The sequence below is a fragment of the Marinomonas sp. UCMA 3892 genome (genome assembly GCF_012726345.1).
GTDB lineage: Bacteria > Pseudomonadota > Gammaproteobacteria > Pseudomonadales > Marinomonadaceae > Marinomonas.
In genome coordinates this window covers 1-57671 of record NZ_PTXN01000013.1, presented here as the reverse complement: position 1 = coordinate 57671, position 57671 = coordinate 1, and the positions used below count along the sequence as shown (strand labels likewise).

Below are 57671 nucleotides of genomic sequence, written 5' to 3'. Positions count from 1 at the left end.
CTTGTTAGCTTAGCAGTTTCCTCTGCGAAATCGGCATCACGTACACGAGCACGAGCAGCAGATACGTTCTCAGTAATGTTACTCAAGTTACTGATTGTAGAGCCAAAACGGTTTTGAATGGCACCCAATTCAGAACGCTTTGAGTCAACCGCAGCAATCATAGTGTCTAATGTATCAACCATACTTTGAGCATTAGCTACAGTCGATACGGAAGCCGTCGATACACTGACCTGCGCTGTAGTAGAACTACTGGATAGGCCGGACATAGTGAAACCACCGTTACCCGCATAATCGATTGTGTTATTAACACCACCGTCAGTTAGGTTAAAGCTAATAGTTTGATTTGAGTCTGCACCAACTTGGAAGATACCAGTGTAAGTACCATCTAATAAATTCTCACCACCGAAAGTTGTATCAGAAGCGATACGGTTAATCTCAGTAGAAAGCTGACTTACTTCTTGTTGAATGGCTGCACGGTCTTTATCTGAGTTAGAACCGTTTGATGCCTGGATAGATAGCGTACGCATACGCTGCAACATGTTTGTTGTTTCATCTAACGCACCCTCTGCAGTTTGCGCCAAAGAAATACCATCGTTAGCGTTACGTACAGACTGATTCAAGCCATTTACCTGAGAGGTTAAACGGTTAGAGATAAGTAGACCTGCCGCATCATCAGAAGCACTGTTAATACGTAAACCAGAAGACAAACGTTCGAAAGATGTATCCAAAGATTTAGCTGAGCCCATTAGCTGGCGCTGTGCACTTAAAGATGAGGTATTAGTGTTTACATAAAGAGCCATCATAGCCTCCTAGGTTTTATTAAATCCTGCAAAAAAGCAGATCGTATAAGGTTTTCGACAAGAATCTGAAAACCTTTAGTCAATTTGGGAATTTTTTTTCCCCATAACGGAGAAAGGTATCCCGCATTGCGGCAAATTAATGCCTAACTAATTGTTTTAAAATGAATTTAAAACAATCAAATTTATTTGCACTTTTTTTAAAATAAGGTGTTTTTTACCCTAAATATCCATAAAAACACGCCCAAAAGAGCCTTTTAAATTCTTTTCTAGGTAGGCAAGCTGACAAAAAACTTTCGCTACACTACCGATCCCTACCAAACAAGGCGGCAACCCCGTACCATTAAAGTGACACTCCAATTAAAAAGAGCCCAAAAATTGCCGCCTGAAAAACAACTCACTTCCAGCAATCATTCAAGATAGAATCGCCTGCAGCTAATCCAACAACTGACAAAAGACGCAGCTGTGCCGTTCGAAAAATTAGAAAACAAAATTTTCCCATTCTTCAGCCATAGATTTCCCCTGGTGCAAACCAGATGCAAATAGGCCAAAAAACCGACTATTGCATCAACAATCGACAACGCTGCGTTCACGGCCACAATCTATTCAAAAGGTTAAAAAAGAAACGCCTTCAACCTCAATTCCTCAAAATCAATACATTTAATCCGACTATCAAGGCTGCAAAAAAAAGACGCTGCCGTACCGTTCGAAAAGTCCGAAAAACGAAATGTCACCCACCTTTCAGCTACAGGCTTTCCCTGATATAAATAAGTCAGAAAACTGTCATCAGCCTCAATCCCTCAAAATCAATACGCTTAATCCGACTCTCAAAGCTGCGGAAAAAGACGCAGCTGTGCCGTTCGAAAAATCCGAAAAACGAAATTTCGCCCACCTTTCAGCCACAGGCTTCCCCTGATGTAAATAAGTCAAAAAACCGACTATTGCGCCAACGAATGACCACTCCGCGTTCACGGTCGCAATCTATTCGAAAGGTTAAAAAAGAAAACTGCCATCAATTCTCATTTCCTCAACATCAACACACTTTATTGGCCAATCATGGCTGCAAAAAAAAGACGCAGCTATGCCGTTCGAAAAATCCAAAAAAAACGAAATTTCGCCCACCTTTCAGCCACAGGCCACCCTGATGTAAATAAGTCAAAAAACCGACTATTGCACCAACGAATGGCCACTCCGCGTTCACGGTCGCAATCTATTCGAAAGGTTAAAAAAGAAAACTGCCATCAATTCTCATTTCCTCAACACACTTTATTGGCCAATCATGACTGCAAAAAAAGACGCAGCTGTGCCTTTTTAATAATCTAAACAATAATTTTCCCCCCACCTTTCAGACACAGGCCATCCCTGATCCAAATAGGCCAAAAACACAGGCTGCTGCGCTAACAAACGACCACGTCTCGTTCAAGTCCGCAATCTATTCGAAAGGTTAAAAAAGAAAACTGTCATTAATTCTCACTTCCTCAACATCAACGCGCTGTATTGGCCAATCATGGCTGCAAAAAAAAAGACGCAGCTGTGCTGTCAATAAAAAAACCACTAATCACGCGACCACAACAACCTTCTTTATAAACGAAGCAAGTCATCGCCAACGTTCATTCAGCACAACTCAATTCGCTGGAGCTTGCTCTATTCAGAACTATTTATTTCTAGCTGCGAACCTAACCACTAAAAGCCCATCTCAAAGCCGATCAAGAGCGAGATAACATATACCGTGACCGGTATCCTCAATAATCACCTGTGGCATAAGCCTCAATATCCTTCACCTAAACCGCCCAAAATCATCAAAAATGCACAAAAACACACCATTTGGGCAAAAAAAAGCCGGGTGAAAAAATCACCCGGCATAAAAGGCACCTCTAGGAGAGAGAAGTAGCCCATTTTCCGAGACGAACTCGAATCGTTTGCAAAAGCTGCAATCTAGTGCGGCTTCATATCATGCTATTTTGTATAAATTAATTACCTAATAAAGATAATGCGGTCTGAGGGCGCTGATTTGCTTGAGCAAGAATAGTACTACTTGCCTGTTGCAAAATTTGCTGACTAGTAAGATTAGCTGTTTCTTGAGCAAAATCGGCGTCTCGAACTCGAGCACGAGCTGAAGATACGTTTTCAGAAATATTACTCAAGTTGGTAATAGTAGAACTAAATCGGTTTTGTATCGCACCTAGTTCTGCTCGCTTAGAATCCACCGCAGATATCATAGTATCCAAGATTCCAATCATGGACTGAGCATTCAACATACTAGAAACAGATGCCGTTGTTACATCAACCTGTACTTGAGCCTGACTTGACAGTCCTGACATGGTAAAACCATTATTTCCCAAGTAATCAATAGATTGATTGGCACCACCAGACTGCAAAGTAAAGCTGATAGTTTGGTTTGCATCGGCACCAACTTGGAAAACACCTTGAAAAGTACCATCTAATAAGTTGGCGCCACCAAATGTAGTGGTGTCTGCAATACGGTTAATTTCTTCTGATAATTGTGCCATCTCTTGTTGTAGAGCTACACGGTCTTTGTCTGAGTTTGAGCCGTTTGCCGCCTGGATAGACAAGGTACGCATACGTTGAAGCATGCTTGTCGTTTCATCCATAGCACCTTCAGCTGTTTGAGCTAAAGAAATACCATCGTTTGCGTTTCGCACTGATTGATTCAAACCATTAATCTGTGAAGTCAAACGATCTGATATTTGAAGACCTGCTGCGTCATCTGCTGCACTATTAATACGAAGACCTGATGATAAACGCTGATAAGCAGTATCAAGATCTCGACTTGAACTAGTAAGCGATCGCTGAGCATTAAGCGAGGATACATTTGTATTTACATATAAAGCCATTTTTTCTCTCCTAAAAACATTTTTTTAACGAGACAACCTTTTGATTTAATTAGTTATTTGGTTTTTGTCTCTTATTAAAGTTATCGACACCTTAGCGCTGATCTTTAATATTTTTTTATACTTTTTTTGAATTTCTTACATTTTCTTAACTCAAAAAAAGCGGTACCAACAGTTATCGAACCCAACGCAAATAACTTTAAGAATAAAAGTGAAAAACACGAGAAAGACTTAAAAAAAGACATAAAAAATACATAGACATCTAACGATCTATCTCTCAGTGAACGGTGAACGGTGAACGGTGAACGGTGAACGGTGAACGGTGAACGGTGAACGGTGAACGGTGAACGGTGAACGGTGAAATTATGAAATATGATTAATAAACTGCAAACCAAATACTTGAGGATCCACCTCTTTTTCGATAGAAACCTCTGTCCTTAAGTTCGCTGATTTATTCAACTCAATATCAGATGCTTCTATAAATGCCTTATTAGTAGTGCTATAAACCTGACGAACCAAAGAAGGCTGAAATAATTTATTCAGCGTCAAAACAAACCCAACACGCCCGTTAGATAGGGAAACACAAGAACCAACTGGAATACTACCAATGCTTTTTAAAAAAACCGCAAGTAGCTGCTTATCAAATGCTAAACCTGACTCTTTGCGCATCTGCTGGCACGCCTTAATTGGCCCTATAGAAGGTTTGTGAGGTTGTTCTGATGTCATGGCATCATAGGCATCAATGATCGCTGCTATTTTCCCATAGACTGAAATTTCTTGATCTTGTTTACCCGCAGGATAACCTGAGCCATCAATTTTTTCATGGTGATCAGACAGCATCTGATAAACCGCCTTAGGAACGCCGTCGCATTTTTGTAATATTTGCTCTCCGAACTGGATATGTTTACGAAATAAATCAAACTCGCTATCCGTCATTTTTGTGGTTTTTGTTACCATGGCTATCGGTAAACGAAAGCGCCCCAAATCAAACAACAAAGCGCCAAGCGTAATCACCTCAACATAAGCACTTGATAATTTCATTGCTTTGGCAAAATGAATACCAAGCACAGCCATACCCATGGCATGCTGCTCCAAGTAAATTGAAGCATCTTTGATATGACGTATTGCCATTAAGGAAAAGTTATTACGAGTATGAGAGTCAATAAGCCGACGACAAAACTTCATAAGTTCCAGCATTTCTAACTGTTCACCACGCTTAAAGCGTTCCACCTGAGTAGACAATAAAGAATATCCATCCTTAAATATTTTAAGTGCCGTGATAGTTTCATCATCAAATGAAGTGGGAGTGAATTTACTTTCTACAGGCGTTTTTCTAAGCACTGCAGACTTTAATGTTTGTTGCTCCACTTCAACAGCCGGATTTGAGCTATCAATCGCAGCCTCTTTATTTAAGTCACCACTTTTATCCATTCGAGCTTTGTAACTAAGGATATATTCTCTTGTCTGCTCGTTTAGTTCTTGTCTAAAGTAGCGAAAAAGGCTTTGACCTCTGCCATGCTTACTACGTAAATCTTTTGTATTTAGATCAGGATTAAGCTTTTTAAGACTTCTGACAGAGCGACCGCTCGCAATAGACATGCACAAAATAAGAAACCGCTCCTGTGCATCATAAAGACGCTCGCGTCGGCTATTTAATAATTTACCATCAGAAAAATACGGATCATAAGGAAGGAATTCAGAATCTAATGTTGGACGCAATAAATCAAATGCTAGTTGGCGCATAGCGATACCAACAATTCGATCTTTTCTACCATGGAGTTTTATAAGGCTTTGAACACGCTTACTTCCAACAACCTTATCTTTAATTTCTAAGATATCAAGTATTTCATGTATGTCGAAATACCCAACATTGATATCAGCCCCAAAACAGGACTCCATTTTAAATACTGACATCTTTTACCTTACACCCTAGAGCTTACATTTTATTAAATAGAGAAAGATTACTCATACGAGTAAACACTTTTTGTGAAGCGCTGAGTGCAGATTCTTTCATAGATAATTCTGTCGCTGCGGCGGCAATATCTAACCCTCCAACACGATCTTGAGTAACGGCATTCGATAATTGATTTGCTGAACTAAAATTCTCTCTATCTCGAAGAATATTCAAACGAGACCCTACTGAGGATCGCCCTTCACTAACCATACGCTGAGCATTTTTAATACTGGTAGTAGCGTCAGAGAAAGCAGCTTCTCGCTGCCCCTTTGTAGAATTATTATCACTTAGCACAGCAAGAGTGTCATTAATTTCGTTTAATACATTATCACGTCTAGGTTTATCTAAAGAAATACCAGCCGTCGCTCCTGGCGCACCTCTCATAAGAAATGACATACCACTGAAAGTAATTGGCTTACCTGCTGTATACAATCCAGAAGATACCACCTCACCTAAATTATTAGTGATGCTATAGGTTCCTGGAGTACCATCAAAGGCTCGCTGTCTGTCTAAATCTTCTTTCGAGTCTGCCCCTAGATTCGCGTCTGCAACAACTGGCGGAGTATTTCCTGCCGGAACAATTGGTGTCGTGGTTATAGTAAATACATTCGAAAGAGGATTTTCAGGATCATAGTTATCCTCCATAAATTTATCGAAATCTCCTTGATTCTCTACTTTAGCAGAAAACGATACATCCCCAGCTAATAATTGCGCAGAAAAAGTACGACTAGTCCAAATATCCTGAAAGAGTTTTTTCCCAGAATCAGTAACAGGTATTTTCATATTCTCGGATATTTGGGCATACTTTTGCCCTTCATTGCCGGCCCATTGATAACGACCTTGACCATCTAAAATAAATGGTGGTCCCTGCGTATCAGTCCCTGCAAAGATATAGTTCCCATCAGCACTTTTAGAATTCATTAACTCAGCCATTGATTCTGTAATCAAAGCAACCTCTTGAACAATTGCATCGATATCAGCTTGAGTATTCGCATCATTTTGCGCTTGGATAAGAAGAGAGTGAGCATCATCCATAGAATCATTCAAACTATCTAACGCTACTTCTTGATATTCAAGATGGCTCGTAGCCATTTTAATAGATTCGTCAAAAATTTTTAGGCGATTACTATTACCTTCATACATCAATATTTGACTAGCACCCACAGGGTTATCACTCGGTCTAACAATATCAGTTTGTGCCGAAATTTTTTCTTGAGCGCTAAGGATTTTTTCATTTGCTTGGCCAATCGCCCGGCTCGACTGACCATAAATTAAATTATTCGTCACTCGCATAAACTTACCTCATAATCCCTAGTAAAGTTTCAAACGTCGTACGAGCAGCTGTAACGACTTGCGCTGATGCGGAATAAGATTGTTGGTATTTCATAAGATTCACCGCCTCCTCATCAAGACTTACCGCCGACAACCTGTCGCGACGATTGACACTATCGTTCATAATCACTTCACTAGATTCTGCATGACCAGCCACTTCAGCTGTTTTTGCTCCAACATAGGAAATAAAACCCGCAAATGCTTTGACTAAACTCGCTTTTCCTTCCACTAACGACTGATTTTGTAAATCCACTAACGCCAATCCATTAAAATTATCAGATTGGCCAATTTCATCCGTACTGATAGAAAACTCATCGCCTGACTGTGGTTTAGATGATACAGACACATCAAACCCAGCATCTTGGGACAATCCTGCCTTTTCAAGTAAATCTGTATACTCAAAAACATTATCTACTGAGGCAATCTCCACCCCAGAAGCATCACGAACGACATATGAATTAGGTGATGTAAAATAAATTGAATGAGGAGCACTAGGATACAGAGAGCCATCAGATGCAAACGCAGAAGTCGCTGGTTTAGTATTTGTAACAGAAGATAAAGATATTCTGGCCTCGGATAAATTATCCGAACTCGTAGACACACCTACAGGCGCACTCAAGGCAATATTATCGCCACTTTTAATTTTCAAATTTAAGCCCGCTGCCGCCCCCGCTGAAGGGGCAAAGCTAAAGACATCATCGTGATCGATAATATTAAAATCTTTCACCCTAATATCTAAACCTAACTCTTCAATTTTATAATAGCCATTGCTATCTGGAGTCATATTAGAAGGGTCAAATATTGTCGACTTACCAACAGCATTACCGTTTAAGTCGTATTTTTTTATCGCAAATCGATTATCGTCTGTTCTGGTGAATTCATAAGTATCTGTAGTGATTTTGGAGGCTTCTCCTGCTGATACTCTAACGGAAAAATCAGATAATTTATGAGTATTATCAGGGCTAGAATAAACACTTATATCTTCCAACGAGAACAAGTCTTTACCAAAATCTCCGTTCGCATCAAGACCTTTACCATTCTGCATATTCATAGCATCCGATATAGCAATAGCACTCTGACCTAGAGTACGATCTGCATATTCACTAAACTCGGAGCGAAAATCCACTAAACCACCAACACTACCACCAAGACTATCGCTTTTTAAAGCGACATTGTAATCACCAAAACTTACGACCAAATCAATCTTTTTTGGGTTTAACTGATTAGGAACCACCTTTAATTCTGTTGGTGTTTGATCCATCACTAATGGTTGACCATTGGCTAGCTGAATCGTCATTAATCCATCGTCATTAAATTGCGCATTGATGTCCAAATACTTAGAAAGATCTTTCGCTAGCAGCTCCTGCTGGTCTCGTAACTCATTTGCAGGAGAAATTGATAACCCCTCTTCTCTGAGTATTTTGACGTTCAAATTAGAAATTCTAGTAGTGATAGAGTTAATGTCAGCTAAAGATGTTGTCAGTTGTTGATCAACCAGACTCTCTTGACCACTCACCATGTTAGAAAGTGCTTTATACTGTCCCACCAGGTTATTCAAACTAGAGTGTGCAAGCTGTCTTAACGATGATGAGGTAGGATCATTATTTGCAGCCTGCAACGCGCTAAAAGCTTTATCCAAATAACCAGAGAGAGAAATACTATCTTCAGCTAACAAGTTATCAGACATAGTCATCAAAGAATGATAAGTATCATAATAGGAAAAGTCTGAAGTATCAGATCGCACCTGAGCGCTAACAAAATTATCAACAAGGCGCGAGGTATCACGAAGCACAACGCCACCAACAGGCGAACTAGCGGTATCGGTTCTTTGACGACTATAGCCCTCTGTATCCACATTGGCTGTATTTTGCCCAGTCGTATTAATACGGGCATTACTAGACAGTAGTCCAGACAAACCAATTGAATATAAATTTGAGCCCATAGCTCACACCCCTAGTACGTTTTTCAAAAATAACCTTGAGCTCTTCTTTAGCTCTATCGGCTATTAATGCAAGAACTTTACCAACGCTGAGAATTGAGTGGCTTTATTATTACAAACCTTGAAACCACTTACTTGAAAGGATATTGTCAATTTTTTCAGAGTACTTTGGATCCGTTGCGTAGCCGCCTTTTTGCAAAGAAGCGGCAAACATTGACGCATCATCCCCAGCCCGCAAGGCATCTTTATACCGCTCACTAGAAGATAAAAAAATCGCATAATCATCAAAGCTTTGCGAAAAAGAATCATAAGCACGAAACGCCGCTTTTTCACGCTTTGCCACGCCATCACGAAACTCTAAGGTATTTACAACCGCCCTATCGCCTTGCCAGCGGCTATCTGCTTTTATACCGAATAAATTAAAACTCGCTGCGCCATCTTCTTTAGCAATCGGATATTTCCCCCAACCCGTCTCTAGCGCAGCTTGAGCCAATATTGCTTTGGGATTTACGCCTAGTTTCTCAGCGGCCTGCTGAGCATGTGGCCATAGATTTTCAACAAACTCATCTGGCGACCCAAATACCACGGAAAGTGCTGAGGGTGCGGAAGAAGATCCTGTAGAAGAAACATTTTGGGACTTTTGCTCTACCTCCTGCTGAACTGATTGGATAAATTCAGTAGAAGCACGGTGGGCCAAAGCTTGAATTCGAACCAAATCTTGTTTTGCAACTTGATTCAAGAAGTCGGTATCACCTCGCTCTTTTGCTTCTGGTGAACTGATTAGACCTTGCTGTTTAGTTTGGTACTGTCGAATCAGAGCCTCGGATAGCCCAATACCACCAGACTGAGCCATACTCTGGGACATCTGTGAATCCATCATCTCTTGATATTGCTTGGTTTGAGCACTGGAAAATAGGCCACTGCCAATCGCTTCATTCGTACTACGCATATTTTTCAGCAGCATATTAATAAAGATAGACTCAAACTGCTGAGCAACGTCTTTTAACGCAGCATCAGGATCTTTTTGCGCCTTGGTCTTTAAATCGGTTAGCGTAGAAAAATCAGCAAAAAAATCTTGCTTTGGCGGTACTGAGTTCATAACCAAATCTATATCACCACTAAATCAGCGTTAATTGCACCGGCTTGCTTTAAGCCTTCCAAAATTGCCATAACATCACCCGGTGCCGCACCGACTTGATTAACGGCACGTACAATGTCATCGAGCGAAGCACCTGGATCAAACACAAACATATGACCGCTATTTGGTGCAATTTCAATTCCTTCTCGTGGCGACACAATAGTCTGCCCACCAGTGATAGTGCCGTCTTTTCCAACAACTGGTGGCACTTCCTTGATAGTCACCGTTAAGCTACCATGTGTAATTGCTGCTGGGGATACTTTCACGTGCTGACCAATAATAATGGTTCCTGTCCTAGAGTTAACAACGATGCGCGCACGCTCTTCTGCGACTTCAACATCTAGGTTTTCCAAAATTGATAAATAAGTAACACGCTGACTCGAATCTCTTGGTGCAGACACTCGAATCGATGTAGCGTCTAGTGTCGTCGCTACACCAGGTCCTAGAAGATTATTAATTTTATCAGTGACTTGCTTTGCTGTAGTAAAGTCAGGGCGATTAAGATTAAACGTCAAGGTGTCACCCGTATTAAAACTACTAGGAACGATACGCTCTACACTTGCACCATTGGGTATACGGCCAACTGTAGGGACATTGCCCGTGGTTCGTGAACCATCCGCTCCGTTGGCACCCAAACCACCAACCACTAAATTGCCTTGAGCAATCGCATAAACGGCACCATCAGCACCTTTTAAGGTTGATAACAGCAGCGTCCCACCACGTAACGCACTCGCGTTGCCAATAGATGAAACCGTCACATCAATTTTTTGACCTGGCTTAGAGAAAGCAGGCAAAGTAGCCGTTAAAGAAACCGCAGCTACATTTTTAGACGTCGCATTCACACCTTCTGGCAAGGTCACACCAAAACGAGACAGCATGCTAGCAAAGCTCTGATTGGTGAAAGCTGTACTATCACCCGTTCCATTAAGACCAATCACCAGGCCATAACCAAACAATTGGTTTTCTCGGACGCCCTGAACACTAGCAATGTCCTTCAGACGCTCAGCCTGAACAGAAAAAGATAAAAAATATAAGACAATTAGCGCTATGTGTTTCATCACATCACCTATTGAAAGGAACAAACCTATCAGTTGTTAGATCATTAATTTAATAAGGCATATCACTAGAGTTAAGTAAACGACTAACCCAGCCTTGCTCGCTTCCTGCGGCAACATCTCCCGTTCCAGAATACGTTATTCTCGCATCAGCAACACGCTCAGATTCTACTGTATTGTTTGGAGAGATATCTTGTTTGCGCACTATCCCAGAGAAACGAATGTATTCGTCTCCTTGATTTAAACGTAGCCATTTCTCTCCACGCACTGCCAACAAGCCATTTGGATAGGCTCTATAGACAGTCACCGAAATCGTTCCACTTAAACTATTATTTTGATTCGCCGATGCATTACCTGAAAAATCAGTTCCTTGCTGAGGGAGCGTTGTATCCATTTTTAACTCTTGACCTAATACCGTTGGATTTTCAATCGTTGCCGAAGAGGACTTAGAAACGGTTGCAGCGTTAGCTTTGGTTGATGTCGTCGTTTCATTCAAATTAATGGTTAATATATCCCCCACTTTACTGGCTTTCTGATCGCCAAAAAATACATCCCCCATACTGGTTTGGTAAATACCGCCAGTTGGTGCTTGCGAAGGATTCATACCATTAGGGTACACAGGCGCATAATAAGGATCATCCGACTGAATGGATTGACTAATATTAGGTCCATTTAATGGGTCATTAGGGTCTGGCACAAAACCTTTACGCGGAACATCTGATGAAGGTTCTGCTGGTGTTTCACTATTATCACCAGCAACTGCGTCAATAACCGCATCCGTTGCAGCCGCCGCCGCTCCAGCCGCTGCTGCATTGGCAACCGCTTGTTCGTTAACATCCCAAGAGAGACAACCGGACAAACAAGCACTTAACAAAACCAAGAACGCAAATTTAATCTTCATCATATTCCACACGTTACTATAACTGCTGTATTGCAAAGCTCATCATACCATCGGCAGACGCTATGACTTTTGAGTTCATTTCATAGGCCCTCTGCGTCGTGATCATATTGACAAGTTCTTCAATAGAATTGACGTTGGAGGCCTCAAGCATTCCCTGAGCTATAGTACCTAAAGAGTCAGTTCCAGGTACACCAACTAATGGTGGTCCACTAGCATTCGTCTCTGTAAATAAGTTTTGCCCTGCAGAACTTAACCCTGTTGGGTTAATAAACCCAGCAATATTAATAGCCCCCACTTGTTGAGCATCCGCATCACCGTTCTTACGGACAGATACGATACCATCTTCGGCAATCATAATTTCAATGACATCTGGATCAATTTGAATTCCAGGCTCAAGCACTAGCCCACCAGAAGTCGCCAGTTGACCTTGGCTATTTAATTGAAGACTACCATTACGCGTATAAGCAATGGTTCCATCTGGTTGTAACACTTGCAAGAAACCTTTCCCCTGAATAGCAATATCAAGCTGTCTATCCGTCATATTATAGTCGCCATTGGAGAAATCTTTTTGTGTTGCTCCAACTTTTACACCAGTACCTAACTGCAAACCTGATGGCAATTCTGCGTTCTGAGCACTCAGGCCGCCTGGCGCACGTACGGTTTTGTACATCAGATCTTCAAATACAGCTCTATCTTTTTTAAACGCCGTGGTTGAAACGTTTGCCAAGTTGTTGGCTACTACGTTTAATTGCTTATCCATCGCACTCAAACCGGTTTTACTGACCCATAATGCTGAATTCATAAAAGCCTCTTTTTAAATTCCGTTATTCTTTATGTTATTTGCAACGCTATTCTAGATCGCTATTAAGCGGTACGTTGTAATATACGAGCTGAAGAGTCGGCGTTATCTCGAATGGTATCCATCATCTTCACATTCATTTCGAATCGGCGCGCTAAGTTCATAATGTGCGTCATTTCTTCTACCGCATTCACGTTACTACCTTCGATAAAACCACTGACCAATTGCACATTCGGATCAGCGTCTAACGCTTGACCATCACGTGTATGAATCAATCCGTCTTCTTCTTTGCGTAAATTTTGTTTATCTGGATTGACCAATTTAATCTGGTTTAGCACCGCAACTTCGTTATTTGCGCCACCTTGAGGAACAATAGAAATAGAACCATCAGCGGTAATGTTAATACTATCAGCAGGTGGCAAAAAAATAGGCCCACCTACACCAGCAACTGGCAAACCTCTTCCTGTTACTAATTGCCCTGCGGCATTAATTTGAAAATCACCAGCTCGAGTATAAGCCTCTTGCCCACTTTCATCATAAACAGCAATAAAACCATCTCCAGCAACGGCAACATCCAAATTGCGGCCTGTCTGTATCATATCGCCTTGCGTATAACGCGTTGCTGGGTTCTCCGTCATCGCATAGACACGACTAGGATGATAGTCTCCATATACCTGCATAGAGCGAGCTTGCTCGAAATCTGAACGAAAGCCTGTTGTACTCACGTTCGCCAAATTATTAGCGTGTATTGTTTGAGCATTCATGGTTTGTACGCCACCACTCATTGCCAAATATAAGGCCTTATCCACTACAATTCTCCCAGAAGAATTTATATAACTAAGATAACTACTATCAAAAAACGTACCAACTTATAAAAATAATAAAAAATCCAAAAAAAAGGCCGAAACAGCAAGGCTGATTCGGCCACAAATCTTCTCTCTCCAGAAAATTAACGCAGATTTATTATCGTCTGAGTAACAGTATTTTCTGTTTCTAATGTTTTACTGTTAGCTTGGTAATTACGCTGCGCCTCTATAAGGGCAACAAGTTCAGCGGTCAAATCAACATTAGATTCTTCTAACGCACCGCCTGCAATTTTACCTAGAGTTGCACTGTTAGGTCGGCCAATATCAGCAGGCCCCGAAGTTTTCGTTGCCACCCACATCGTATGACCTGACGGCATCAAACCGTCAGTACTATCAAATGTTGCCAAGGCAATCTGGCCAAGTGTTGCCGTTTGTTGGTTGGTATAATTAGCTATCAACAAGCCATCACTATCAAAGGACACACCTTGTAGCTCTCCAGCAGAAAAACCGTTCTGCTCAAAAGTATCAGTATTAGCTAGCGCAAATTGCGTTGAACCGGCCAAATCAAGCTGCGTAATACGCTCTCGGTTCGTTGGATCAATCCCTCTTACTTCTAGAGGAACTGGTTGTTCAATTCCAAGAGGCGATATACCACGATACACCCCCATCAGATTACCTGCCGCATCAAAAGAAACCGCGGTATTCTTTTCCAGATATCGAGCATCTTCCCCAGTTGTTGGGTCAACAAAACTTTCCTCACCATCCATAGTGACACGCAGTTCATAAGTATTATTCTCACCCTGCTTTATAAAATAATACCCCAAAGTATGAGACTCCCCTAAAGAGTCATACGTTGTTCGAGTATTACCATACGAATAGGTATCTGGGTTCAGTGGATCAAAAGCCTCACGAGAAACGATACTTGAATCTCGAATTTCCTCAGGTGTCAACGTAGCCGTAATAGCTGCGCCTCCCAATGTCCCACTAACCGCTAACGGAGCCTTAGTACCCGTCGCCACATCAACAGAATTAGGCTCATTCGGCCCCACATAGAGAAGTGAAAATGGAGCCTCCTCAACACCATCACCATTATAGTCCGTACCACCTTCGGCAGTATTGAAGGTAGCGTAAGTTTCAGCAAGAAAAGGCAATCCTGCATCATCCGTTAAATTACCATCAACCGTTGCATGCACTTTATAAGTATTTGGCAACTCACCTTTAGCATAATAATACGTCACTATATGTGACTGGCCATTCCCATCAACAACCCCTTGCGTTTGCGTAAAGTTGTATGTATCAGGATCATTAGGGTCAAATATAGCTTTAATAAAAGGTGGAACATCTTCGTTTTTAGAGTCCAAATTGACTTTCAAACCCATTGAAGTTGTAGGCTCAGGCGGAATACGATCGGTAGGGATTTTCAAATCAGCTAAATTTCCCCCAACCACACCATCTACTGCATTAAACCCTTGAACATTGTTACCGCTATTAGTAACCAAGAAGCCATTTTCATCAAGCTTGAAATTACCAGCACGGGTATAAGCATTCGCGATCCCAGCATCGATAACAAAAAAACCACTACCATCGATAGCAAGATCTAGGTTGTTATCAGTATAAGATAAGTTTCCCGACGAGAACTCTTGAGAGACTTTACTCACGCTTACACCTGAACCGATATTATTACCACTTCCGGCACCAAGCACACTGGTGTTATAAAGATCATCAAACTCAATACGCGACTTTTTAAAGCCTGTAGTATCGGCGTTGGCAATATTATTACCTGTAACACTTAAATAATCGGCAGAGGCCTTAATGCCAGATAATGCAGTATTGAATCCCATAATGCGCTCCAATCACCCTAATATTTCTAATTCGTTCGTAAGTTTAATTTTGCCGTGGTTTTCCACGTTTAAAACCGTGCCATTTTCACCATTTATGGTGACACCTTGAATACGCGTAGGAACCTGAGTACTTATCGCCGATATTTCGCCTTGCTCATTGGTTGATGATGCGGCAAAACGATATTCACCAGGCGGCAAAACATTTCCCTCATCATCTAACTTATCCCACTTATACTCACCCGTGCTTAGCTCGGCGGTACGAACAAGACGGTTGTCCGCGTCGTATATTTTTAATGTTGCAGCCTGAGAGTTTTCAGGGATCGTAGCTTTGAGCTGAACAGCCTCAACATTATCCCCCACCTTCACCTTACTACCATCCATCAAAATAGACTTACCAACTAAGGTAGAAGCACTGAGTGCTTGATTCGACGTAAGCGAAGTAGCCATATTTTCTAATTGATCAGAGATACTAGTGAGTCGCTCTAACGAACTAAATTGAGACATCTGCGCCACCATGTCATTGGTATCTTGCGGTGCAGTAGGATCCTGCCCTTTAAGCTGCTCTATATAAAGCTTCAAAAAGACATTTTGATCAGCAAGTGCCGCCTCATCTTTCTTCACCTCAGGCTTTTCAATACCAGCCTTTGTCTTAGCCGCTTCGGTCCCATATTGGGAAATCAACCCATTAAGACCTTTCGAGTCAGATATATTTGCCATCTGTCAGCTCCTATGACTGCCCAAGCGTGAGCATTTTTTGCATCATACTCTTGGCTGAATTCATAATTTCTACGTTTGTCTGAAAAGAACGAGACGCTGACATCATATCTGCCATCTCTTCCATCGGGTTTACGTTCGGATAAAACACGTAACCATCTTCATTTGCCATTGGGTGATCTGGTTCGTATCGAGGTTGTAAAGGTGCATCTGATTCCACAATGCCATCTACTTTTACACCAACACCAGCACCGGTATCATCTTTATTCACATTGTTCCAACCGTACTCACGCATACTGTCATTCATCATTTGTGAAAATACGGGCTTACGGGCACGATAAGTTTGATCTGCAGAGCTTGCCGCACTGTCTACGTTTGCCATGTTGCTTGCAATCGTATTCAAACGTATGGTTTGAGCACTCATTGCAGATCCAGAAATAGTAAAAATATTACTCAAAGACATCGTCATTAATTCCCAGTAAGCGCTTTTTTCATGCCGTTAATTTTTCGATCCAAGAACATAAAACTCGTATCAAACTGTAATGAGTTTTGAGCGTACTCTGCTTGCTCTCTTTGCATATCAACCGTATTACCATCCAAAGATGGCTGATTCGCATTTCGGTATAACAAACCTTCTGGCTCATCAGAAAAACCTTCACCTGAAATATGGCGAGAATTGGTTCCAGCAAGCTGTAATTTTTTACTTTCATTATTTAAAAAAGAATCGAACGAAATATCTCTCGCCTTATAATTTGGCGTATCTGCATTGGCAATATTATTTGCAAGGACCGCCGCTCTCGCACTTCGAAACTCAAGCGTCTTGTCATGTCCAGCAAATGCACTAGCGAAAGAAATAGCCATTGGATCCTCAAAGAAAAATATTATTTATCTACACACTCCACATAAAGCAATTATAGTGCCAACAAATAATAACCTTATTTTTCATAGACTTACTTAGAATAAAAAGAAGAACGGCAAAAAGCGGCAACAGATATAGGGATAAAACAGACCTACTTTTTTGTAGGTTGGTCATAGGGCAGGATAGTAAAAACAAAAAAAAACAGCCGTCTGGCTGCTTTTTTATAACACAAATAACGATCTAATCAGGACAATAGCCCTATTAGTAATTAGATAGCGCTGTTTACAAAGTCTACTAATTGAGATTTAGACACTGCACCCACTTTAGTCGCTACTACTTCACCACCTTTAACGATAAGCAAAGTAGGGATACCGCGAACATTATACTTAGGCGCAGTTTCTTGGTTTTCGTCAACGTTAAGTTTTACAACTTTTACTTTGCCTGCGTATTCAGCAGCAACATCTTCCAAAACCGGCGCAATCATTTTACAAGGGCCACACCAAGGTGCCCAGAAATCTACAATGACAGGGATCTCTGAATTAAGCACTTCTTCTGCAAATTGAGCATCAGTGATTTGGATTGTGATCTCGCTCATAATAATTCCTCAAAATTCTATATTTAACTAATGAATATGGTTAGTGTATCACTAAATGATTGGGGTAAAAATGAGTTCTACCCAATTAAAGCAATAGAAAAATGCTATGACCTTAAAGATCGAATCACCGTAGGTAACTCAAGTAAGGAATGTATTTCTGCATGAGAGCGAGCCCCCCAATCATCCCCCCAACGCTGCGCACCATGGCGATTAAACCAAATACTTTTTGCGCCTGCGTTCGACGCACCAAACACATCATCCATTGGATGATCGCCCACATGAATGAGCTCAGATAAATCTACGCCCGCCTTTTTTGCAGCTATTGAAAATACGTCAATTGCAGGCTTTGCAATACCGACTTGGTCTGCTCGAATAGCAAAATCAAAATACTGCCCTAAACCGATATAAGGGTGAAAGACGTCAGCATTACCGTTAGTAATAACCGCCAAAGTATAATCCCGACTCAAGGTTTCCAAGACGTCCACAGCGTGAGGATAAAGATCAACCTTTTGACGCCACTCACAAAAGTGAGCCAATGCTGCCCCCGCAATTGATTCAGCCTCTTCAGAAGGTAAGCCAAATTGCTTTAGCGCCAACACATATACAGCCAAACGAATAGCCGTTAGGTTAGGCGCCAGCTCTGGACTATTAGATAAGACTTGGGTTTTTAGTTCTTCTCTAGCGGTAAAAGAGTATTGCTGCGAAAAACCAGGAAAGCGTTCTTCAAACCAAGACTCCATGGCATATTCCGCTCTCATAATAACCGGAGCAACATCCCATAAAGTGTTATCAAGGTCAAAGGTAATAAGCATGCTCACGGTAACAACCTCAATAAAATCGCACTCAATAAATCAGCGAGGTACTGAAGAAATAAGGCACCTTTTTCCTTTTCAAAAGCCGATTTATTTTCTGCTCCCAATACAAGAACACCGCATTTTCTAACCTCTCCACCTTCTCGCGAAAGAAGTGGTAAAACAGCAACAGAGCGGATAGACGGAGCGTCATCAAGAAAAAGAAAGCTCATCTCATTTGCTGGCAACATTCCACAAAAACAGTCTGTAAACCCAGCAGCATGAGACAAAAACACATCGTCTTCCACCAGCTTATGAGACCTAACAGCACTATCAGGGAACTCGCCAAATAAAACCAATGCATGGTGAGACACCTCAAAATCGTCTCTCACCATATCATCGATAATTACTGCTAAATCGTCTAAAGTACTACAAGTAAGACCTGCTAATACTAAACGACGGCTTTTTTGCATCGTAGACTCATTTTCACGAGCCACTTCGACTAAGCGCTCAAACTGAGCACGATAATCGGCCGTCGTTTTACGTAACAAATTCACCTGATATTCAAGTAACGAAACTACTTTTCCATTGACTGGATGAGGAAGCGTTAGACTCTCCAACAAATCAGCATGCCGAATAAAAAAATCCGGTGTTTTTGACAAATATTGAATAACTTCTTCTTCGCTCATAGTCCCTCTATAGGTAAATTTGACCTTCGAATACTTTCTCAGCGGGACCAGTCATAAGAACAGGCGAACCTTCGCCCTGCCATTCAATATGTAAATCTCCGCCGCGCAAATGGGCCGTCACTTTAGGTGATAACCATCCCTGCTTGATTCCAGCAACAACCGCCGCACAAGCACCTGTTCCGCAAGCCTGAGTTTCACCCACGCCACGTTCATAAACACGTAAGTTGATTTCATCAGGATTAACAACCTGCATAAAGCCAACATTCACCTTTCTAGGGAAGCGCTCATGACACTCAATCAACGCACCAACCTTAGCAACTTCATCATCCATTAGTTGATCAACTTTGATCACAGCATGAGGATTACCAACTGACACAGGCGTTATTAAATATTCAGTATCTTCAGCCATTATGCTGTAAAGAGCGTCACAAGGCTCTGCTGTAAATGGCAAATCTTGCGGTTCAAAACTTGGTGCTCCCATGTCTACCGTAACCAAACCACCGTCCAGCACACGCAGTTGGATCGCACCACGTTTTGTTTCCACATTAATAATGCGTTTATTTGTTAATTCTCGATCCAACACGAATTTAGCAAAACAACGAGCACCATTTCCACAATGTTCAACTTCACTGCCATCTGAATTATAGATACGATAACGAAAATCCATATCTGGATCAGTGGGTGGTTCAACCACTAAAAGCTGATCAAAGCCAATCCCCCAGTTGCGATCACTCAGCTTCTCGATTTGCTGTTTATTAAAAAACACCTTACGAGACACCGCATCGACCACAACAAAATCATTTCCTAGACCATGCATTTTGGTAAATTTTAATAACACAACGAACTCCTTAGTCTGGCAAGATTTGCTCACCAGCTAACTGATGTTCAATCGTTTCACGAGCACGAATCAAATAGGTTTTATCACCATCGACCATGACTTCCGCTGCACGATTACGGCTATTGTAATTTGATGACATGGTGAAGCCATAAGCTCCAGCAGAACGCACAGCCAATAGATCACCAGCTTGAATATCCAATTCCCGATCTTTACCCAAGAAATCGCCAGTCTCACAAATAGGACCAACAAGATCGTAGTTACGCTTACCCTCTGCCGTTGGCAACAAAGATACAGGAACAATGTTCATCCATGCGCCGTATAAAGATGGGCGGATAAGGTCATTCATCGCACCGTCAATGATGGCGAAGTTTTTATGCGGATTGCATTTCAAAAACTCAACTTGAGTTAATAAAATACCAGCGTTCGCTGCGATAGAACGACCTGGCTCAAAAGCCAGTTCGAAATTTCTACCTTTTACTTTCTCAAGCAGTAGCTTAGCGTAATCTGCAGGCTCTGGTGGTACTTCGTCACGATAACGAACACCCAACCCGCCACCTAGATCAAGGTGTTTAATTGTAATGCCGACTTCAGCTAGTTCATCTACCAAACCAATCAGACGATCAAATGTATCTAAGAAAGGCTTTAGTTCCGTCAATTGTGAGCCGATATGACAATCTACGCCCATAACATTTAAGTTAGGTAATTCATGGGCAATTTTATAGATACGAACCGCGTCTTTAATATCGATACCAAACTTGTTCTCTTTCAAACCCGTTGAAATATAAGGATGAGTTTTAGCATCGACATCTGGATTCACGCGCAAAGACACAGGGGCCAATTTGCCCATTTCGCCAGCAACTTTATCCAATCGGTATAATTCCGCTTCAGATTCAACGTTAAAGCAATGAATACCGACCTCTAACGCCCGACGCATTTCCTCTGCTTGCTTACCTAAACCGGAGAACATGACTTTTGAAGGTTCGCCGCCAGCTTTTAAAACACGCTCAAGCTCGCCTACAGATACAATATCGAAGCCCGATCCCAAGCGAGCTAAGACATTCAAAATCGCAATATTAGAACAAGCTTTCACCGCATAGCAGATCAAGGTTGGGTGTGATGCGAATGCATCTGCGTAAGCTTTATAGTGACGTTCAAGAGTGGCACGAGAATATACGTAACAAGGCGTACCATACTGATTAGCAACATCTGACAAGGCAACATCCTCTGCATGCAGAGTCTGATTCGAATAATTAAAAAAGTCCAAAAGGGAATCCTCAGCTATAAAGATGATTCTTGCTGCGTTTCAGCCGCATCACTCGGTAAATAAAGCGCACCTTTATTTCCGCAAGCTGTAAGGAAAACAGCCAAAACACACACTGAAAGCAACTTAAACATCATCTTATCTCTTCTATTTTTGATTGAGACAGTATACCTTGCAGCCAGTTCGTTTCCCAACCCCAGCGAGCTAATTACATAGATATTCTTTAGACAATATTCTTTAAACAGAATAGGCATGCGCTTTACCTTGAATTTGCTATATTTACCTCAAGTTATAAAGACACTGACTTAAATTGGACTCAAACATCGCTAACTTCAACAAAACACAAAAAACAAGAAGCTTAATGAAAAACAAGATTGCCCCATGGATGGTTGCACTTGTCTGCGCCATCACAATACACATACTCATAATCGAAGTATCAGACAGCCAACATTGGTTTGATATAAACACGCAACAACCCTCTACTTTTGAATTGTTTTTATTACCAGCAACACAAACAGCACAAAACAATAAATCTGCTGAAGAAGAGGTATTTAGCCAAGACAAAGCCACTAGACCAGCAGCTGTTCAGCAAGCTGAAACGACGCTGGCTACAGAAGAAACACAACCCGCAGAAACTAAGCAAGCGGAACAAATAGAAGAGATAGACTCAATAACACCAACTGAACCACTGGCCAGCGTTGCACCTGAAAAACCAACTGGCAAAGAACTAAGTGAAAGAAGTAATGGATTTGATCCTCAAGAAGTAATAAACAACATAGACAATGAGCAGCTGTTATCAGAAACACCTTTACAAGACAGCATACTGAGCCCAAGTCTTAATACACCTCAATTAAGCTCCGACAAACCAGAATTGCTCGATTTATCAAAAGTATCTTTGTCACCAGATGTAAAAGAAGAAGCACTAACAGGTGTTTTCTCTGAAGAATTGAGAGATAAAATCGCAGAGTCGAAGAAAGCACAAAAAGACTATTTGAAAGGTTTAACAAAAGAAGTTGACTACCCAATCACCAAAGACGCAGATGGTACACGCTACGTCAATATCAAAGGCGTCTGCTGGAGACTACCAAAAGAAGGTAGCAATGAAGGTTGGGCCATTGTATTTGATGGTTGTGGGATAAAATCCAAGTTATTTCACTTTGAGCTAAATATTTCACCTAGCATAATTACAAATGAGTTATTAGGGCCTGACTCACCATTCAATTTAGATCAAACAGCAAAATAACTGTCTTTCTAAAAAATCACCGAAACAAAAGCGGCTACACAAAGGTAGCCGTTTTAAATAATTCCAGCCTGCTTATCTAAACAAACTTATCTTGTAGTAAGGTCTGCTTTAGCACGTTCGACCGCTTTTAATACTTGAGCTGGTGCCGTTCCACCAATATGGTTCCTAGCTGCCACAGAACCTTCAAGAGTCAAAACATCAAAAACATCGGCTTCGATCATACTACCAAAAGACTGAAGCTCTTCTAGCGTCATTTCAGACAAATCCTTACCTTCTTTCACCCCATAACCAACCGCTTTACCAACCACTTCATGTGCATCACGGAACGCAACACCATGACGAACCAAGTAGTCAGCCAAATCCGTCGCCGTAGAGAAGCCACGACGCGCCGCTTCATACATGTGCTCTTTACGAGATTCAATGGCAGGAATCATATCGGCAAATGCACGCAATGAGCCTTTAAGCGTATCAACCGTATCAAACAAAGGTTCTTTGTCTTCTTGGTTATCTTTGTTGTAAGCCAAGCATTGTGACTTCATCAGGGTTAGCAGCCCCATCAAATGCCCATAAACACGACCAGTTTTACCACGAACCAATTCTGGCACGTCTGGGTTTTTCTTCTGTGGCATAATTGAAGAGCCGGTACAAAAGCGGTCTGGTAAATAAATGAAGTTAAACTGAGCAGATACCCACATCACCATTTCTTCCGCCCAGCGGGACAAATGCATCATGATAATAGATGCCGTTGCCGTAAATTCGATGGCAAAATCTCGGTCACTTACTGAGTCCAAAGAGTTGTAAGTTGGGCGTTCAAAACCTAGCAACTCAGCCGTCATATGGCGATCGATTGGATAAGTTGTTCCAGCGAGCGCAGCTGCGCCAAGCGGTAAAATATTAATACGTTTACGGCAATCAACTAGACGCTCGTAATCACGTTGCATCATTTCATACCAAGCCATCAGGTGATGACCAAAAGTAACAGGCTGAGCCGTTTGCAAATGCGTAAAGCCAGGCATAATGGTGTTGGCTTCTTTTTCAGCCAGACTTAATATACCTTGCTGCAAGCGTGTTACTTCTTCTAATAAGAAATCGACTTCGTCACGCATATAAAGACGAATGTCTGTAGCAACTTGGTCATTACGAGAACGGCCTGTGTGCAATTTTTTGCCGGTAATGCCGATTTTTTGCGTCAAACGGGCTTCAATGTTCATGTGAACATCTTCTAACTCAACAGACCACTCAAACTCACCACGAGCAATTTCGTCTTCGATTTCAGTCAGCCCCTGAATAATCTGATCTCGCTCTTCTTCAGTCAAAACACCAACACTAGCAAGCATTTTGCCATGTGCAATTGACCCTTGAATATCCTGTTTTGCCATACGTTGATCAAACTCAACAGACGCAGTAAAACGCGCAACAAACGCATCAACAGGCTCAGAAAAACGACCACCCCATTGCTGGTTCGTGGTTTTATTAGTATCAGTCATTCGATTGGTTCCCACACAAATTCAAACAGCTGCCAAGAGTACATTAAGCGCCTCGACTTATAAAGCATTGAAAGATGACGGACTCCTTCTTAACGAGTATCATTGATGAGGAAAAGTGAAAGATATTTATCCATCTACAAGTCATTAGGAGATGAAGTGAAAGATAAAATTGTGATCGCAACCAGAGAAAGTCAGTTAGCCCTTTGGCAAGCCAATAACATCAAAGCGCAACTAGAAAGCCTCTATCCTGATATGAAAGTTGAATTGCTTGGCATGACAACAAAAGGCGATCAAATTTTAGATTCACCACTTTCTAAAATTGGCGGCAAAGGTCTTTTTGTTAAAGAACTAGAAAACGCGCTCACCGAAGGTCTAGCCGATATTGCGGTACATTCTATGAAAGATGTACCAATGGCCTTTCCTGAAGGATTAGGTCTCGCTGTCATCTGTGAACGCGAAGATCCACACGATGCCTTTGTTTCTAATAAAGTAGAATCACTTGATCAACTACCAAGCGGTGCGATCGTAGGTACATCCAGCTTACGCCGCTCCTGCCAGTTACGCATGAAACGCCCCGACCTGATAATAAAAGACCTTCGCGGCAACGTGAATACGCGCCTAAAAAAAATGGATGACGGTGAATACGATGCTATTATTTTGGCAACGGCAGGCTTAGTTCGCCTAGAAATGCTTGATCGAATTCGACAAAGAATTCCCGCTGAAACCAGCCTCCCAGCGGGCGGACAAGGTGCTATGGGAATAGAATGCCGTTCAGATGACATTCAAACCATTAATTTATTAGCACCATTACAACATGAAGAAACCGCGATTCGCGTTACAGCCGAGCGTGCGGTAAACGAACGCCTTAATGGTGGTTGCCAAGCTCCCATTGCTTGTTTTGCTATATTGGAAAATGACACACTATGGCTAAGAGGCTTGGTCGGTAGTCCTGATGGCAAAACTATGATTGAAGGCGAGATTCGTGGCCACAAAGACGACGCTAAATCCCTTGGTGTTCAATTGGCTGATGACTTACTTGCTCGCGGCGCAGACATCATACTTAATGCCTTATACAATGAAGAATAATAGTAATTAAGAAGTTCAATTAGAAAGCAAAATAGAATAGGCAAAACTTTAGTGCAAGACTGTCGTATCCTAATAACCCGCCCGGAACCTGAAAATTCGCTTAGCCGTGAGCGCGTTCGCGCTTACGGCTGGGTAGCTGTACCACTTCCAATGCTGGAAATTAAGCCTGTAGAAGATGTAAACAAAAAAGCTATTATTCGGGCACAAATTTTTGATATCGATACGTTTGATTACGTTATATTTGTTAGTAAAAATGCCGCTCGTCTCGCGTGCGACTGGCTAGATGAATGCTGGCCAATGATACCCACCAATGTTCATTGGATCGGCATAGGCCAAGGCACAACACAAACACTATTAAATGAAGGCATTCCAGCCATATCGAATCCTGGACATACTACTGAAGCCTTACTCGAATGGTTAAAGCCTGCCAAAATGAAAGATCAGAAAGTATTGATTATTCGTGGCGAAGGTGGACGCCCAGAGCTCGCTAATAAACTGGAAGAGCGAGGTGCAAAAGTCAGCTATTTGTCGCTCTACGATAGAAAAAAACCGATCTATTATGCTCAAACTTTCTTCATGCTGCCCGATATCAATTTAATATGGATAACCAGTGGAGAAAGTTTGCGCAATCTTTCAGAATACGTGTCGCTGCATAAACCAGAATGGAAAACGCTGCCTATACTCACACCTAGTATCAGAGTCAATCAGCAAGCAAAAGAAATGGGTTGGATAAATGCCTCGTGCGCAAATGGCGCTGACGATAATAGCTTGATCAAAGCGACAGAATTTCACACAGGAAAATAGAATGACTGAGAATAACAAGCAAGAGCAACATCCAAACGACGCTATTGAGACAACACCTGAAGCTGAAACAAAAAGCAAAAAGCAGCAGCCAGATATGCCTGAAAAGGCTAAAGAAAAAAATACACCACAGCCAGCAATCAATCTACTTGTCTCACTTTCTTTTGGCCTGTCGGCTGTCGCTCTGGCAACAAGTGGCTGGTTATATTTCCAAAGTACTCAAAGTACACTTCACAAAGACATTCAGCAATTAACAACTCAACAAACTGATTTCGACAATAAGTTAAACGCCAATACGCTGAATAAATCTCAGTTTAATCAACTAATTGAACAAGTTAGAACGTCAGAGCAGACAATCTTATTGCAAAAAAATGAGCTCGCTGTCCAACAAGCTCAACAGGACGAAAAGCTACTATCACTTGAATCAAAGCTTAATCGACTTAACAACACCACCAAAGAAGATTGGAAATTAGCTGAGGCTGAGTATTTAATTCGTCTTGCTAATCAACGCTTACTACTTGAGTCTGACAATAGCGGGGCGGTCACATTACTCATCAATGCTGATGATATTCTTAATGAACTCGAAGACCCTATAGTATTTGCAACTCGTAAAGCCTTGGCAAAAGACATCCAAGCGTTAAAGTCCATTAGCCAATTTGATTTAGAAGGCGCTTATCTCAAGCTAAACGCTTTATATGATAATGTTCAAACTCTACCTCAACGAGAACCATCCAAAGAGTGGCAAACAAATACCATAGAGAAAACAAAAGAAGCTGATGACTCTACAACCAGCAAAATAACTTCAGCCCTAGAAAGCTTTTGGAAATCCATACGTTCACTAGTGGTCATAAATTACAATCACAAACCAATAAAAGCCTTGCTGCCGCCTACAGAATATCAAGAGCTCATTACAGGTATACAACTACAACTGGAAATTGCTCAGGTAGCCTTAATCAAAGGCGAACCAATGATTTACCAACAAGCGCTGTCTCGTGTTGCAAATGCAACAACAGAGCATTTCGAAACTCAATCAAATATTGTTACGACATTCTTGGCCAGTCTAACCGTATTGCAACAGCTGAATCCATCACCAGACCTACCACTCCCTAGAGAATCATTAATGGCGATGAAATCATTGATGAAGGAGTGGAATAACCGCAGCTCAATCAAACCAAATACCTCCGATAATGTTGAGCAGCCTCAAATAGAAAGCGAGAAAAAAAGCGAAAGCACGACCGTACCTCAAACCGACCTAGGAGATAAGGCATGAGAAAACTCCTTTTCTTACTTGTCATCATGATGGCAGTGGGTGGTGTATTAGGGCTACTGATGCGTCAAGACAGTGGCTATGTGCTCGTGGCTTACAATGGCGTTACAATTGAAACCAGTTTATGGGTCCTAGTTGTAGCCATGGTTATCGCACTATTTGTACTTAGCTGGGTAAAGCGCATTCTATTTATAGCCCTAAGGCCCAGCAACTCTTTAGCAAAAGTTACTGGCAATTTGGCTCAAAAGAGAGCATCACGAAATACTATTCGAGGCATGTTGGAGCTCGTTGGTGGCAATTGGAATAAAGCAGAGAAATTACTAACCAACAGCGCCGAAAAAGTCTCCTATCCATTGATTAATTATATTGGTGCCGCTTATGCTGCCAGTGAACAAGATGAACATGAACGCTCAAAAGCATTATTACGCTCCGCCCATAAGTCAACACCAGAGGCAGAATTTGCCATTGGCTTTGCTCAAAGCCAAATTCAAATAAAGCAAGAGCACTATGAAGGCGCTCTCGCCTCGCTTTTGCGTCTGCAAAAGCTGAAACCAAAACACAAACAAGTATTAAAAATGCTTGTCACGGTTTACAAGCAGCTAAAAGACTGGGATGCCCTACTCACTCTAACCCCAATACTCAAAAAAGATGGCATATTCGATGATGATAATATGCTTGAGCTAGAACGAAATGCATTTTTAGCTCTACTTGATAAAATAAAGTTTCGTAATAAGCTTGGACAAAACAAAAAAGAGCTGGTTGCTGAAGTAGAAAACCTATGGAATAAATTAGACACTCTGTCTCAAGATGACAGGATGAGACAACTCTATGCTCACACCCTAATTCATTTCGGCGACGATGCAAAAGCGGAAAGCTTTATTCGCAATAGCTTAAATAACAGATGGTCTGATGAGTTGGTTTATGAATATGGCAACATAAAACAAGACAATACTAAAAAGCTATTAACCCATTGTGAAAACTGGCTTAAAAAAGAGCCAGCAAGTGCAAACTTATATCTTGTCTGTGGCCGCTTGAGCCAATCAATGATGCTGTGGGGTAAAGCAAGAGACTATTATGAGCAAGCACTTTCTCTTGATACACAAAACGAAGCACTTGCCGAACTTAGTCGTTTACTAAAAGCCATGGGCGACACCAAAGCAAGCCAAGAGCTAATGATGATTAATCTGAGCAATGCTAGTAATCAATTAAAACCGCTCCCCCTGCCTTAGCAACCTCATTTGCAAAGTATATAGACACAAAAAAACGCTGTTATTTTCATAACAGCGTTTTTATTATTCATAAATAGAGCTAATCGTTAAAATTCCCCAAAAAAGTAAAGCGTTATTTAAATCGCACCACCAACTCATGCATATTATTCGCTACATCTTGCAAAGCTCTAATACTATCGCTTGATTGATTTGATTTTTCAGAGCTCTCAACTGACAAGTCTGAAATTCGCACGACTTGCCGATTAATATCCTCTGACACCTGAGCCTGCTCCTCTACTGCAGCAGACATTTGCATAGCCATTTCCGATATTTGAGATACGCCCTGTACTATGCTGCCAAATGCACTTTCCATCTCCATGATTTTCTCTAGGCCTTGTGAAGCATCCTGTTTTCCTTGGCTTGCGATAGCAACAGAGTTTTTCGCGCCACTACGTAAGGTTTCGATAATATGATGGATGTCTTTAGTCGAATCCTGAGTTCTTTGCGCTAACTGGCGAACTTCATCCGCCACGACGGCGAAACCTCGACCATGCTCTCCCGCCCGAGCCGCCTCAATTGCCGCATTCAGTGCCAGCAAGTTAGTCTGCTCAGCGATTTGATCTATCATTTGCGCTACTTGTGCAATCTGTTCGGAACGATCGGCCAATTCTTGTACAGTCGCACCGATGTTGTTTACCGTGTCACTTAATTGATGAATTGATTGACGTGTCTCTTCTACAATTTTCTGTCCATTTTCTGCTGCCTTAGAAGAAGATTTAGCACTATCTGCCGTCATCTGCACATGCTGAGCAACATCGTTGATTGTGGTTGTCATTTGCTGCATTGCCGCAGCAACATCTTGAGTTTCATGCTGCTGACTTACCATTCCTTTGGTCGTTTCAATGGTAAGTTCAAGACCTGTTTTAGACTGCTCACTAACTTTCAAAGATTCATCTTCAAAACGCGTCAACACTGCATCCATTCTCGATAACAAGCTTTTTACACCTACATCAAGTGTTGCGATATCCAAAGAAGTATCTGAATAAGTTATGCCGGCTAGAGGATGAAGAAAAGCAGTTGATAATCGCTGCTTTAAAGTCGCTTGCAATTTAGAATGGTTCAGAAGAAACAGAACATTCGCCAATAAACTTGCCACTGCCAAAACACCTGCACCATACATGACGTTAACACTGCCAGCCGCCACTGCCAAAACGACACCAACCAAAGGTAGCACTAGCTTCCATGACATAAAGGCTCTTGGCTGAACATTTTTACCACTATTGATTCGTTGATAGATTTTTCCTGCTCGTGCTACGTCTTCTCTATTAGGCACGGTCCTAACAGATTCATAACCAATAACTTTTCCACCTTCAGTGACAGGGGTTACGTAAGCATCCACCCAGTAAAAGTCGCCATTTTTACAGCGATTTTTCACCAAGCCCATCCTAGCTTTTCCTTGCTTTAAAGTGTCCCACATAATTTTGAATGCCTCTTTAGGCATATCAGGATGGCGTACGATGTTATGAGGGCTGCCAATTAACTCACTTTTATCAAAGCCGCTAATTTTTACAAATGCATCATTGCAGTGAAGTATTTTTCCTTTCAAATCTGTAGTCGTAATGAGCTTCTCATCTTTAGAGAATGTTTTCTCTTGATTTGTCACTGGCATATTTTGGCGCATAGAAAAGCGATCCTTGAAACTTTATAAAAAGGCAGTTTTAGATAAAACCAATTTAACTTAACCATAAGATGAATTTATCTAAGTACTACTTTAGTAAGTTTCTATTTAGCCAGCGAGTAAAAACTGGTAATAAATATGTAGGTATTTGTAAAGCACCCGCTAGAGGTAAAAAGGCAGGGCCCAATAAAACACCAGCAATGCTGTATGTCAGTAAGACATTTCGATTACCAGAAGTAATCGCGGCCGTTAGTGCAATCGCTTTGCCGTGCTTGCGATAAAAAAGATAAGACAAAGCAAAGAATAAACAACACAAACCCGTTGCGATCAGAAAGTAATTCAATGCCATTATTGGGTCTTGATCAAATAACACGCGAAAACTACCAACCAATCCGAACGGAAAAGCAAACACCAACAAAATGGTATAAGGCGAAATTTTCATCAAGAAACGACTTAATGCTTCCTCTGGAAAAAAGCGATGAACCAAAAATGAAAACAGCATTGGACCAAAAATAAAAACCACTAAACGGACAAGATAACTATTCCAGTCAAGCTCCACCCTTTCGGTTTGAAAAAATATCAACGTGATAAAAATAGAAACAGGCAAAACCAATGTTGTTGCTATCGTCATCGCCATAGCTTGTAGACTATCAAAACCTAATGCCCTAACAATTGCAGGCGTAGCAAACAAAGACCCAGTAGCAGCGACGGCAACAATGGCCAATAAAAGATCTGAATCAAATGACAGCCACCAACCAATAACACTTACTACTCCCATAAATACCGCAGAATGCAACATGGCATAGAGCCATATTCCTTTACTACTCAATCGTTTAATTAATTCATTTTGCTTCATACCCAACAGTGTTAATGACATTAGGGTAAAAAGTACTATGGGTAAAAAGGGGAAAAAAGCTAACGAAATAGAAGGCAATAAAAAACCGAGTATGGCAAACACAAACATGAAAAGAAGGGAGTTTCGAACAAGGAAAAGCAACATGGGTTAAACACCTTAATAGGCAGCCCAATATAAAAACAACCGTAAACTATCGAATTATTTTTTAGAGCCGCAGCAAATTTTATTATTTTCAGGTAACTCAGCAAGCTCAATTACCCAATCAGCTCGAGCCTTATCAAAAGCCGTTCTAAGAGCCTTTAATTCATCACTTGACGCAAGAGGAACTTCTTTTTCGTTACTACTCTGACGAGAAGAAGGGAATGGTATCAGATTATTCTTCATAAATTGTCTCTATTAAAGCATTGTCTGGATATCTATCGACACTCTATGGATAATCTTTAGGAAACGCAATGATCAAGCAGATGGAATACCTATGAAGTTTTTAATATCACCAGCGAAAACATTAGACCTAACCTCGACCCCTAGTATTGATACGTTTAGCTTACCTGAACTGCTAGATGAATCTAAAGAGCTCATCGATACGATTAAACCGTATTCACCGGCGGATATAGCTTCCCTTATGAAGCTCAGCGACAAGCTTGCTACGCTTAACGTATCTCGCTATCAAGAATGGCAAAAAGAACATACTCGAGATAACAGCCGCCCTGCCATTTATACCTTTATGGGCGATGTGTACACAGGGCTAGATGCTTACTCATTAAATGAAAGTGATATGAAGTACGCACAAAAGTCCCTGCGTATTTTAAGCGGTCTGTACGGGCTGCTAAAACCATTAGATCTAATGCAGGCCTATCGATTAGAAATGGGGACCAGCCTAAAGAACGACAGAGGCAGCAACCTCTATCAATTCTGGGGAGACATCATTATTGACAAGATCAATGAAACTCTCAAAGAAGGAGAATTACTCGTCAACTTAGCTTCTAACGAGTACTTCAAAGCGGTAAACAAAAAAAAGCTAACATCACCATTAATTAGCCCAAACTTTCTCGACGAAAAAAACGGCAAATTTAAAGTGATTAGCTTTTATGCAAAAAAAGCCCGTGGCTTGATGGCTCGCTATCTCATTGAAAATCGCTGTGAAACGCTAGAAGAACTTAAGGCATTTGACCTTGCTGGTTATCGCTATGATCCTCAGCAATCAACAAAAGATACTCCTGTGTTTATTCGCCCAGAAAGCGCAGAGCCAAAGAAATAAAGCGACCAAACGAAGTAAGCGCTAACTCTAGCGCTTACTTCTTTAAACTATATTGCCCAATGGTAACCCGATCATTACCACCGAAATCTTGAAAACTCTCGACGGCAGCGAAGCCAGCCTCAATGAAACATTTTCGAACCGATGCAGCCTGATCATAACCATGCTCAAACATCAGATAAGCATTTTGCTGCATAAACTTAGGGGCAACCTCAATAATATGCTCAATGTCTGCCATACCATGATTATCAGCCACCAAGGCACTTTTAGGTTCAAAACGCACATCACCTTGTGACAAATGTTCATCATCAGGGTCAATATATGGCGGATTTGACACGATCAAATCAAATGGCTCGCAACCTTCCAATGCATCAAACCAACTACTTTGCAGAAAATCCACGTTGCTGAGTTTATTACGTAGCGCATTACGCTTAGCTAAAGCCACGGCATCCTCAACCAGATCCACACCCATAACAGTCGATTTAGGCTGCTCTGACGCCAGCGACAAGGCAATTGCGCCTGTTCCAGTACCAAGATCTAGAATGCGATTCACTTTGCTTATATCAAGCACAGACAAAGCCAATTCCACCAGCCGTTCAGTGTCAGCTCGAGGAATCAGAGTACAAGGAGCAACCTCAAGGTCTAGGTTCCAAAATGCCTGCTGCCCCAACAAATAGGCAACAGGCTCCCCAAGCTCTCGTCGAGCTAATAAGCCATTAAAACGCTCTACGTCTGACGTACTGACCAGTTTTTCTGGCCAGGTATAAAAATAGGAAGTTGATACAGCCAAGACATGAGCAAGCAATAACTGCGCATCTAACTGAGCCGTCTCAGAGACAAAAATAAGGCGCTCGTAAGCGCCTTTTAGTAGTTCATCAATTCGCATATGCGATGATTACCTTTATTTATTCAGATTAATTGTCGCCACTTAACGCTGCCAACTGCTCCGCTTGAAACTCGTTCACTAGCGGGTTGATCAATGAGTCTAATTCACCAGCAACAATTTCATCTAATTTATATAAAGTTAAATTGATGCGATGATCAGTCACTCGGCCTTGTGGGTAGTTGTATGTGCGGATACGTTCAGAACGATCGCCACTACCGACCAAGGATTTACGTGTTTCAGATTGCTCACTTGCCGCTTTTTCTAACTCTGCCGCTTGCAAGCGAGACGCAAGCAAAGACATGGCTTTAGCACGGTTTTTATGCTGCGAACGCTCTTCCTGACACTCAACCACAACCCCCGTTGGAATATGCGTCAGACGAATAGCCGAGTCTGTTTTGTTAACGTGTTGACCACCCGCTCCAGAGGCACGGAAAGTATCAATACGTAAATCGGATTTGTTAATGATAATATCATCCACTTCATCCATTTCGGGCATCACAGCGACGGTACAAGCAGACGTATGAATACGTCCTTGCGATTCCGTTGCCGGAACACGCTGGACTCGATGAGCACCAGACTCAAACTTCAATTTAGAATAAGCACCTTCACCAACGATACGAGCAATCACTTCTTTATAGCCACCATGCTCACCATCGCTTGCACTGACGATTTCAACTTTCCAACGTTGCGTCTCTGCATAACGAGAATACATACGGAATAAATCACCAGAGAAAATAGACGCTTCATCACCACCAGTACCAGCACGCACTTCTAAGAACACATTACGAGAATCGTTCGGATCTTTAGGTAAAAGCAACTTTTGCAGTACCAGCTGAAGCTCTTCTTTTTGTGCCAGACCGGCTTTGTATTCCTCCACACCCATTTCTTTTATGTCTGGGTCGGCATCCGTCATCATCAATTCAGCTTCGGCAATATTTTCATCTATTTGCTGAAACTCATTAAAACACTTAACAACAGGTTCAAGCTCTGCGTACTCTTTGGAATAAGCACGGAACAAATCTTGATCCATAATGACTTCAGCAACACCTAATAGTGCGGCTAACTCGTCATAGCGATCAGATAAACTTTCTAATTTTAACTTTATGGATTCTTTCATTTTTTAATTATCTTTTTCTTCGTAAATGCCCAATACACTTGAGGCAATGATTAATGCGTCTTGATCGGCGTCGGCACCAGCATCACGCAGATAGCGTGTTGGCGCATGAATGAGCTTATTCATTAAGCCATGAGCAAGTTTATTAAGAACTTGCTCAGGAGACTGTCCCATTTCAAGACCTTTTAGAGCTTTTTCCAGTTCTGTATTTTTTATGGCCTCAGCGGATTGCCTAAAGGTCACTATTAGGTCAGATACTTTTCTCGACTCAACCACTCGTCGATAAGAATCAACCCCTTCTTCGATCATCTGCTCGGCCGCTTTCGCCGCATCTTGCCTTGCTCTTACATTTTCTTCAATCACTGAATGAAGATCATCGACTGTATAAAGGTACGCGTCGTTTACTTCTTCCACTTCTGGCTCAATATCACGAGGGACAGCAATATCAATTAACAACATTGGCGAATGACGACGTTGCGACGTTGCGCGCTCTACCATGCCTTTGCCAATAATAGGTAACTGACTTGCAGTAGAAGAGATAACGATATCAGCCTGTGATAAATAATCACCAATGTCACCCAACATAATGGCTTCAGCATTTAGCTCATCAGCTAAAATTTGGGCTCGCGCCAAGGTTCGGTTGGCCACAATGATGTGTTTAATACCATTTTCTTTAAGATGCCTGGCTACTAGTTCAATGGTTTGGCCTGCCCCAATTAACAAAGCAGTACTGTTTCTAATATCCGCAAAAATACGTTGTGCAAGACTCACTGCGGCGAACGCGATAGAAACAGGGTTTTCACCAATGGCTGTATCGGTACGTACACGTTTAGCAACAGAGAAAGTACGCTGAAATAAAGACTCTAGCTCAGGACCAATACAAGAGCCTTCTTGCGAAACCGCATAAGCAGACTTTACCTGCCCAAGAATTTGAGGCTCGCCTAGAATCAATGAATCTAATCCTGATGCCACTCGCATAACATGACGAACACTATCGTCATCAGCGTGCGTATAACAATATTGCTGTAGCTCAGGTAAAGCAATTCCGTGATATTTGCCAAGCCAAGCAATCACGTCATCCACCTTACTAAGATCTTCAACCGAACAATACAACTCGGTGCGATTACAGGTCGATACTATTACTGCTTCATTGGCTTTATTCTCAGATATCAGAGAAGACAAGGCATCGATCATCTTTTCAGGCGCAAAGGCCACACGCTCACGTATCGAAACCGGCGCAGTTTTGTGATTTATACCTACAGTGATTAGCGGCATTCAGGACTCTTCTCAAAAATCGAGATCTTAAGGTAATGACAAGAACAAGCATTGCTCCAACATGACTCTTTACATAAAGAAGACACATTATACGAGAAATTAGCTTTTTTTCGCACCCCATATACTCAATAAAAGTAATAGGATTAGTTTATAGTTATGACTGACATAAAGAGCAGCTAACGATACCATAAGGGTTGTATGAATTTAGCATCGAGAAAAAATATGCCTGTTGTTTTAGGCCCTGCACACAAGAAGGCCTCCCAAAAGCCCATTACAAAAGGGGTTTTATTATTTTTCACTCTTCTAAGCTTGCCGCTTCTAAGCGCATGCAGTCAAAATACAGCCCTACAAAACACCTTATCACCCAGCGTAGATACGCCTAAAGCTGAGACCTTTGCTAATCAGGGCAAAATTAAGGAATTACTCAATGCCGAATTCACCCTACAAAGAGAAGGTCCGAACAAAGCCTTTGAAGCTTTCTACGAATTAGCCAGCCAGTCTGGCGATATCACTTTGATCGAAAGACTGACACACATTGCAGTAGTCTCTCAAAATCACCTTTATATAGAAAGAAGTGCAAACTTGTGGCTCTCTGTCGATCCTACATCAGCAACGGCTTATTCTTTAAAGCTACAGGTTCTCATCAAAGATAACCGCGCAGAGGAAGTAACGACTCTACTAACGAACGCGATTAGACATAAAGTATCACTACGTTTCTTACCCATCTATCTTGAAGATAATGTCCGCGATAGTGATCAAGTCAATACCATAGAATCTGCAATTTATGCACTGTCGCCAGAGTTAAAAAACAATCAGTACATACAAGTAAGCTACGCACATATTTTACTACTTTCAGGTAAATACCAGCTTGCTATTAATACATCAGAGCAACTATTAGCCAAACCCAATACAGAGAAAAGCGAAGCACTTTATCTCATTTTAGCCTTTAGCCAAAAAAGTCTTGGCCAGACGGATGAAGCAATAAAAACATTACAAACAGCCTCTAAACACTTCCCCAAAAATACCAGATTAATCACACCGTTGATCGACTTCTTAGTTGAAAATAAACAACCAAAGATTGCTACCGAGATTTATCAAAAAACAAATTTAGAAACGCCAGAAAAACTACAAGTTGGCATTAATTTAATGCGTACCCTACTGGAACACAACCAACCAGGATTAGCATTAGCCGCTGCCAACCATCTTCCCGAAAAACAACTAGGACTATCCGATCAGGTTCAGTATTTAACAGCCATCGCGCTAGCTCAATTAGACAAAAAAGCACAAGCTATAAAAGTGATGGAACAAGTTAACGGCGCCTTACGCACCAATGCCACTAATCAAATAGCCCTATGGCTTTATGATGACAACAAAGAAAATGATATCAATAACATGGTATTAAGTAGAACAGCGCGAGAAAACATGCCTGAGCAAGTTGCTGCTATCGGTCGTCTTCATGAAGAAAAAGGCCATACTGATTTATCATTCGAATTGATCAGTAATGCTCTTATCGCACTTCCAGAATCTGACGCTTTGCGCTACCAAAAAGCACTACTCGCTGACACTCTAGGGATGTGGAAGGTCACGGAGAAAGAATTAACAACCTTACTGCAAAAGGATCCGGACAATCCGCAGTACTTAAACGCTCTCGGTTATACGTTACTTACCCGAACCAAAAGAATAGATGAAGCCATGAAGTACATTGAGTCGGCTTATGAAAAAGCAGACAGTGACCCCGCTATTATTGATAGCCTTGGCTGGGGGTTCTTTCTGAAAGGAGAGTTTGAGCAGTCTTCTTATTATTTGAAAAAAGCTTGGTCCATTCTACCAGACGCTGAAATAGCAGCTCATTATGGCGAATCACTATGGAAACAACGCCATTACAAAGAAGCAATAGCCGTATGGGAAGCGGCTTTAGAAACTTCACCCGATACACCACTTTTACTCGACACCATTAAACGACTGTCACCGTCGTTACTTGAAGAACAAAAACAGGACAAAACGTCATGACTTATCGCACGCTCTGTATTCTTGCTTTTATCGCACTTATTAGCGCCTGTAGCTCCAGACCAACAGGACCTACAACACCACCGCCAGAAAGTGTTAGCGCCATTTCGAAATGGGAAACATCTGGTAGAGTGGGTATACGAACAAAAAATGATGCTGTTTCCGGCAACTTCAATTGGCAAAAAGATCCAAAAACATTTGCCTTAAGTATCGTTGGTCCTTTCGGACAAGGTGCGACTCACTTAAACCAATCAAATGATGGCGTTGTGACATTAGCCTATGAAGATACCGTCGTCACAGGCAACAATCCAGAGACCTTACTACAACAAGAGTTAGGCTGGGAGTTCCCTGTCAACCAAGTCACCTATTGGATTAGGGGACTAGCCTATCCAAATTCTGCGGCTAAAATAAGCAAAGACCCAGACAGTCAATTGCCAAATAAAATAGAACAAGATGGCTGGCTTATTACCTATAGCAACTTCACTAAGGTAGATGGTTTGTCTTTACCGCAAAAAATGCAGGTATCAAACCCTCCATTTAGAGTCAATCTGATCATTAACCAATGGACTATTCAGTAAACAAGATGCAACTACCTTCTCCTGCAAAATTAAATTTATTTTTACACATTACAGGTCGACGAGAAGACGGCTATCATAAACTACAAACATTGTTTCAGTTTATCGATTTATGTGACACGCTCGATTTTTCACTAACAAGAAATAACCAAATCACAATTTCACCTATTATTGAGCAGCTCCCTACAGAAGATAACCTGATTTATAAAGCGGCAAAATTACTGACACCGTTCAAGAAAGATTCAACATTCGGCATCGATATTATCTTAACAAAACAATTACCTATGGGTGGTGGAATTGGTGGCGGCAGCTCAAACGCAGCAACAGCTTTACTAGCGCTAAACGTGTTATGGGGATGCCAGCTTTCTTTGGAAAAGCTAGCTGAATTAGGCGTGCAATTAGGTGCCGACATTCCTGTTTTTGTCATGGGGTTCGCAGCCTTTGCCGAAGGCGTTGGAGAGAAGCTGCAAAAAGTCGAGTTAGATACACCGTATTTTTTGCTCATTAAGCCCAATTGTCACGTCTCAACTGGTCAAATATTTACCGATAAATATTTGACAAGAGACACCCCTCCCATCAGAATATCGCACGCCTTGAAGCTGGGTGGGCATAATGATTGCTTAGACGTGGTAAAAAAGCACAATCCTGAGGTGAATGAAGTGTATCTATGGTTGAAAAATTATGGTGACGCGAAGCTTACAGGAACAGGTGCTTGTCTATTTTTAGCATTCGATAATTTGCGCGACGCCGAACGAGTAAGATCGTCTACACCGACAAAATGGCAGAGTTGGGTTTGCCGTGGCTGTAACACTTCTCCAACACACGCTGCGCTAAACCAGTGGATTGAGCAAAATCGAGGTGTGCCACATATAAAACACCACCTCAGCCAGTCTTTTCTTGGCTAATAAATAGTCATCGCTACAAAATACAAAGGGTATATACAGTGTCCAAGTTGATGGTTTTTACCGGTAATGCAAACCCTGAACTCGCTCGCAGGGTGGTACGCCGCCTAGGGTTACCTATTGGAAATGCAACCGTAGGTAAGTTTAGCGACGGTGAGATTACGGTCGAGATCAATGAAAATGTTCGAGGTAAAGACGTTTTTATTATCCAATCTACATGTGCACCTAGTAATGACAATTTAATGGAACTTATCGTTATGGCAGACGCTTTACGCCGCGCATCTGCCACTCGAGTAACAGCTGTCATCCCTTACTTTGGCTATGCTCGTCAAGATCGTCGTGTACGTTCTGCTCGTGTGCCAATTACAGCAAAAGTGGTTGCAGATATGATTTCCGCAGTGGGTATCAACCGCGTTTTAACTGTTGACCTTCATGCAGACCAAATCCAGGGCTTTTTTGATATCCCTGTTGATAACGTCTATGCAACACCTTTGTTACTTGATGATTTACAGCGCCAAGGCCATGAAAACATCACGGTTGTTTCACCAGATGTTGGCGGTGTTGTTCGAGCTCGAGCTTTTGCAAAATTACTTGATGATGCAGACTTAGCCATCATTGATAAACGTCGCCCACGTGCAAACGAAGCACAGATCATGCATTTGATCGGTGATGTAGAAGGTAAAACTTGCGTACTAGTCGATGACATGTGTGACACTGGTGGCACTTTGTGTGCCGCTGCAAAAGCCCTAAAAGAGCATGGCGCAGCCAAAGTACTTGCTTACTGCACTCACCCTGTACTATCTGGCAAAGCTATTGAAAACATTAAAAATTCCGTGCTTGATGAGTTGGTCGTGACTGATACCATCCCATTAACACAAGAGGCGCTTAACTGCCCTCAAATACGCCAATTGTCGATGTCTGACATTATGGCTGAGGCTGTTCGTCGCGTATGCAACGAAGAGTCTATCAGCGCCATGTTTGGGGCCTAAGCCAAACACTAACGCTCGGAACGGGTCGCATTTCTGGGCACAAACTTTATTTATTATTAGGAAAATACCATGTCATTATCTATTAATGCCGTAGCACGTACTCAAGAAGGTAAAGGTGCGAGCCGCCGCCTTCGTAACGAAGGCCTAGTGCCAGCTGTTATTTATGGCGGTGAGACTGCTCCAGTATCTATTTCTTTCAAAGACAACGAGCTACTTAAAGCTGTTGGCACTCCAGGCTTCCTAACAGGCCTAGTTGAAGTAACTGTAGAAGGCAAAACTGAGCAAGTTCTTGTTAAAGCACTACAACGCCACCCATCAACTGGCGCTGTAATGCACATGGACCTTCAGCGCGCTCAAGCTGATAAAGCAATCACTACACGCGTTCCTTTAAGCTTCATCAATGCGGCACAAAGTGAAGGTGTTAGTAAGCAAGGTGGTCGTTTGACTGTTGAGTCTAAATTGGCTGAAGTTCGTTGCCTACCAGCAAACCTTCCTGAAGTATTGACAGTAGACGTGATCAAAGGCCAACTTGATCAAATTTTCCACTTGTCTGATGTTATCCTTCCTGAAGGCGTAGAGCTTGTGTCTTTGCTTAAAGGCGAAGATCACGACCAACCTATCGCTCGTATTGGTAAGTCTAAACGTTAAGATCTCATTGAAGGCAGTATTGTGGCAGGTTTCAGATTATTAGTAGGCTTGGGAAATCCAGGCAGCGAATACGAGAACACTCGCCACAATGCAGGCGCTCAGTGGATTGAGGCATTGGCTCGTCAGAGCCAATGCTCTCTTCGTTCTGAGAAAAAATTTTTTGGCCAATTTGGCAAAGTTTATATAGCTGGTGAAGAGTGCTATCTCCTTATTCCCACCACCTATATGAATTTAAGCGGTAAAGCGGTTCAGGCTGTTTGCCAGTTTTATAAAATCCCTCCTGAAGAAGTCCTTGTGATTCACGATGAACTAGACATCCCCCCTGGTACCGCCAAATTAAAACAAGGCGGTGGACATGGTGGCCACAACGGATTAAAAGATATTATTTCAAAGCTGGCGAACAATAGAGAATTTGGTCGCCTCAGAATCGGCATCGGACACCCCGGCCATGCAAGCCAAGTTGCCAATTACGTTCTGAAAAAGGCCGCTCCAGACGATTACACTAAAATAGAACAAGCAATCGACGAATCATTACGCTATGTGGATGATATCGTTCGCGGCAATCTAAATGCCGTAATGAATCAGCTACACAGCTTCAAAGCATAATCATTTAATTATTAGGAATCTCACTATGGGTTTTAATTGCGGCATCGTTGGGCTACCTAACGTTGGTAAATCGACTCTATTTAATGCATTAACCAAAGCTGGCATTGGCGCAGAAAACTTTCCGTTCTGCACTATCGAGCCAAACGCTGGCGTTGTTGCTATGCCAGATCCACGCTTAGACGCACTAGCTGAAATAGTAAAACCTGAACGTGTTCTAGCAACTACAATGGAGTTTGTTGATATTGCAGGCCTCGTAGAAGGCGCCTCAAAAGGTGAAGGCCTTGGTAACAAGTTTCTAGCTAACATCCGGGAAACCGATGCTATTGCTCACGTTGTTCGCTGTTTTGAAGACGAGAACGTTATTCACGTTTCAAACCATGTCAATCCAAAACTAGATATTGAAGTTATTAACCTTGAGTTGATCTTTGCTGATATCGAATCCATCGACAAGCAACTATTCCGCACTGCAAAAAATGCTAAAAGCGGCAACAAAGAAGCTATTGCCCATAAAGCATTCCTAGAAAGTATCAAAGAACACCTAGAAAACGGTTTACCTGTTCGCTCCATGGAAATGTCTGATGAGCAGAAAAAAGAAGTCCGTTCTTTACACCTTCTTACAACGAAACCAACCATGTACATTGCTAACGTTGCTGAAGATGGTTTTGAAAATAACCCGCACCTTGATCAAGTTCGCGCAATAGCAGAAGCTGAAGGCGCAATGGTAGTACCTATCTGTAATCAACTTGAAGCAGAAATATCTGAGCTAGATACAGAAGAGATGCAAGAGTTCCTTGATGAGATGGGCATGGAAGAACCTGGGCTGGATCGAGTGATTCGTGCAGGTTATGAATTGCTAGGCCTTCAGACCTACTTTACAGCTGGTGTAAAGGAAGTACGTGCTTGGACAGTCAAACAAGGCGCAACAGGCCCACAGGCTGCTGGTGTGATCCATACGGACTTTGAAAAAGGCTTCATCCGTGCAGAAGTCATCAGCTATAACGATTTCATCCAATACAAGGGTGAAAGTGGCGCTAAAGAAGCGGGTAAATGGCGCCTTGAAGGGAAAGACTACATAGTAAAAGATGGCGATGTCATGCATTTCCGCTTTAATGTTTAACAGATAATAAAACATTTTTAGAAAAACACTTGACCCATTAACGGGTTATATGAATAATATCGCGCCACAGAGGCAGTAGATTGATTCATATAAACTGTTTTTGTGTCAGTCTGTTGGGGTATAGCCAAGCGGTAAGGCAACGGGTTTTGATCCCGTCATGCGTAGGTTCGAATCCTTCTACCCCAGCCAACAGACTAAAGGCTATGTAGCTCAGTTGGTTAGAGCACATCACTCATAATGATGGGGTCACTAGTTCGAATCTAGTCATAGCCACCAATTTGATAATTGGGGTATAGCCAAGCGGTAAGGCAACGGGTTTTGATCCCGTCATGCGTAGGTTCGAATCCTTCTACCCCAGCCATCGATAGATAATCAGTAATAGATATACAGTTAAGGCTATGTAGCTCAGTTGGTTAGAGCACATCACTCATAATGATGGGGTCACTAGTTCGAATCTAGTCATAGCCACCAACTTATAAAAGAAATCCTTTATTGGGGTATAGCCAAGCGGTAAGGCAACGGGTTTTGATCCCGTCATGCGTAGGTTCGAATCCTTCTACCCCAGCCATCTATGTAAATATTCCTCACAATAAACCATATCTTCTCCTTATTTCATTGGTTTTTACTTCTCTTCAACCTATAATTAGACAAAATTTATCACTCGATATATGGACACTAATTATGAAATCAGCTCTTTTACTTTCGACCGCTTTGTTGGCAAGTGCTGCTCACGCTGATGTACTTGGTTTAACCGCTGAAGCTGGCTCCTACATAACCAATGATGGCGAAGACTTTAACACCTACTTTGGTGTTGCTGTCGAACACCCAATCCCACTGATTCCTAATTTCCGCATTCAACACCAAGAGTTAGAAGGCAAAGAAAGCGGCACAAAAATAGACACGTCTTATAACGACTATACACTTTACTACGAATTCCTAGACGGCCTTTTATGGTTAGATCTAGATGCAGGTATTACTCTACGCAGCATTGATGGCTCTATCGGTTCTACAGATGTTAGTGACTCCTACCCACTAGGCTACCTATCTGCTTATGTTTCCCTACCGGGTACAAGTATTTCCGTCGGTGGTGAATTTAAGGCTGGCGGCGGCAGCGATGCCAGTATTACCGACACCATGCTTAAAGTGAAATTTCAACCACTATATTTTGGCGGCCTAGAAGCAGGCTACCGCAAAGTTCACCATGATATAGACGATATCGATGGCTCAAGCTTTGATGCGAAGTTCACTGGTGTATTCATTGGTGCTTTCGTAGACTTCTAATTATTAGCTCTCTAGGCTCCAATCTTAGCCATTAGCTTTCAAAATAAAAATCCCGCTGAAATCAAAACACTTCAGCGGGATTTTTTATTTCATTTGTAAAATATTAGAGGCAATACTAATTAGCTTTTGAGAAGCCAATCACCCCTTCAGAAACATCAGCGACAATATTATCCCCCATGACAAAATGCCCTGATAGCAACTCATTTGCCAGTGGGTTTTCTATCCATTTCTGTATCGCACGTTTCAACGGACGAGCACCGTATACAGGATCATAACCCACCTCAACCAACTGATCTGATGCGGCATCCGTTAACACCAAAGACATCCCCATTTCAGCTAATCTGTCATTCAAATGCGAGAGCTGAACTGTAGCAATACCTTTAATTTGTGACTTCATCAATGGATGGAAAACAACAGTCTCATCGATACGGTTAATAAACTCAGGACGGAAGTGCATTCCAACCACTTCCATCACTTTCGCTTTAATTTCTTCATATTGATCAGCAGACCGATACTCTTGAATCAAATCAGAACCCAAGTTCGACGTCATAACAATCACAGTGTTTCTAAAGTCTACAGTACGCCCCTGCCCATCAGTTAATCGACCATCGTCCAGAACCTGCAAAAGAATGTTGAAAACATCAGGATGCGCTTTTTCAACTTCATCAAGTAGTAACACTGAATAAGGTCGGCGTCTTACCGCTTCAGTCAGATACCCCCCCTCTTCATAACCTACATAGCCTGGAGGCGCACCAATCAAACGAGCAACAGAGTGTTTTTCCATAAATTCAGACATATCGATTCGAACCATGGCCTGCTCAGTATCAAAAAGGAACCGCGCTAGAGATTTACACAACTCCGTTTTCCCCACACCAGTAGGGCCCAAGAAGAGAAAAGAGCCATTCGGTCTATTCGGATCAGCCAAACCAGAACGAGAGCGACGAACGGCGTTAGAAACCGCCAAAACAGCTTCATCCTGACCCATAACTGATTCATGCAGCGCGTCTTCCATGCGCAGCAGTTTATCTCGCTCGCCTTCCAACATTTTATCTATAGGGATCCCAGTCCACCGCGAAACAACTGTCGCAATCTCTTCCTCAGTAACACGTCTTTTCAGCAATCGCGTTTCTGTCGTTTCTTCCGCCTTACTGGCTTTTTCTATTTCAGCCTCTAACATTGGAATTACGCCATATTGGAGCTCTGACATTTTTGCTAAATTACCACTGCGACGAGCTTCTTCCATTTCATGACGCACAGTTTCAAGATCTTCTTTGAGTTTTTGAGCACCTTGAACTGCAGCTTTTTCAGCATTCCAGATCTCTTCTAAATCAGAAAACTGTTTCTGCAAGTTATCAATTTCAACATCCAACTCTTCTAAACGAAGCTTAGACGCTTTATCCTTTTCTTTTTTAAGCGCTTCTTTTTCAATCTTCAATTGAATCAAGCGACGCTCTAAACGATCCATGTCTTCTGGCTTAGAATCCATTTCCATACGAATACGGCTGCCTGCTTCATCAATCAAATCAATCGCCTTATCCGGTAATTGACGATCTGTAATGTAGCGCTGCGAAAGCTTAGCGGCCGCAATAATGGCAGAGTCGGTAATATCAACACCATGATGGACTTCATAGCGCTCTTTTAGACCACGTAAAATAGCAATGGAATCCAATACACTTGGCTCTTCCACCAGTACTTTTTGGAATCGTCTTTCCAATGCTGCATCTTTTTCAATAAATTGGCGATACTCATCCAATGTCGTCGCGCCAACACAATGCAACTCACCGCGAGCAAGAGCTGGTTTAAGCATGTTACCAGCGTCCATTGAACCCTCAGATTTACCTGCCCCCACCATAGTATGGATTTCATCGATAAATAAAATTACTTGGCCCTCTTGTTTTGCTAATTCATTAAGCAAAGCTTTTAGGCGCTCTTCAAACTCACCTCGATATTTAGCACCAGCAATCAAAGCAGCCATATCAAGAGACAAAACACGCTTATTTTTCAGTCCTTCAGGCACTTCGCCATTAATAATTCGCTGCGCTAAACCTTCCACGATAGCGGTCTTACCCACGCCTGGCTCACCAATTAAAACAGGGTTATTCTTACGCCGACGCTGCAAAACTTGAATCGTACGGCGTATTTCATCATCTCGACCAATAACAGGATCAAGTTTACCTTCTGCTGCTCTCGCGGTTAAATCAACGGTGTATTTATCTAATGCTTGACGATTTTCCTCTGCATCAGGATCATTTACCGAATCACCACCACGAATACTATCAATTAGCACTGCAATATCTGCCTTAGTGACGCCACTTGCTTTTAAGCTTTTTGCAAGGTCATCTTTACCATCAAACATCGCCATCAACACGAGCTCAGAAGATATATATTGATCTTTTCGCTTCTGTGCCTCTTTGTCGGCTAGGTTAAGCAATCGCCCCAACTCTGGAGACATCTGCACATTGCCGTCGTGATCATTTACTTTTGGAAGACGAGACAATAGATCATTCAGGCTCTCACGGAATTTAGCAACAGGAATACCTGCTTGCTGAAGAATTGGACGAGTACTCCCCCCCTGTTGATCCAACAGAGCTATCATCAAATGAAGTGGCTCAATATAGGAGTGATCTTGCCCAAGGGCAACGGATTGGGCATCGGAAAGTGCTAGTTGTAATTTACTGGTTAAACGATCTATACGCATGACCTGACATCCTTTGTAAAATAAGATGGAATATTTCAATTAAAAGCTTAATAGCCTTTAAAAATGAATTTTCAAGCTCCGTAGTGTCATTTTTTTGACACCCATCAATAAAACAGAGAATTATCTACTCAGCAACCCAAATAACAGAAGCCATTCGCCCTGTTTTACCATCACGCCGATAGGAATAAAAACGCGCCTCATCGGTAAATGTACAATAGTCGCCACCGTATATTTGCATAACGCCAGCAACCACTAAACGCTGTTTCGCCAATAAATACAAATCACCTAGCCACTTCCCCGCTTCCTGCGCAGGTTTAAAAGCCGCCGCGGCATCAGGAATAACAGACACAAATGCCTCTCGTACCTCATCTCCGACTTCAAAAGCATTTGGCCCAATAGCCGGCCCGAACCAGACCATAACATTCTCTTTTTCGTCAAACTTAGCCAAGGTGGATTCCAAAACACCAGCACAAAGCCCACGCCAACCAGCATGAGCAACCGCGACCTGCGTCCCAGCTTGATTGCAGAAAAATACCGGTAAACAATCCGCCGTTAGTACAGCGCAAACTTGATTTTTAGTATGAGATACAGCCGCATCAGCACTGTCGGGCAAAGACTCACAAGGCAAGCAGGCCACATCCGTTCCATGCACCTGATTTAGCCAAGTCGTTGAATCCGGCATATCAATATAAGAAGCGAACAGTTGGCGATTCTGCTGAACCGCAGCAGGATCATCCTGTACATGAAGACCTAGATTCAGACTATCAAACGGTACGCTACTAACTCCACCAATCCGGGTAGAAACATAAGCACGAACAGAGGAAGGCGCAGGCCAAGTAGGGCTAATATAAGACGAGGCATGAGAAGACATAACTATCTCCAAAAAAGAATAAAAAAAGGCAGCTCGAAGCTGCCCTTATAACACGACAAAATTAGAAATACTCAGAGTCGTTACTACCTGACTCCACCATATCTTTCTTAAGAGCATCTAATAGTTTCTTCATATCATCTGGCAAGTCAATTTCCCATTCCATCCATTCGCCTGTAATAGGATGAGACAATTCTAATTTTTTAGCGTGCAATGCTTGCCGACGAAAATGACGTAGTTCATCCTGCAGCTCAGGAGAACACGCCTTAGGCATTTTCAAACGACCACCATATTGAGGATCGCCAACCAACGGATATTGAATAAACGCCATATGAACACGAATCTGATGAGTGCGCCCTGTTTCTAGCTTTAAACGAATATGCGTGTGATTTTTGAAGCGCTCAACTAAGCGATAGTGCGTTACAGCATCTTTACCATTAACAGGCTCTACTGCTTGTTTTTGGCGATTATGAGGGTGACGACCAATAGGTTCATCCACAACACCACCGCCAGTCATCACACCAATAGAAACAGCTTCATATTCACGACCCATACTACGCTCTTGTAACTGCATCACAAGATCAGTTTGTGCTGCCAATGTCTTAGCTACCACCATCAAACCAGTGGTTTCTTTATCAAGGCGATGCACTATACCAGCACGTGGAATATGAGCCGTCTCTGGTGCATGATGAAGGATCGCGTTCATTAAGGTGCCATCTCGGTTGCCCACCGCAGGATGCACAACCAAACCCGCAGGCTTGTTTATGATCATGATGTCATCATCTTCATAAACTACATCGAGATCCATTGCTTGAGCTTCATGCTCTTCTTGAGCTTCGATAACGATGTCCAATGTCACCACTTCACCACCAAATAATTTTTCTTTTGGTTTAGTGATTTTACCATCGACCTTCAAGACACCTTCTTTAATCCAGCTCTGTATACGCGATCGAGAATAGTCACTAAACAATTCTGTAGCGATCTGATCGAAACGATTACCACCCAAATCAAAAGGGACTTGGGCTTCTTTTACTATGCGCTCTGCCATACAATGTACTTTAGTCTGTTGTTTTCAGCCCAATAAATTTATCATTGAGCTTGAATGTGAAAAAACGTGTAGCGCCTTGCACTTCATCATCTTTCGCAATATAACGCTACAAAATGCCGATTAAGGCTTATCTACTACCATATCAAGGTTTTGATTATACATGGGATTTTATAACTCTTTACTCCGATTCTCTGGAATAGTTAGTTTTTCTTTATTCATTGTTGCTTGTTCAAGCAAACAGGTACGAGAACCAGACCTACCTGAGCGCGTCTATTACGACAAAGCTCAGCAAGCTCTGAAAGAAAATCTTCCTACTACCGCCATTAAACATCTGAAAGATTTAGATTCTCGCTATCCATTTGGTGAGTTTAGTACTCGCGCGGAATTAGACTTAATTTACGCGCAAATGGAAGCAAGCGATTTCATCGCTGCTCATGCATCAGCAGAGCGATTTATCAAAAACCATCCAGAACACGATTCTGTGGATTATGCTTATTATATGCGTGCTTTATCGACCTACAAAGGCGCAGAAAGCTTAATGTCTCGCTATTTGAACCTTGATCCAAGTGAGAGAGATTCGAAAGAGCTTGCCAAAGCATTTAATGAACTTGCAGATTTTACATCTCGCTTTCCTGAAAGCACTTATGCTCCTGATGCAAAAGCACGCATGTACTATTTGCGAGAAATGGTAGCCCGTCACGAACTGCAAGTGGCGCGCTATTACCTAAAAAGAAAAGCACCGCTTTCTGCACTACGTCGCAGCCAAGAAGTAATTCAGCACTATCCGAGTACACGCTCAGTAGAAGAAGCTTTGGCCATAAGCATTCAATCATACAATGATTTGAAGCAAACAGATTTGGCTCAAACAAATCTAGCAGTACTAAAACAAAACTTTCCACACACATCATACGTTGACAATAATGGTAACTTTATCACTCTAAAGCTACCAAGCGATGCTGACCCTGGCTTTTTATACTGGGCTACCTTTGGATTAGTGGATTGATATAAACCAAAATAACTTAGGAAGCAGGGTACAGAGTATTTTCTTGCCCTGCGTGCCAAGCAGGATGTTTTGCCATGACCACAGAGCTGAACCTATCCGAGTTTACGAAATAAGCAAGCCAGCGTTTCACATTAGTGTACTCAGACAAATCAAACCATTTCGGATTCACCGCTGCAAACTGACGGATGAAGGGGAAAATAGCAATATCAGCCAAACTTCTCGTCTCACCTGCTATAAATGCCCTATTTTCTAAACGCTTTTCCAGTCGAGACAAAAATACCGCTCCTCTACCTCGATAATAGTCTTCACTAAGCTCTGGGTGTCGATCCGCATATTTATATCTATCCAGCCAATACTTAAAAAAATGATCATTGTAAGTAACCCAAGACATTATGCGATGCCGTTTCTGACTGTCTGCAGGCCACAATTCATCAGCCTTTTGCTTATCACTAGCCCGTGCTAGAGCCCAAAAAATAATATCCAAGCTCTCAGGATATCGCGTCCCATCAAGGTCAATTAACTGAGGAACCGTCGAGCGCCCTCCTAATAGCAATAATTCTGGCGGTTTAGACTTTAAAACCACCTCGCGCAAATACACAGAGACATCCAATTCAGCTAGAGCGTATCTAGAGCGCATTGCATATGGACAACGTCTGAACGAATATAGAATGGGTAACAAAAAAAACTCCTGATTTTTATAATACAAATCTCACATATAAAAAAACCATGCTATCTATAAACATCTTATAAAAAACAAGAAGCTTATAGGCATGGCTTTTTTGATCGATTAGGACTCAATTAAACTGGAGTAACATTCTCAGCTTGAGGACCTTTTTGACCTTGAGTCACTTCGAACGTTACTTTTTGACCTTCTTGCAAAGTGCGACGACCACTACCATTTATTGAACGGAAATGAACGAAAACATCAGGTCCGCCTTCACGTTCAATAAAACCAAATCCTTTTTCATCATTAAACCATTTAACAATACCTGATACTAACTGACCTGACATAACAACCTCATTATTTATGTTGCCCTTAAATAGGCAATCTTTTAACTATGCTAAAAGCTCTTAAAGCTTGAGTAACTTCTTAATGTTAAGCATATTAAGTTAAGATTTATCTTAAAAAATACACCAACTTATCGATAATAAGTCGTAAAAAATAAAATAGAAAGCAGATGAAAAACAAGTATTGTTAAAAAAAGTAATAACACTCAACCAAATTATCAGCCCTATCCTATAAAGCCAACCAAAAACCACAACCATACTAAGCTATAAAACAACAAAAACGCCCAAAACTTCAAAACAGTGCAATTTAGGAAGAGTCCAATTAAATAGCACCAAATAAAAGCATAAATGGAACAGTTATTGCTTAATCCAAAATAAATTTCAATTAACCAATCTTAAAAAACCAATAAAGCCCCAAAAAAGAGCATTTAAGGACAATAGCAAACCTTTTCGGTGCAAAAACAAACGTTAGGAGCCACCTTTGACATCCACAAACAGTGCAGTAGAGATGCTAGTTTCCAGTTCAAATACTCTTTTTATACTGCTTGGCGCCATAATGGTATTTGCCATGCATGCAGGGTTCGCTTTTTTAGAAGTGGGAACGGTACGACATAAGAATCAAGTAAACGCTTTAGTCAAAATAATGACTGATTTTGCAATTTCGGCTCTCGTTTACTTTTTTGTTGGCTATCAAATTGCCTATGGCATCAATTTTTTTGACAGCGCAGCGGTATTATCACAGGAACATGGTTATAGTTTAGTAAAGTTTTTTTTCCTCATGACTTTTGCTGCGGCGATACCTGCCATAATTTCTGGTGGTGTTGCTGAACGAGCAAAATTTTATCCCATGCTAATTTCTGCAGCGATAATTGTTGGTATTGCCTATCCATTTTTTGAAGGCATTGTATGGAATGGAAATTATGGCCTTCAAAATTGGCTAGAAAAACAATACGGGGCGCCTTTTCATGACTTTGCAGGCTCCGTTGTCGTTCATGCTTTTGGGGGCTGGGTTGCTCTTGCCGCCATTATCCTACTTGGTACACGTCGAGGCCGTTTTAGACACGGAAAATTAGTCGCATTTGCACCGTCAAACATCCCATTTTTGGCCTTAGGCGCCTGGATACTTTGTATAGGTTGGTTTGGTTTTAACGTCATGTCAGCACAAACGCTTGATGGCATAAGCGGCTTAGTGGCTGTTAATTCTTTAATGGCGATGGTTGGCGGCATCATAGCGGCCATGTTATTTGGAAAAAATGACCCAGGCTTTATCCATAACGGTCCCTTAGCAGGTTTAGTTGCCGTATGCGCAGGTTCCGACATCATGCACCCTATTGGCGCTTTAGCCACAGGAGCATTTGCTGGTGCAATATTTACTACGTTATTTACTATTATTCAGCAAAAATTCAAACACACAGATGATGTTCTCGGTGTTTGGCCTCTGCATGGTGTTTGTGGGGCCTGGGGAGGCATTGCAGCAGGTATTTTTGGATCTGAGACACTTGGGGGCTTAGGTGGCGTTAGCTTCTTATCTCAGCTCGTAGGGAGCTCTGGTGGAATTGCAATTGCAACACTAAGCGGATTCGTTGTTTATGGAATAGTTAAATTAGTGAGCGGATTACGTCTTAGTGAAGAAGATGAATTTAACGGGGCAGATTTATCCATTCATAAAATAGGCTCTATTGGCAAAGAATAACTCTACCTTGTATAAAAGCTTGATGTCGGTTTGGATCATTTATAGCCAAGCCGATATTAAGCTTTTTTTATTTTCTAGTTCATCTAGAGACCTGTATAATTACCGATTTATTGAAACAAAAATACTAATGAAGATTTGGCTAATTACACATAGTGAAGAGCTCAAAAAGCCCTCAGGAACAGGAAGACTGGTAAAAGAAGCACTCCAAAACGAATGCGAAATCATTATCTGGTCTAGAGTTTCGCCCAATAAAGATATTTTGAAACTCTCACCTAGTAACACTCTACTCATTTATCTTTGCAACGATGAGCAAGATAGATTTCAAGCCAATATCACCGAATCTATAGACAACATCATTATTCTTGATGGAACTTGGCAACAAGCTCGAAAAATATATAACCAATCACCCTATTTACAAAAATTCAGACATTATGAGATTCAAAACATAAAGTCTGCCTACAAAAAACGCCGCAATCAAAAAGACATTGGCCTTTGCACTGCTGAAGTTGCGATCCAGTTATTGACAGAATATCAACATCCAGCAGCAAAAGAGCTGTCAGAAAAATTTATTGAATTCAATCAGTAACACGAACTCTTATTTCACCTAAATGCTCAACCCAAGCCTGCATTTCATCTCCAACAACTACAGCCCCGACATTCTCAGGCGTCCCCGTCATAATTAAATCACCTGGTCGTAACTCAAAGACCTCTGACAACTTACAAATAACTTCCTCAATAGACCAAGTTAAGTTTGTAACATGGCTAATTTGCTTAAGATCACCATTAACTTTTAATCCAATTTCAGCCTTTGAAACATTATCAGCAAGTAAGTCTGTTTTTAATAAAATAGGGCTTATTGGTGCAGACTCATCAAATGATTTACCCACCTCCCAAGGACGCCCTTTCTTTTTAGCTTGCGACTGAAGATCTCGACGAGTCATGTCCAAACCTACTGCATAACCGAGAATGGCCTCTCTAGATTGCTGCAGCGTTAAATTACGACCACCCTTTCCTATCGCAATAACAAGCTCTACCTCATACTCAAACTGTGATGTAGCCATGGGATAAGTAATAAGAGTTGATTCAGAAAAGCCAGCGGGTACAACACAAGAGGAATCTTTTGCAAAAAAGAATGGTGGATCTCTTTCTGGGTCATCACCCATTTCTTTTGAATGTTCAGCGTAATTACGGCCAACACAATAAACACGACCAACTGGATATACTTGATTACTTTCAGCAATAGGTAAATAAACTCTATCTTGCTCAGGTACAATATTTTTCATTTAAGTCTCAATAAAGAATAGTAGGATTTAGAAATGGCCTGACTTTAACCAAATAAAGCAATTTGACGGCACAACCCAATGGTCTAATCTGAAGCTAGGCTCACGTAGCCATGCTCCTGAAGCCATTTGAATAGCTCCGTACTCAGCTTGCCCAGATATAATAAATAACTCAACGGAAGTCGCTAAGTCCAATTCACTTAATATATCTTCACCATTCTGAATACGAACAAACCAAACGCGCTCAGCGCCAAATTCGTAAAGAGGAACAACTTCGGATTTTTGAGATGACCAGATATTAGGAGTATCTACATAGATTTGATTTAAATCGGAAACTTGAAACTGATGTAATTTGACCAATAAAAAACAGCCATCACGACTATGAGGAGCATGACTACTACCGGGAGGGTTTCTAAAATAGCTTCCTGCTTTAAAATCACCTTTTTCATCCGAAAAAACACCATTTAAAACCAGTATTTCTTCTCCAAGAGGATGTGGGTGAGGACGAAATACCGAGCCAGCCTCATATCTAACAAGACTCGTTGCATGACCTCGCTCAGCCCACTCTCTTGCTAAAGGCTTTCTATAAACACCAGACATAGGACTGGCGATCCAATTAATTTTATCCGTATCCATGAATACTGTCTGAGCAAAATCCATGTTAAGCATAACCGACCGCCAATCTTATATTAAAAAAATTAGTTTAACGGTTTGATCAAATAACAATCAAGTTTTTATTATTATCAAAGCCCAAACATCAGACATAAAAAAAGCATCAGATGTTACCACCTGATGCTGAAAAATGTTCCAACAAATCCGCCTACAAGAGAAGAAATATGGAACCTTGAATGATCTTACTTAACGTAAGGCTCCCACCTTATTATTAGATAGGAGCCTTAGAGTAAATAAAATCCTCTAGGAGAAGATCTTAGAAACCGTAGTAAACACCAACAGCTGTTTGAGTGTCTGTAGTGCTAGATTTAGCATTTTCAAACTCACCCAATTCAGCATATACATAAACATTTGATGCTAGGTCATAAGTTACACCAGCAGCATATTCGTTAAAGCTACTAGAACCAGCAGCATCAGGATCTACATTTTGGTAAGAAGCATATACGTCACCAGCACCGTAACCGTAACGAGCAGCTAGACCTAGGATATCCTGAGTACTTTCTGTTGTTTCGTATTTAGCAGTAACAGAAAGATTTTCTAGTGGCAAAACAGTCAAAGCTAGACCAGTTGTCGCTTTAGCATTTTTAGAAGTAGTAGGACCTGCAATGTTGCTACGAGTATCATGAGCCAAGGCAACAGAGAACATATCTGTTGAGTATTTCAAAACAGTCATGCTCGACATTTTATCGCCGTTAGGATTACCTGCAGTATTTGTTTCACTAGCTTTACCCTTAACTTGAATAGCTACTTGCATTTCAAAGCCACTCATAGAAGGCGTAAAGAAAGCAATAGTGTCACCTTCTGACGAATTAGCAGCTTTTGTTGGGCTCAAATACTCGAATTGGTTGATATTATCTTGGATTGCGTTGTTGTAGATAGTATCAAACGAACCAATTTGAACTTTACCGAAAGAACCTTTCAAACCAACATAAGCTTGGTCTAAGTTAGATTTACCAGAATCTGCAAGGCCAGCTTTTTGATCAGCTTTGATTTCAATTTCATATTTGAAGAAAGCAGTCAAATCGTCGTTGATTTTCGTGTCGCCTTTCAAGCCAATAGTTGAACCATTGTCTTCGAAGTTTCCGCCAGCTTCTTTGTCAACGTATGCGTACTGGATGTTACCGTAAACATCTACTGTAGAACCTTCAGCAGCTTGAACTGATACAGAAGCAAGTGCTGCACTTGATACAGCAATAGCAATAATCGATTTTTTCATTCTCGTTTCCCTTTTAAATGTGTGTACGCTTTTCTTGTAGGCGCTTGATATGTGCAAGCAACAATCAAACAATTTAAACATTTCATAGAAATAGACAACCACATGCAAGCTAATTGCATCAAGTATCCACTATAAATGCTTATTTCGTGAAATATATCATATAAAAAGGATTTTCCGTATAGAAATTAGCCATTAAAAAACAAAAAAACCAATAGACTAAAAATAATTTGCTCGGAATGTGCATAAATTAACTGAATGCATAACCTACTAAATAATCACACTAGAAACACATCGTTAAATAGGCACTTAATATTGCTTGAAAACTATCAAAGCAAACAACGAAAAGAGTAAAGGAATTGTAAAAAAATGGGAATAGAGGGCAAAAAAGCCCTCCAAGCATAAAAATTATATTTTACCACATCAAGTCATCAGGTATCTGAAAGTCAGCATAAGGATCATCATCTACACTCTCAACACGATTATTACAAACAAGCACATAAGATGGATCACGCTCAGTTATCTTTACAGCAACAGGCTCTGGAATAAGTTCATACTGCTGCTCAAGCTTAACGATTGCCAATCTACCTCGGCTCAAGTCATCGTGCATGGATTGACTAATATATAACTGCTTTACCTTTTTACTATCTGTAAAATGATAAGCAATATCTCCATCCTGCTTTCGAATTCGATTTTGCTCTATCATTTGTCGAATTTGCCCCTGTATAGCTTTCTGCTCAGCAAGCTTCTGACGCTCCATATTCAAAGCCCTATCTTTCTCAGCCTTTTCCTCCCTTTGACGCTTCAACTCTTCTTGGCGACCATCATCTCCAGTCGCTAAGGCTTTACCTTTTTTAATTTTCTGCTTGAGCTGTAAAGATTCTGCCTTTAATTTCTTAACTTTCTTTTTATCAACAAGCCCTACGCCTAATAGCTGTTCTTGCAATGATTTCGTAGCCATACTTTCCTCCCTCAGAACATCTAGCCAGCACTTTAAAGTATTGAAGGTATTGCAAAGGCCTTCTTATAGCTTTAAACGAATCAAATACCAACCTATAAAAACAAAAAAAGCGACTTTAAAAGTCGCTTTTTAGCATTCGCACTGCTGAGAGTATCCTCAGCAACGTTACCTTATAAAGGAGTAACGTTTTGAGCTTCAGGGCCTTTTTTGCCTTGAGCTACTTGGAATTCAACTTTTTGGCCTTCAGCCAAAGTTTTGAAACCAGAAGTGTTGATTGCAGAAAAATGAACAAAAACATCAGGACCTTGATCCTGAGTGATGAAACCGAAACCTTTAGTTTCGTTGAAAAATTTTACTGTACCAGTTACTACGTCAGACATGTCTGTTTATCCTGTAGGTTAAGTTAATTTATACGAAGATGTAAATCATCTACGTTATAGTGCTAAAAAAACTCGGTATTACTTATGACTTAACAGGACCGAACATACATGACGTAATATTCGCAACTCTGGACATAAATATTGCCAACTCTTTTAAACGAAATTGATTGTAGTCCGCTTTCAGTCGCTGGGTCAATCATGTTTTCCATAATTTTTATCTATTTAGATAGAATAGGTACTATATAATATCTCAAAAAAATGCTATCTATATGTATTGTAAGCATTTATTACTATAAAGATCTCAAAAAATATCTATAAATATATCTAAAATTTTTAAAGAAAAATCCCACTTAAGCACTTTGAGCGATAGATTTTCACAAAAAATGCATTCTAATTTATATTTCAAGCATTATTTTAACAGTAATAAAGCATGATTATATTAGGCTTATCATGAGTTAAAATAGACTCGATCTAAGCATTAACCCGCAAGTCTAGCTGTCTAAAAACAACTCCCCCATTGTAATACGTAAGCAGAGAAGCTTTTTCAAAAAATAGCTAATCGAACCGTTATTGAGTATTGAAAAATGCATTTTTGATTTTTCTCGCTCAAATAAAATCACCTATTACAATATATGAATGTAATATCAGGTTAAAAAAACTCATCAGAAGTTGCATCACTTCACCCAAAGTCGAAAAGCACTGACACTCAAACGCTGAACGATCATTAAGGCGGCAACCTCAATGATATCAGGCTACGCATTATCCTGATGCATACCATCTTTTGCATTGGAGTCGCGCTGACGCGTTGAGCTTGCGAAACAGGCGCAAGCGAAGGCAATGACAAGATGGCATTCCTACAGACGGAAAAAATCCCTGACAGTGTAGCTATCAGGGCCATCTTAATATAAAGCTTGACGACTGTTGTTTAAACCATCAGGTTGGGTGGTTAGTTGATCAATGGCAACTTGTATTTGAGCGGAGTTTAGTTTTAGAGTATCCATAGTCCCTCTTTTGTTCATTTCGTTTGTTTTTTGATCGGAACAAAATGAATTTAACGAAAGAGGGACGCTTATTAAAGCGTCCACTAAACACACTTCTTGGGGCGGTATGGCATCGCCCCTCCCTTTAGCTATCTTGGCATTGGAGTCGCGCTGACGCGTTGAGCTTGCGAAACTGGCGCAAGCGAAGGCAATGACAAGATGGTATTCCTACAGGCAAAAGAATTTTCTGCAGACGAAAAAAAGCCCTGACAGCGTAGCTATCAGGGCCTTCTTAATATAAAGCTTGACGACTGATGCCGACTGTCACATGCGTGTCTTTGATAAAGAGCCCCACACGCATGTGGGAGCAATCCTATTACACCGCCTAAACGAAAAAACCCCGCCCTGCTTAGCAGGACGGGGTT

At 41.4% G+C, this 57671-nt stretch carries 54 protein-coding genes and 5 tRNA genes (1 of these 59 running past the window's edge); 22 read left to right on the top strand and 37 right to left on the bottom strand.

The window, feature by feature from the left end:
- From B6N13_RS17320 to B6N13_RS23215, 20 genes are all read right to left on the bottom strand, one after another.
- Window positions 1-800, bottom strand: partial view of a flagellin gene (locus B6N13_RS17320; protein ID WP_012071237.1) — the 5' portion only. It extends 85 nt beyond the left edge of the window; 800 of the gene's 885 nt are visible here — the first part of the coding sequence; the start codon lies at window positions 798-800; its stop codon lies beyond the left edge, outside the window.
- Between the two features lie 1967 nt (window positions 801-2767).
- Window positions 2768-3652 (bottom strand): flagellin, encoded by an 885-nt coding sequence (locus tag B6N13_RS17315; protein WP_012071238.1) that lies wholly within the window; start codon window positions 3650-3652, stop codon window positions 2768-2770.
- Window positions 3653-4012: 360 nt separating this feature from the next.
- Window positions 4013-5563, bottom strand: coding sequence for an HD domain-containing phosphohydrolase (locus B6N13_RS17310; RefSeq protein ID WP_012071239.1), 1551 nt, complete (start codon window positions 5561-5563; stop codon window positions 4013-4015).
- A gap of 22 nt (window positions 5564-5585) precedes the next feature.
- A complete protein-coding gene (gene flgL / locus B6N13_RS17305) occupies window positions 5586-6896 on the bottom strand; it encodes a flagellar hook-associated protein FlgL (protein WP_169460103.1) in 1311 nt (436 codons plus the stop codon).
- A 4-nt stretch (window positions 6897-6900) separates the two neighbouring features.
- Complete coding sequence (gene flgK, locus B6N13_RS17300; RefSeq protein WP_169460102.1) at window positions 6901-8877, bottom strand: flagellar hook-associated protein FlgK; 1977 nt, start codon at window positions 8875-8877, stop codon at window positions 6901-6903.
- A 109-nt stretch (window positions 8878-8986) separates the two neighbouring features.
- On the bottom strand, window positions 8987-9973 hold the full coding sequence (gene flgJ / locus B6N13_RS17295; protein ID WP_169460101.1) for a flagellar assembly peptidoglycan hydrolase FlgJ: 987 nt from the start codon (window positions 9971-9973) through the stop codon (window positions 8987-8989).
- 8 nt (window positions 9974-9981) lie between these two features.
- Window positions 9982-11070 (bottom strand): flagellar basal body P-ring protein FlgI, encoded by a 1089-nt coding sequence (locus B6N13_RS17290; protein WP_169460100.1) that lies wholly within the window; start codon window positions 11068-11070, stop codon window positions 9982-9984.
- Window positions 11071-11119: 49 nt separating this feature from the next.
- Window positions 11120-11971, bottom strand: coding sequence for a flagellar basal body L-ring protein FlgH (locus tag B6N13_RS17285; protein WP_012071244.1), 852 nt, complete (start codon window positions 11969-11971; stop codon window positions 11120-11122).
- A 13-nt stretch (window positions 11972-11984) separates the two neighbouring features.
- Window positions 11985-12770, bottom strand: a complete 786-nt coding sequence (gene flgG / locus B6N13_RS17280; RefSeq protein WP_012071245.1) for a flagellar basal-body rod protein FlgG — start codon at window positions 12768-12770, stop codon at window positions 11985-11987.
- A gap of 62 nt (window positions 12771-12832) precedes the next feature.
- Complete coding sequence (gene flgF, locus B6N13_RS17275; protein ID WP_012071246.1) at window positions 12833-13576, bottom strand: flagellar basal-body rod protein FlgF; 744 nt, start codon at window positions 13574-13576, stop codon at window positions 12833-12835.
- Window positions 13577-13716: 140 nt separating this feature from the next.
- Complete coding sequence (locus B6N13_RS17270; protein WP_012071247.1) at window positions 13717-15414, bottom strand: flagellar hook-basal body complex protein; 1698 nt, start codon at window positions 15412-15414, stop codon at window positions 13717-13719.
- A 12-nt stretch (window positions 15415-15426) separates the two neighbouring features.
- Entirely contained in the window at window positions 15427-16131 is a 705-nt protein-coding gene (locus B6N13_RS17265) for a flagellar hook capping FlgD N-terminal domain-containing protein (RefSeq protein ID WP_012071248.1), read from the bottom strand.
- Window positions 16132-16141: 10 nt separating this feature from the next.
- Window positions 16142-16591 (bottom strand): flagellar basal body rod protein FlgC, encoded by a 450-nt coding sequence (gene flgC / locus B6N13_RS17260; RefSeq protein ID WP_169460099.1) that lies wholly within the window; start codon window positions 16589-16591, stop codon window positions 16142-16144.
- A gap of 5 nt (window positions 16592-16596) precedes the next feature.
- Entirely contained in the window at window positions 16597-16989 is a 393-nt protein-coding gene (gene flgB / locus B6N13_RS17255; RefSeq protein ID WP_012071250.1) for a flagellar basal body rod protein FlgB, read from the bottom strand.
- 266 nt (window positions 16990-17255) lie between these two features.
- Window positions 17256-17582, bottom strand: coding sequence for a thioredoxin TrxA (gene trxA / locus B6N13_RS17250; protein WP_169460098.1), 327 nt, complete (start codon window positions 17580-17582; stop codon window positions 17256-17258).
- A gap of 104 nt (window positions 17583-17686) precedes the next feature.
- Window positions 17687-18394 carry an HAD-IA family hydrolase gene (locus B6N13_RS17245; RefSeq protein WP_211172922.1) on the bottom strand — a complete coding sequence of 236 codons (708 nt, stop codon included), beginning with the start codon at window positions 18392-18394 and terminating at the stop codon, window positions 17687-17689.
- 2 nt (window positions 18395-18396) lie between these two features.
- Window positions 18397-19062 carry a DUF484 family protein gene (locus tag B6N13_RS17240; RefSeq protein ID WP_012071253.1) on the bottom strand — a complete coding sequence of 222 codons (666 nt, stop codon included), beginning with the start codon at window positions 19060-19062 and terminating at the stop codon, window positions 18397-18399.
- Between the two features lie 7 nt (window positions 19063-19069).
- Entirely contained in the window at window positions 19070-19900 is an 831-nt protein-coding gene (dapF, locus tag B6N13_RS17235; protein ID WP_169460097.1) for a diaminopimelate epimerase, read from the bottom strand.
- Between the two features lie 10 nt (window positions 19901-19910).
- Window positions 19911-21164 (bottom strand): diaminopimelate decarboxylase, encoded by a 1254-nt coding sequence (lysA, locus tag B6N13_RS17230; protein ID WP_012071255.1) that lies wholly within the window; start codon window positions 21162-21164, stop codon window positions 19911-19913.
- Between the two features lie 14 nt (window positions 21165-21178).
- Window positions 21179-21415 carry a lipoprotein gene (locus B6N13_RS23215; protein ID WP_048814109.1) on the bottom strand — a complete coding sequence of 79 codons (237 nt, stop codon included), beginning with the start codon at window positions 21413-21415 and terminating at the stop codon, window positions 21179-21181.
- Window positions 21416-21522: 107 nt separating this feature from the next.
- On the opposite strand from B6N13_RS23215, the gene B6N13_RS17220 reads away from it, so the two are divergent.
- Window positions 21523-22404, top strand: coding sequence for a hypothetical protein (locus B6N13_RS17220; RefSeq protein WP_169460096.1), 882 nt, complete (start codon window positions 21523-21525; stop codon window positions 22402-22404).
- Between the two features lie 86 nt (window positions 22405-22490).
- Here B6N13_RS17220 and argH read toward each other — a convergent pair whose 3' ends face one another.
- Window positions 22491-23891, bottom strand: a complete 1401-nt coding sequence (gene argH, locus B6N13_RS17215; RefSeq protein ID WP_012071257.1) for an argininosuccinate lyase — start codon at window positions 23889-23891, stop codon at window positions 22491-22493.
- A 156-nt stretch (window positions 23892-24047) separates the two neighbouring features.
- On the opposite strand from argH, the gene hemC reads away from it, so the two are divergent.
- The 4 genes from hemC to B6N13_RS17195 are packed head-to-tail and all read left to right on the top strand — an operon-like array spanning window position 24048 to window position 28274.
- The gene (gene hemC / locus B6N13_RS17210; RefSeq protein WP_085987552.1) at window positions 24048-24977 is read left to right on the top strand and encodes a hydroxymethylbilane synthase; all 930 of its coding nucleotides are present in this window, start codon (window positions 24048-24050) and stop codon (window positions 24975-24977) included.
- A gap of 51 nt (window positions 24978-25028) precedes the next feature.
- Window positions 25029-25781, top strand: coding sequence for a uroporphyrinogen-III synthase (locus B6N13_RS17205; protein ID WP_169460095.1), 753 nt, complete (start codon window positions 25029-25031; stop codon window positions 25779-25781).
- Window position 25782: 1 nt separating this feature from the next.
- Entirely contained in the window at window positions 25783-27048 is a 1266-nt protein-coding gene (locus B6N13_RS17200; RefSeq protein WP_169460094.1) for a uroporphyrinogen-III C-methyltransferase, read from the top strand.
- The gene (locus B6N13_RS17195; RefSeq protein WP_012071261.1) at window positions 27045-28274 is read left to right on the top strand and encodes a heme biosynthesis HemY N-terminal domain-containing protein; all 1230 of its coding nucleotides are present in this window, start codon (window positions 27045-27047) and stop codon (window positions 28272-28274) included. The genes B6N13_RS17200 and B6N13_RS17195 overlap by 4 nt, the downstream gene beginning before the upstream one ends.
- A gap of 112 nt (window positions 28275-28386) precedes the next feature.
- Here the strand turns inward: B6N13_RS17195 and B6N13_RS17190 are convergent, their stop codons facing one another.
- From B6N13_RS17190 to B6N13_RS17180, 3 genes are all read right to left on the bottom strand, one after another.
- Window positions 28387-29934, bottom strand: coding sequence for a PAS domain-containing methyl-accepting chemotaxis protein (locus tag B6N13_RS17190; RefSeq protein ID WP_169460093.1), 1548 nt, complete (start codon window positions 29932-29934; stop codon window positions 28387-28389).
- A gap of 85 nt (window positions 29935-30019) precedes the next feature.
- Entirely contained in the window at window positions 30020-30931 is a 912-nt protein-coding gene (locus B6N13_RS17185; protein ID WP_169460092.1) for a hypothetical protein, read from the bottom strand.
- Between the two features lie 54 nt (window positions 30932-30985).
- Window positions 30986-31171 (bottom strand): hypothetical protein, encoded by a 186-nt coding sequence (locus tag B6N13_RS17180; protein WP_048814112.1) that lies wholly within the window; start codon window positions 31169-31171, stop codon window positions 30986-30988.
- 91 nt (window positions 31172-31262) lie between these two features.
- Here B6N13_RS17180 and yaaA point away from each other — a divergent pair, with 91 nt between their 5' ends.
- A complete protein-coding gene (gene yaaA / locus B6N13_RS17175) occupies window positions 31263-32045 on the top strand; it encodes a peroxide stress protein YaaA (protein ID WP_169460091.1) in 783 nt (260 codons plus the stop codon).
- Between the two features lie 34 nt (window positions 32046-32079).
- On the opposite strand, the gene prmC is transcribed toward yaaA, so the two are convergent.
- Genes prmC through hemA form a run of 3 tightly spaced genes read right to left on the bottom strand, consistent with a single transcriptional unit; the run spans window position 32080 to window position 35317 of the window.
- Window positions 32080-32928 carry a peptide chain release factor N(5)-glutamine methyltransferase gene (prmC, locus tag B6N13_RS17170; protein ID WP_169460090.1) on the bottom strand — a complete coding sequence of 283 codons (849 nt, stop codon included), beginning with the start codon at window positions 32926-32928 and terminating at the stop codon, window positions 32080-32082.
- 28 nt (window positions 32929-32956) lie between these two features.
- Window positions 32957-34045, bottom strand: coding sequence for a peptide chain release factor 1 (gene prfA, locus B6N13_RS17165; protein WP_012071266.1), 1089 nt, complete (start codon window positions 34043-34045; stop codon window positions 32957-32959).
- 3 nt (window positions 34046-34048) lie between these two features.
- The gene (gene hemA / locus B6N13_RS17160) at window positions 34049-35317 is read right to left on the bottom strand and encodes a glutamyl-tRNA reductase (protein WP_169460089.1); all 1269 of its coding nucleotides are present in this window, start codon (window positions 35315-35317) and stop codon (window positions 34049-34051) included.
- 222 nt (window positions 35318-35539) lie between these two features.
- Between hemA and B6N13_RS17155 the strand changes: the two genes are divergently transcribed.
- The 13 genes from B6N13_RS17155 (at window position 35540) to B6N13_RS17095 (ending at window position 43442) form a co-directional block, all read left to right on the top strand.
- On the top strand, window positions 35540-37327 hold the full coding sequence (locus B6N13_RS17155) for a tetratricopeptide repeat protein (RefSeq protein WP_248280377.1): 1788 nt from the start codon (window positions 35540-35542) through the stop codon (window positions 37325-37327).
- Complete coding sequence (lolB, locus tag B6N13_RS17150; protein ID WP_169460087.1) at window positions 37324-37902, top strand: lipoprotein insertase outer membrane protein LolB; 579 nt, start codon at window positions 37324-37326, stop codon at window positions 37900-37902. Before B6N13_RS17155 ends, lolB begins: the two co-directional genes overlap by 4 nt.
- Window positions 37887-38804, top strand: coding sequence for a 4-(cytidine 5'-diphospho)-2-C-methyl-D-erythritol kinase (gene ispE / locus B6N13_RS17145; protein WP_169460086.1), 918 nt, complete (start codon window positions 37887-37889; stop codon window positions 38802-38804). Before lolB ends, ispE begins: the two co-directional genes overlap by 16 nt.
- Window positions 38805-38842: 38 nt before the next feature.
- The gene (locus tag B6N13_RS17140; protein ID WP_110577430.1) at window positions 38843-39790 is read left to right on the top strand and encodes a ribose-phosphate diphosphokinase; all 948 of its coding nucleotides are present in this window, start codon (window positions 38843-38845) and stop codon (window positions 39788-39790) included.
- Window positions 39791-39859: 69 nt separating this feature from the next.
- The gene (locus tag B6N13_RS17135) at window positions 39860-40438 is read left to right on the top strand and encodes a 50S ribosomal protein L25/general stress protein Ctc (protein ID WP_012071272.1); all 579 of its coding nucleotides are present in this window, start codon (window positions 39860-39862) and stop codon (window positions 40436-40438) included.
- A 21-nt stretch (window positions 40439-40459) separates the two neighbouring features.
- Window positions 40460-41044 (top strand): aminoacyl-tRNA hydrolase, encoded by a 585-nt coding sequence (gene pth / locus B6N13_RS17130; protein ID WP_012071273.1) that lies wholly within the window; start codon window positions 40460-40462, stop codon window positions 41042-41044.
- Window positions 41045-41069: 25 nt separating this feature from the next.
- The gene (gene ychF / locus B6N13_RS17125; protein WP_012071274.1) at window positions 41070-42161 is read left to right on the top strand and encodes a redox-regulated ATPase YchF; all 1092 of its coding nucleotides are present in this window, start codon (window positions 41070-41072) and stop codon (window positions 42159-42161) included.
- 114 nt (window positions 42162-42275) lie between these two features.
- A tRNA-Gln gene (locus B6N13_RS17120) sits at window positions 42276-42350 on the top strand.
- 10 nt (window positions 42351-42360) lie between these two features.
- Window positions 42361-42437: transfer RNA gene (locus B6N13_RS17115), tRNA-Met, on the top strand.
- Window positions 42438-42447: 10 nt separating this feature from the next.
- Window positions 42448-42522 (top strand) — tRNA-Gln (locus tag B6N13_RS17110).
- A 33-nt stretch (window positions 42523-42555) separates the two neighbouring features.
- Window positions 42556-42632, top strand: a tRNA-Met gene (locus tag B6N13_RS17105).
- Window positions 42633-42654: 22 nt separating this feature from the next.
- A tRNA-Gln gene (locus B6N13_RS17100) sits at window positions 42655-42729 on the top strand.
- 113 nt (window positions 42730-42842) lie between these two features.
- Complete coding sequence (locus tag B6N13_RS17095; RefSeq protein ID WP_012071275.1) at window positions 42843-43442, top strand: TIGR04219 family outer membrane beta-barrel protein; 600 nt, start codon at window positions 42843-42845, stop codon at window positions 43440-43442.
- 115 nt (window positions 43443-43557) lie between these two features.
- Here B6N13_RS17095 and clpB read toward each other — a convergent pair whose 3' ends face one another.
- The 3 genes from clpB to rluD form a co-directional block, all read right to left on the bottom strand.
- Entirely contained in the window at window positions 43558-46140 is a 2583-nt protein-coding gene (gene clpB, locus B6N13_RS17090) for an ATP-dependent chaperone ClpB (RefSeq protein ID WP_012071276.1), read from the bottom strand.
- Window positions 46141-46264: 124 nt separating this feature from the next.
- Window positions 46265-47011 (bottom strand): peptidoglycan editing factor PgeF, encoded by a 747-nt coding sequence (pgeF, locus tag B6N13_RS17085; protein WP_169460085.1) that lies wholly within the window; start codon window positions 47009-47011, stop codon window positions 46265-46267.
- Between the two features lie 61 nt (window positions 47012-47072).
- Window positions 47073-48056 carry a 23S rRNA pseudouridine(1911/1915/1917) synthase RluD gene (gene rluD, locus B6N13_RS17080; protein ID WP_012071278.1) on the bottom strand — a complete coding sequence of 328 codons (984 nt, stop codon included), beginning with the start codon at window positions 48054-48056 and terminating at the stop codon, window positions 47073-47075.
- 160 nt (window positions 48057-48216) lie between these two features.
- Between rluD and B6N13_RS17075 the strand changes: the two genes are divergently transcribed.
- A complete protein-coding gene (locus tag B6N13_RS17075) occupies window positions 48217-49059 on the top strand; it encodes an outer membrane protein assembly factor BamD (protein WP_012071279.1) in 843 nt (280 codons plus the stop codon).
- Between the two features lie 16 nt (window positions 49060-49075).
- On the opposite strand, the gene B6N13_RS17070 is transcribed toward B6N13_RS17075, so the two are convergent.
- Window positions 49076-49738: a glutathione S-transferase gene (locus tag B6N13_RS17070; protein ID WP_169460084.1), complete on the bottom strand. Its 663-nt coding sequence runs from the start codon at window positions 49736-49738 to the stop codon at window positions 49076-49078.
- 119 nt (window positions 49739-49857) lie between these two features.
- Entirely contained in the window at window positions 49858-50070 is a 213-nt protein-coding gene (locus tag B6N13_RS17065) for a cold-shock protein (protein WP_012071281.1), read from the bottom strand.
- A 478-nt stretch (window positions 50071-50548) separates the two neighbouring features.
- On the opposite strand from B6N13_RS17065, the gene B6N13_RS17060 reads away from it, so the two are divergent.
- Window positions 50549-51760, top strand: a complete 1212-nt coding sequence (locus B6N13_RS17060) for an ammonium transporter (RefSeq protein ID WP_012071282.1) — start codon at window positions 50549-50551, stop codon at window positions 51758-51760.
- A 22-nt stretch (window positions 51761-51782) separates the two neighbouring features.
- Complete coding sequence (locus B6N13_RS17055; RefSeq protein WP_248280376.1) at window positions 51783-52346, top strand: tRNA-uridine aminocarboxypropyltransferase; 564 nt, start codon at window positions 51783-51785, stop codon at window positions 52344-52346.
- Here the strand turns inward: B6N13_RS17055 and B6N13_RS17050 are convergent.
- The 5 genes from B6N13_RS17050 to B6N13_RS17030 all read right to left on the bottom strand — a co-directional run bounded on the left by B6N13_RS17050 (window position 52336) and on the right by B6N13_RS17030 (window position 56266).
- Window positions 52336-53043, bottom strand: a complete 708-nt coding sequence (locus B6N13_RS17050) for a fumarylacetoacetate hydrolase family protein (RefSeq protein ID WP_169460083.1) — start codon at window positions 53041-53043, stop codon at window positions 52336-52338. The two genes, B6N13_RS17055 and B6N13_RS17050, sit on opposite strands and share 11 nt — an antisense overlap.
- A gap of 27 nt (window positions 53044-53070) precedes the next feature.
- Window positions 53071-53709 (bottom strand): cupin domain-containing protein, encoded by a 639-nt coding sequence (locus B6N13_RS17045; RefSeq protein WP_169460082.1) that lies wholly within the window; start codon window positions 53707-53709, stop codon window positions 53071-53073.
- 259 nt (window positions 53710-53968) lie between these two features.
- The gene (locus B6N13_RS17040; protein ID WP_169460081.1) at window positions 53969-54928 is read right to left on the bottom strand and encodes a porin; all 960 of its coding nucleotides are present in this window, start codon (window positions 54926-54928) and stop codon (window positions 53969-53971) included.
- A 412-nt stretch (window positions 54929-55340) separates the two neighbouring features.
- Window positions 55341-55886: a DUF2058 domain-containing protein gene (locus B6N13_RS17035; RefSeq protein WP_169460080.1), complete on the bottom strand. Its 546-nt coding sequence runs from the start codon at window positions 55884-55886 to the stop codon at window positions 55341-55343.
- 170 nt (window positions 55887-56056) lie between these two features.
- Window positions 56057-56266 (bottom strand): cold-shock protein, encoded by a 210-nt coding sequence (locus B6N13_RS17030; protein ID WP_012071288.1) that lies wholly within the window; start codon window positions 56264-56266, stop codon window positions 56057-56059.
- Window positions 56267-57671 lie beyond the last annotated feature (1405 nt).

Bases quoted from the DNA above. Each gene is read 5' to 3' on its own strand.
- B6N13_RS17155 (WP_248280377.1), top strand. From the start codon at position 35,540: ATGCCTGTTGTTTTAGGCCCTGCACACAAGAAGGCCTCCCAAAAGCCC.
- lolB (WP_169460087.1), top strand. From the start codon at position 37,324: ATGACTTATCGCACGCTCTGTATTCTTGCTTTTATCGCACTTATTAGC.
- B6N13_RS17040 (WP_169460081.1), bottom strand. From the start codon at position 54,928: ATGAAAAAATCGATTATTGCTATTGCTGTATCAAGTGCAGCACTTGCT.
- B6N13_RS17035 (WP_169460080.1), bottom strand. From the start codon at position 55,886: ATGGCTACGAAATCATTGCAAGAACAGCTATTAGGCGTAGGGCTTGTT.
- B6N13_RS17270 (WP_012071247.1), bottom strand. From the start codon at position 15,414: ATGGGATTCAATACTGCATTATCTGGCATTAAGGCCTCTGCCGATTAT.
- pgeF (WP_169460085.1), bottom strand. From the start codon at position 47,011: ATGTCTTCTCATGCCTCGTCTTATATTAGCCCTACTTGGCCTGCGCCT.
- ispE (WP_169460086.1), top strand. From the start codon at position 37,887: ATGGACTATTCAGTAAACAAGATGCAACTACCTTCTCCTGCAAAATTA.
- prfA (WP_012071266.1), bottom strand. From the start codon at position 34,045: ATGAAAGAATCCATAAAGTTAAAATTAGAAAGTTTATCTGATCGCTAT.
- yaaA (WP_169460091.1), top strand. From the start codon at position 31,263: ATGAAGTTTTTAATATCACCAGCGAAAACATTAGACCTAACCTCGACC.
- B6N13_RS17265 (WP_012071248.1), bottom strand. From the start codon at position 16,131: ATGGCAAATATATCTGACTCGAAAGGTCTTAATGGGTTGATTTCCCAA.
- B6N13_RS17200 (WP_169460094.1), top strand. From the start codon at position 25,783: ATGACTGAGAATAACAAGCAAGAGCAACATCCAAACGACGCTATTGAG.
- flgL (WP_169460103.1), bottom strand. From the start codon at position 6,896: ATGCGAGTGACGAATAATTTAATTTATGGTCAGTCGAGCCGGGCGATT.
- flgJ (WP_169460101.1), bottom strand. From the start codon at position 9,973: ATGAACTCAGTACCGCCAAAGCAAGATTTTTTTGCTGATTTTTCTACG.
- flgG (WP_012071245.1), bottom strand. From the start codon at position 12,770: ATGAATTCAGCATTATGGGTCAGTAAAACCGGTTTGAGTGCGATGGAT.
- B6N13_RS17135 (WP_012071272.1), top strand. From the start codon at position 39,860: ATGTCATTATCTATTAATGCCGTAGCACGTACTCAAGAAGGTAAAGGT.
- B6N13_RS17075 (WP_012071279.1), top strand. From the start codon at position 48,217: ATGGGATTTTATAACTCTTTACTCCGATTCTCTGGAATAGTTAGTTTT.
- B6N13_RS17180 (WP_048814112.1), bottom strand. From the start codon at position 31,171: ATGAAGAATAATCTGATACCATTCCCTTCTTCTCGTCAGAGTAGTAAC.
- clpB (WP_012071276.1), bottom strand. From the start codon at position 46,140: ATGCGTATAGATCGTTTAACCAGTAAATTACAACTAGCACTTTCCGAT.
- trxA (WP_169460098.1), bottom strand. From the start codon at position 17,582: ATGAGCGAGATCACAATCCAAATCACTGATGCTCAATTTGCAGAAGAA.
- argH (WP_012071257.1), bottom strand. From the start codon at position 23,891: ATGACTGATACTAATAAAACCACGAACCAGCAATGGGGTGGTCGTTTT.
- B6N13_RS17220 (WP_169460096.1), top strand. From the start codon at position 21,523: ATGAAAAACAAGATTGCCCCATGGATGGTTGCACTTGTCTGCGCCATC.
- B6N13_RS17065 (WP_012071281.1), bottom strand. From the start codon at position 50,070: ATGTCAGGTCAGTTAGTATCAGGTATTGTTAAATGGTTTAATGATGAA.
- B6N13_RS17045 (WP_169460082.1), bottom strand. From the start codon at position 53,709: ATGCTTAACATGGATTTTGCTCAGACAGTATTCATGGATACGGATAAA.
- B6N13_RS17310 (WP_012071239.1), bottom strand. From the start codon at position 5,563: ATGTCAGTATTTAAAATGGAGTCCTGTTTTGGGGCTGATATCAATGTT.
- B6N13_RS17315 (WP_012071238.1), bottom strand. From the start codon at position 3,652: ATGGCTTTATATGTAAATACAAATGTATCCTCGCTTAATGCTCAGCGA.
- B6N13_RS17185 (WP_169460092.1), bottom strand. From the start codon at position 30,931: ATGTTGCTTTTCCTTGTTCGAAACTCCCTTCTTTTCATGTTTGTGTTT.
- B6N13_RS17245 (WP_211172922.1), bottom strand. From the start codon at position 18,394: ATGCTTATTACCTTTGACCTTGATAACACTTTATGGGATGTTGCTCCG.
- ychF (WP_012071274.1), top strand. From the start codon at position 41,070: ATGGGTTTTAATTGCGGCATCGTTGGGCTACCTAACGTTGGTAAATCG.
- flgK (WP_169460102.1), bottom strand. From the start codon at position 8,877: ATGGGCTCAAATTTATATTCAATTGGTTTGTCTGGACTACTGTCTAGT.
- B6N13_RS17095 (WP_012071275.1), top strand. From the start codon at position 42,843: ATGAAATCAGCTCTTTTACTTTCGACCGCTTTGTTGGCAAGTGCTGCT.
- prmC (WP_169460090.1), bottom strand. From the start codon at position 32,928: ATGCGAATTGATGAACTACTAAAAGGCGCTTACGAGCGCCTTATTTTT.
- B6N13_RS17050 (WP_169460083.1), bottom strand. From the start codon at position 53,043: ATGAAAAATATTGTACCTGAGCAAGATAGAGTTTATTTACCTATTGCT.
- B6N13_RS17195 (WP_012071261.1), top strand. From the start codon at position 27,045: ATGAGAAAACTCCTTTTCTTACTTGTCATCATGATGGCAGTGGGTGGT.
- flgB (WP_012071250.1), bottom strand. From the start codon at position 16,989: ATGGCTATTTCTTTCGCTAGTGCATTTGCTGGACATGACAAGACGCTT.
- B6N13_RS17240 (WP_012071253.1), bottom strand. From the start codon at position 19,062: ATGAGCGAAGAAGAAGTTATTCAATATTTGTCAAAAACACCGGATTTT.
- B6N13_RS17030 (WP_012071288.1), bottom strand. From the start codon at position 56,266: ATGTCTGACGTAGTAACTGGTACAGTAAAATTTTTCAACGAAACTAAA.
- rluD (WP_012071278.1), bottom strand. From the start codon at position 48,056: ATGGCAGAGCGCATAGTAAAAGAAGCCCAAGTCCCTTTTGATTTGGGT.
- B6N13_RS23215 (WP_048814109.1), bottom strand. From the start codon at position 21,415: ATGCCTATTCTGTTTAAAGAATATTGTCTAAAGAATATCTATGTAATT.
- hemA (WP_169460089.1), bottom strand. From the start codon at position 35,317: ATGCCGCTAATCACTGTAGGTATAAATCACAAAACTGCGCCGGTTTCG.
- flgC (WP_169460099.1), bottom strand. From the start codon at position 16,591: ATGTCTTTGAGTAATATTTTTACTATTTCTGGATCTGCAATGAGTGCT.
- B6N13_RS17290 (WP_169460100.1), bottom strand. From the start codon at position 11,070: ATGAAACACATAGCGCTAATTGTCTTATATTTTTTATCTTTTTCTGTT.
- B6N13_RS17285 (WP_012071244.1), bottom strand. From the start codon at position 11,971: ATGATGAAGATTAAATTTGCGTTCTTGGTTTTGTTAAGTGCTTGTTTG.
- B6N13_RS17055 (WP_248280376.1), top strand. From the start codon at position 51,783: ATGTCGGTTTGGATCATTTATAGCCAAGCCGATATTAAGCTTTTTTTA.
- B6N13_RS17190 (WP_169460093.1), bottom strand. From the start codon at position 29,934: ATGCGCCAAAATATGCCAGTGACAAATCAAGAGAAAACATTCTCTAAA.